The 53,605-nt window shown below is 65.0% G+C and carries 58 protein-coding genes, 1 tRNA gene and 1 pseudogene (1 of these 60 running past the window's edge); 36 read left to right on the top strand and 24 right to left on the bottom strand.

Translation table 11 applies throughout. The features are described 5' to 3' along the window. The 3 genes in view from E4K65_RS19370 to E4K65_RS19380 are tightly spaced (at most 7 nt apart) and all read left to right on the top strand, a layout consistent with a single transcriptional unit that may run on beyond the window. Positions 1-678, top strand: the 3' portion of a protein-coding gene (locus tag E4K65_RS19370; protein WP_167770954.1) for a branched-chain amino acid ABC transporter permease. The gene continues 363 nt to the left of window position 1, outside the view; only the last 678 of its 1,041 coding nucleotides appear in the window; the start codon falls outside the window, past its left edge; it ends in the stop codon at positions 676-678. 7 nt (positions 679-685) lie between these two features. After that, positions 686-2,455, top strand: a complete 1,770-nt coding sequence (locus E4K65_RS19375) for a branched-chain amino acid ABC transporter ATP-binding protein/permease (RefSeq protein ID WP_135175523.1) — start codon at positions 686-688, stop codon at positions 2,453-2,455. After that, positions 2,452-3,183, top strand: coding sequence for an ABC transporter ATP-binding protein (locus tag E4K65_RS19380; RefSeq protein WP_135175524.1), 732 nt, complete (start codon positions 2,452-2,454; stop codon positions 3,181-3,183). The genes E4K65_RS19375 and E4K65_RS19380 overlap by 4 nt, the downstream gene beginning before the upstream one ends. A gap of 326 nt (positions 3,184-3,509) precedes the next feature. On the opposite strand, the gene E4K65_RS19385 is transcribed toward E4K65_RS19380, so the two are convergent. After that, positions 3,510-4,133, bottom strand: coding sequence for a pyridoxamine 5'-phosphate oxidase family protein (locus E4K65_RS19385; RefSeq protein ID WP_135175525.1), 624 nt, complete (start codon positions 4,131-4,133; stop codon positions 3,510-3,512). 123 nt (positions 4,134-4,256) lie between these two features. On the opposite strand from E4K65_RS19385, the gene E4K65_RS19390 reads away from it, so the two are divergent. Continuing rightward, positions 4,257-5,141 carry a LysR family transcriptional regulator gene (locus tag E4K65_RS19390; RefSeq protein ID WP_135175526.1) on the top strand — a complete coding sequence of 295 codons (885 nt, stop codon included), beginning with the start codon at positions 4,257-4,259 and terminating at the stop codon, positions 5,139-5,141. Positions 5,142-5,278: 137 nt separating this feature from the next. Here the strand turns inward: E4K65_RS19390 and E4K65_RS19395 are convergent, their stop codons facing one another. Beyond that, positions 5,279-5,698, bottom strand: coding sequence for a PaaI family thioesterase (locus tag E4K65_RS19395; protein ID WP_135175527.1), 420 nt, complete (start codon positions 5,696-5,698; stop codon positions 5,279-5,281). 214 nt (positions 5,699-5,912) lie between these two features. Then, positions 5,913-7,082 carry a 4-hydroxybenzoate 3-monooxygenase gene (gene pobA, locus E4K65_RS19400; RefSeq protein ID WP_135175528.1) on the bottom strand — a complete coding sequence of 390 codons (1,170 nt, stop codon included), beginning with the start codon at positions 7,080-7,082 and terminating at the stop codon, positions 5,913-5,915. A 260-nt stretch (positions 7,083-7,342) separates the two neighbouring features. Here pobA and E4K65_RS19405 point away from each other — a divergent pair, with 260 nt between their 5' ends. From E4K65_RS19405 to E4K65_RS19450, 10 genes are all read left to right on the top strand, one after another. Further along, on the top strand, positions 7,343-8,359 hold the full coding sequence (locus E4K65_RS19405; protein WP_135175529.1) for a TRAP transporter substrate-binding protein: 1,017 nt from the start codon (positions 7,343-7,345) through the stop codon (positions 8,357-8,359). Positions 8,360-8,590: 231 nt separating this feature from the next. Further along, complete coding sequence (locus E4K65_RS19410) at positions 8,591-9,100, top strand: TRAP transporter small permease (protein ID WP_025575305.1); 510 nt, start codon at positions 8,591-8,593, stop codon at positions 9,098-9,100. Between the two features lie 2 nt (positions 9,101-9,102). Beyond that, positions 9,103-10,422 (top strand): TRAP transporter large permease, encoded by a 1,320-nt coding sequence (locus E4K65_RS19415; RefSeq protein ID WP_025575307.1) that lies wholly within the window; start codon positions 9,103-9,105, stop codon positions 10,420-10,422. Positions 10,423-10,434: 12 nt separating this feature from the next. Next, positions 10,435-10,896, top strand: a complete 462-nt coding sequence (locus E4K65_RS19420) for a DUF3237 domain-containing protein (RefSeq protein ID WP_135175530.1) — start codon at positions 10,435-10,437, stop codon at positions 10,894-10,896. A 79-nt stretch (positions 10,897-10,975) separates the two neighbouring features. After that, the gene (locus E4K65_RS19425; protein ID WP_135175531.1) at positions 10,976-11,656 is read left to right on the top strand and encodes a DUF2270 domain-containing protein; all 681 of its coding nucleotides are present in this window, start codon (positions 10,976-10,978) and stop codon (positions 11,654-11,656) included. Between the two features lie 128 nt (positions 11,657-11,784). Continuing rightward, positions 11,785-12,594: a crotonase/enoyl-CoA hydratase family protein gene (locus tag E4K65_RS19430; RefSeq protein ID WP_025575312.1), complete on the top strand. Its 810-nt coding sequence runs from the start codon at positions 11,785-11,787 to the stop codon at positions 12,592-12,594. Then, positions 12,591-14,474, top strand: a complete 1,884-nt coding sequence (locus tag E4K65_RS19435) for a feruloyl-CoA synthase (protein WP_135175532.1) — start codon at positions 12,591-12,593, stop codon at positions 14,472-14,474. Before E4K65_RS19430 ends, E4K65_RS19435 begins: the two co-directional genes overlap by 4 nt. 25 nt (positions 14,475-14,499) lie before the next feature. Beyond that, on the top strand, positions 14,500-15,261 hold the full coding sequence (locus E4K65_RS19440; RefSeq protein WP_025575316.1) for an SDR family NAD(P)-dependent oxidoreductase: 762 nt from the start codon (positions 14,500-14,502) through the stop codon (positions 15,259-15,261). 9 nt (positions 15,262-15,270) lie between these two features. Further along, on the top strand, positions 15,271-15,690 hold the full coding sequence (locus E4K65_RS19445) for an acyl-CoA thioesterase (RefSeq protein ID WP_025575318.1): 420 nt from the start codon (positions 15,271-15,273) through the stop codon (positions 15,688-15,690). Positions 15,691-15,771: 81 nt separating this feature from the next. After that, a complete protein-coding gene (locus E4K65_RS19450; protein WP_025575320.1) occupies positions 15,772-16,923 on the top strand; it encodes an ABC transporter substrate-binding protein in 1,152 nt (383 codons plus the stop codon). Between the two features lie 100 nt (positions 16,924-17,023). On the opposite strand, the gene E4K65_RS19455 is transcribed toward E4K65_RS19450, so the two are convergent. Beyond that, positions 17,024-17,752 carry a glutathione S-transferase family protein gene (locus E4K65_RS19455; protein ID WP_025575322.1) on the bottom strand — a complete coding sequence of 243 codons (729 nt, stop codon included), beginning with the start codon at positions 17,750-17,752 and terminating at the stop codon, positions 17,024-17,026. Positions 17,753-17,787: 35 nt separating this feature from the next. Next, positions 17,788-18,051: a hypothetical protein gene (locus E4K65_RS19460; RefSeq protein WP_025575323.1), complete on the bottom strand. Its 264-nt coding sequence runs from the start codon at positions 18,049-18,051 to the stop codon at positions 17,788-17,790. 124 nt (positions 18,052-18,175) lie between these two features. Here E4K65_RS19460 and E4K65_RS19465 point away from each other — a divergent pair, with 124 nt between their 5' ends. Next, positions 18,176-18,874 (top strand): helix-turn-helix transcriptional regulator, encoded by a 699-nt coding sequence (locus tag E4K65_RS19465; protein WP_025575324.1) that lies wholly within the window; start codon positions 18,176-18,178, stop codon positions 18,872-18,874. A gap of 5 nt (positions 18,875-18,879) precedes the next feature. Next, positions 18,880-19,203: a YkgJ family cysteine cluster protein gene (locus tag E4K65_RS19470; protein ID WP_025575326.1), complete on the top strand. Its 324-nt coding sequence runs from the start codon at positions 18,880-18,882 to the stop codon at positions 19,201-19,203. Here E4K65_RS19470 and E4K65_RS47350 read toward each other — a convergent pair. Both E4K65_RS47350 and E4K65_RS19480 read right to left on the bottom strand, forming a co-directional pair. Next, positions 19,200-19,598: a hypothetical protein gene (locus E4K65_RS47350; protein WP_025575328.1), complete on the bottom strand. Its 399-nt coding sequence runs from the start codon at positions 19,596-19,598 to the stop codon at positions 19,200-19,202. The two genes, E4K65_RS19470 and E4K65_RS47350, sit on opposite strands and share 4 nt — an antisense overlap. Positions 19,599-19,874: 276 nt before the next feature. After that, on the bottom strand, positions 19,875-20,222 hold the full coding sequence (locus E4K65_RS19480; RefSeq protein ID WP_049812135.1) for a DUF3307 domain-containing protein: 348 nt from the start codon (positions 20,220-20,222) through the stop codon (positions 19,875-19,877). 405 nt (positions 20,223-20,627) lie between these two features. Here E4K65_RS19480 and E4K65_RS19485 point away from each other — a divergent pair, with 405 nt between their 5' ends. From E4K65_RS19485 to E4K65_RS19500, 4 genes are all read left to right on the top strand, one after another. After that, the gene (locus E4K65_RS19485; RefSeq protein ID WP_135175534.1) at positions 20,628-22,073 is read left to right on the top strand and encodes a TAXI family TRAP transporter solute-binding subunit; all 1,446 of its coding nucleotides are present in this window, start codon (positions 20,628-20,630) and stop codon (positions 22,071-22,073) included. Between the two features lie 123 nt (positions 22,074-22,196). Beyond that, a complete protein-coding gene (locus E4K65_RS19490) occupies positions 22,197-22,415 on the top strand; it encodes a hypothetical protein (RefSeq protein WP_135175535.1) in 219 nt (72 codons plus the stop codon). 145 nt (positions 22,416-22,560) lie between these two features. Next, the gene (locus E4K65_RS19495; RefSeq protein ID WP_025575333.1) at positions 22,561-23,670 is read left to right on the top strand and encodes a cyclic nucleotide-gated ion channel; all 1,110 of its coding nucleotides are present in this window, start codon (positions 22,561-22,563) and stop codon (positions 23,668-23,670) included. Positions 23,671-23,682: 12 nt separating this feature from the next. Beyond that, a complete protein-coding gene (locus E4K65_RS19500; protein ID WP_135175536.1) occupies positions 23,683-24,468 on the top strand; it encodes an enoyl-CoA hydratase/isomerase family protein in 786 nt (261 codons plus the stop codon). Here E4K65_RS19500 and E4K65_RS19505 read toward each other — a convergent pair whose 3' ends face one another. Together E4K65_RS19505 and E4K65_RS19510 are read right to left on the bottom strand one after the other, a co-directional pair. Continuing rightward, the gene (locus tag E4K65_RS19505) at positions 24,469-24,894 is read right to left on the bottom strand and encodes a DUF6157 family protein (RefSeq protein ID WP_135175537.1); all 426 of its coding nucleotides are present in this window, start codon (positions 24,892-24,894) and stop codon (positions 24,469-24,471) included. A 17-nt stretch (positions 24,895-24,911) separates the two neighbouring features. Continuing rightward, positions 24,912-25,556, bottom strand: a complete 645-nt coding sequence (locus tag E4K65_RS19510) for a glutathione S-transferase family protein (protein ID WP_135175538.1) — start codon at positions 25,554-25,556, stop codon at positions 24,912-24,914. A gap of 87 nt (positions 25,557-25,643) precedes the next feature. Here E4K65_RS19510 and E4K65_RS19515 point away from each other — a divergent pair, with 87 nt between their 5' ends. Together E4K65_RS19515 and E4K65_RS19520 are read left to right on the top strand one after the other, a co-directional pair. Next, positions 25,644-26,624: a helix-turn-helix transcriptional regulator gene (locus E4K65_RS19515; RefSeq protein WP_135175539.1), complete on the top strand. Its 981-nt coding sequence runs from the start codon at positions 25,644-25,646 to the stop codon at positions 26,622-26,624. A 136-nt stretch (positions 26,625-26,760) separates the two neighbouring features. Continuing rightward, positions 26,761-26,994, top strand: a complete 234-nt coding sequence (locus tag E4K65_RS19520) for a hypothetical protein (RefSeq protein ID WP_135175540.1) — start codon at positions 26,761-26,763, stop codon at positions 26,992-26,994. Between the two features lie 56 nt (positions 26,995-27,050). Here E4K65_RS19520 and E4K65_RS19525 read toward each other — a convergent pair whose 3' ends face one another. From E4K65_RS19525 to E4K65_RS47355, 4 genes are all read right to left on the bottom strand, one after another. Then, positions 27,051-27,998 (bottom strand): fatty acid desaturase, encoded by a 948-nt coding sequence (locus E4K65_RS19525; protein ID WP_135175541.1) that lies wholly within the window; start codon positions 27,996-27,998, stop codon positions 27,051-27,053. Between the two features lie 15 nt (positions 27,999-28,013). Then, a complete protein-coding gene (locus E4K65_RS19530) occupies positions 28,014-29,030 on the bottom strand; it encodes an alpha/beta fold hydrolase (RefSeq protein WP_135175542.1) in 1,017 nt (338 codons plus the stop codon). Positions 29,031-29,188: 158 nt separating this feature from the next. Next, positions 29,189-29,992, bottom strand: coding sequence for an MBL fold metallo-hydrolase (locus tag E4K65_RS19535; RefSeq protein ID WP_135175543.1), 804 nt, complete (start codon positions 29,990-29,992; stop codon positions 29,189-29,191). A gap of 76 nt (positions 29,993-30,068) precedes the next feature. Then, on the bottom strand, positions 30,069-30,230 hold the full coding sequence (locus E4K65_RS47355) for a hypothetical protein (protein WP_167770933.1): 162 nt from the start codon (positions 30,228-30,230) through the stop codon (positions 30,069-30,071). Between E4K65_RS47355 and E4K65_RS19540 the strand changes: the two genes are divergently transcribed. Further along, positions 30,172-31,371, top strand: a complete 1,200-nt coding sequence (locus tag E4K65_RS19540) for an MFS transporter (protein WP_135175544.1) — start codon at positions 30,172-30,174, stop codon at positions 31,369-31,371. The genes E4K65_RS47355 and E4K65_RS19540 overlap by 59 nt on opposite strands. Positions 31,372-31,565: 194 nt before the next feature. Continuing rightward, a complete protein-coding gene (locus E4K65_RS19545; RefSeq protein ID WP_135175545.1) occupies positions 31,566-32,516 on the top strand; it encodes a helix-turn-helix transcriptional regulator in 951 nt (316 codons plus the stop codon). A gap of 66 nt (positions 32,517-32,582) precedes the next feature. Here E4K65_RS19545 and E4K65_RS19550 read toward each other — a convergent pair whose 3' ends face one another. The 4 genes from E4K65_RS19550 to E4K65_RS19565 all read right to left on the bottom strand — a co-directional run bounded on the left by E4K65_RS19550 (position 32,583) and on the right by E4K65_RS19565 (position 36,655). Then, positions 32,583-34,196 carry an acyl-CoA synthetase gene (locus E4K65_RS19550; RefSeq protein WP_135175546.1) on the bottom strand — a complete coding sequence of 538 codons (1,614 nt, stop codon included), beginning with the start codon at positions 34,194-34,196 and terminating at the stop codon, positions 32,583-32,585. 189 nt (positions 34,197-34,385) lie between these two features. Then, positions 34,386-34,874, bottom strand: coding sequence for a DUF2059 domain-containing protein (locus E4K65_RS19555; protein WP_135175547.1), 489 nt, complete (start codon positions 34,872-34,874; stop codon positions 34,386-34,388). Between the two features lie 53 nt (positions 34,875-34,927). Next, positions 34,928-36,139 carry an OpgC domain-containing protein gene (locus E4K65_RS19560; protein ID WP_135175548.1) on the bottom strand — a complete coding sequence of 404 codons (1,212 nt, stop codon included), beginning with the start codon at positions 36,137-36,139 and terminating at the stop codon, positions 34,928-34,930. Positions 36,140-36,475: 336 nt separating this feature from the next. Next, positions 36,476-36,655, bottom strand: a complete 180-nt coding sequence (locus E4K65_RS19565) for a hypothetical protein (RefSeq protein ID WP_135175549.1) — start codon at positions 36,653-36,655, stop codon at positions 36,476-36,478. 91 nt (positions 36,656-36,746) lie between these two features. Between E4K65_RS19565 and E4K65_RS19570 the strand changes: the two genes are divergently transcribed. Next, a complete protein-coding gene (locus E4K65_RS19570) occupies positions 36,747-37,784 on the top strand; it encodes a thermonuclease family protein (protein ID WP_135175550.1) in 1,038 nt (345 codons plus the stop codon). Positions 37,785-37,902: 118 nt separating this feature from the next. On the opposite strand, the gene E4K65_RS19575 is transcribed toward E4K65_RS19570, so the two are convergent. Further along, positions 37,903-38,655, bottom strand: a complete 753-nt coding sequence (locus E4K65_RS19575) for an SDR family NAD(P)-dependent oxidoreductase (protein WP_135175551.1) — start codon at positions 38,653-38,655, stop codon at positions 37,903-37,905. A 94-nt stretch (positions 38,656-38,749) separates the two neighbouring features. Here E4K65_RS19575 and E4K65_RS19580 point away from each other — a divergent pair, with 94 nt between their 5' ends. Further along, positions 38,750-39,061 carry an ArsR/SmtB family transcription factor gene (locus tag E4K65_RS19580; RefSeq protein ID WP_135175552.1) on the top strand — a complete coding sequence of 104 codons (312 nt, stop codon included), beginning with the start codon at positions 38,750-38,752 and terminating at the stop codon, positions 39,059-39,061. Positions 39,062-39,102: 41 nt separating this feature from the next. Here the strand turns inward: E4K65_RS19580 and E4K65_RS19585 are convergent, their stop codons facing one another. From E4K65_RS19585 to E4K65_RS19595, 3 genes are all read right to left on the bottom strand, one after another. Beyond that, on the bottom strand, positions 39,103-39,984 hold the full coding sequence (locus E4K65_RS19585; protein ID WP_135175553.1) for a PhzF family phenazine biosynthesis protein: 882 nt from the start codon (positions 39,982-39,984) through the stop codon (positions 39,103-39,105). A 156-nt stretch (positions 39,985-40,140) separates the two neighbouring features. After that, on the bottom strand, positions 40,141-40,917 hold the full coding sequence (locus E4K65_RS19590) for a cyclase family protein (RefSeq protein WP_135175554.1): 777 nt from the start codon (positions 40,915-40,917) through the stop codon (positions 40,141-40,143). Between the two features lie 47 nt (positions 40,918-40,964). Next, positions 40,965-41,954 (bottom strand): fumarylacetoacetate hydrolase family protein, encoded by a 990-nt coding sequence (locus E4K65_RS19595; RefSeq protein WP_135175555.1) that lies wholly within the window; start codon positions 41,952-41,954, stop codon positions 40,965-40,967. Positions 41,955-42,066: 112 nt separating this feature from the next. Between E4K65_RS19595 and E4K65_RS19600 the strand changes: the two genes are divergently transcribed. From E4K65_RS19600 to E4K65_RS19620, 5 genes are read left to right on the top strand one after another with little or no spacing between them, the layout of a single operon-like run. After that, positions 42,067-42,993, top strand: a complete 927-nt coding sequence (locus tag E4K65_RS19600) for an ABC transporter substrate-binding protein (protein WP_135175556.1) — start codon at positions 42,067-42,069, stop codon at positions 42,991-42,993. A 12-nt stretch (positions 42,994-43,005) separates the two neighbouring features. Then, positions 43,006-43,710, top strand: coding sequence for a GntR family transcriptional regulator (locus tag E4K65_RS19605; protein ID WP_135175557.1), 705 nt, complete (start codon positions 43,006-43,008; stop codon positions 43,708-43,710). Then, the gene (locus E4K65_RS19610) at positions 43,707-44,513 is read left to right on the top strand and encodes an ABC transporter ATP-binding protein (RefSeq protein ID WP_135175558.1); all 807 of its coding nucleotides are present in this window, start codon (positions 43,707-43,709) and stop codon (positions 44,511-44,513) included. The genes E4K65_RS19605 and E4K65_RS19610 overlap by 4 nt, the downstream gene beginning before the upstream one ends. Continuing rightward, positions 44,510-45,274, top strand: a complete 765-nt coding sequence (locus tag E4K65_RS19615; protein ID WP_135175559.1) for an ABC transporter permease — start codon at positions 44,510-44,512, stop codon at positions 45,272-45,274. Before E4K65_RS19610 ends, E4K65_RS19615 begins: the two co-directional genes overlap by 4 nt. Then, positions 45,271-46,038, top strand: coding sequence for an ABC transporter permease (locus tag E4K65_RS19620; RefSeq protein ID WP_135175560.1), 768 nt, complete (start codon positions 45,271-45,273; stop codon positions 46,036-46,038). The genes E4K65_RS19615 and E4K65_RS19620 overlap by 4 nt, the downstream gene beginning before the upstream one ends. Positions 46,039-46,117: 79 nt before the next feature. Here E4K65_RS19620 and E4K65_RS19625 read toward each other — a convergent pair. Continuing rightward, positions 46,118-46,194, bottom strand: a tRNA-Met gene (locus tag E4K65_RS19625). A gap of 310 nt (positions 46,195-46,504) precedes the next feature. Here E4K65_RS19625 and E4K65_RS19630 point away from each other — a divergent pair. Both E4K65_RS19630 and E4K65_RS19635 read left to right on the top strand, forming a co-directional pair. After that, complete coding sequence (locus tag E4K65_RS19630; protein WP_135175561.1) at positions 46,505-47,998, top strand: coniferyl aldehyde dehydrogenase; 1,494 nt, start codon at positions 46,505-46,507, stop codon at positions 47,996-47,998. Between the two features lie 143 nt (positions 47,999-48,141). Continuing rightward, complete coding sequence (locus E4K65_RS19635) at positions 48,142-49,740, top strand: GMC family oxidoreductase (RefSeq protein ID WP_167770955.1); 1,599 nt, start codon at positions 48,142-48,144, stop codon at positions 49,738-49,740. A gap of 227 nt (positions 49,741-49,967) precedes the next feature. Here E4K65_RS19635 and E4K65_RS19640 read toward each other — a convergent pair. After that, a pseudogene (locus E4K65_RS19640) lies at positions 49,968-50,384 on the bottom strand (SDR family NAD(P)-dependent oxidoreductase); the annotation flags it as partial. A 120-nt stretch (positions 50,385-50,504) separates the two neighbouring features. Here E4K65_RS19640 and E4K65_RS19645 point away from each other — a divergent pair. Both E4K65_RS19645 and E4K65_RS19650 read left to right on the top strand, forming a co-directional pair. Then, positions 50,505-51,017: a CvpA family protein gene (locus E4K65_RS19645; RefSeq protein WP_135175563.1), complete on the top strand. Its 513-nt coding sequence runs from the start codon at positions 50,505-50,507 to the stop codon at positions 51,015-51,017. A gap of 128 nt (positions 51,018-51,145) precedes the next feature. Beyond that, positions 51,146-51,928, top strand: a complete 783-nt coding sequence (locus E4K65_RS19650; RefSeq protein WP_135175564.1) for an SDR family oxidoreductase — start codon at positions 51,146-51,148, stop codon at positions 51,926-51,928. A 92-nt stretch (positions 51,929-52,020) separates the two neighbouring features. Here E4K65_RS19650 and E4K65_RS19655 read toward each other — a convergent pair whose 3' ends face one another. Further along, on the bottom strand, positions 52,021-52,452 hold the full coding sequence (locus E4K65_RS19655; RefSeq protein WP_027543391.1) for a DUF3775 domain-containing protein: 432 nt from the start codon (positions 52,450-52,452) through the stop codon (positions 52,021-52,023). A 190-nt stretch (positions 52,453-52,642) separates the two neighbouring features. Here E4K65_RS19655 and E4K65_RS19660 point away from each other — a divergent pair, with 190 nt between their 5' ends. Continuing rightward, a complete protein-coding gene (locus tag E4K65_RS19660) occupies positions 52,643-53,491 on the top strand; it encodes an MBL fold metallo-hydrolase (RefSeq protein WP_167770956.1) in 849 nt (282 codons plus the stop codon). Positions 53,492-53,605: the final 114 nt, after the last annotated feature.

Raw genomic sequence — 53,605 nt, forward strand, 5'->3', positions numbered from 1 at the left:
TGCATCGTGCTGTCGCTGGTGATCGTGGCGATGATTGGCCTCTATCTCTACCGCGTCGCGTTCCAGCCGCTGGCGCACACCTCCGTGCTGGTGCTGCTGATCGCGTCGGTGGGCGTTCACCTCGCGCTGCAGGGACTGGGCCTCCTGTTCTTCGGCGCCGAAGGCCAGCGCGGACCTGCCGTGCTGTCCGGCTCTTTCACCGCCGGCGCGCTGCGCTTCACCGGCCAGAGCATCACCGTCTACGGCATCACCATCGCCTTCATCGTCGGGCTCTGGCTGTTCTTCGGCCTGACGCTCTACGGCAAGGCGCTGCGCGCGACCGCCGTGAACCGGTTAGGGGCGCGGCTGGCCGGCATCCGCACCACGCTGTCCGGGCAGATCGCCTTCCTGCTGGCGTCCGTCATCGGCGCGCTGTCGGGCATCATGATCGTGCCGATCACGACGCTCTATTACGACAGCGGCTTCCTGATCGGGCTGAAGGGTTTCGTCGCCGCGATCATCGGCGGCCTCGTCAGCTACCCCCTCACCGCCGTCGCGGCGCTGTTCGTCGGCATCGTCGAGGCGTTCTCGTCCTTCTACGCCTCCAACTACAAGGAAGTGATCGTCTTCATGCTGCTGATCCCCGTGCTGCTGCTGCGCTCGCTCGCCGCGCCCGCGGTCGAGGAAGAGAAGGACTGACGCCAAGATGCAGAGCCGGCTTCCCATCCTCCTCTTCGCGCTTGTCATGGCGGCGATCCCGTTTGTCCCTGGCATGCCTCCGTTCTGGATCGTACTGCTCGACAATATCGGCCTTGCCGCCCTGGTCGCGATGGGCCTCGTGCTGCTGACCGGCGTCGGCGGCCTCACCTCGTTCGGCCAAGCCGCCTTCGTCGGCTTCGGCGCCTACACCACCGCGGTGCTGTCGACGAGCTACGGCCTGTCGCCCTGGCTGACGCTGCCGTTGTCGCTCGTGGTCAGCGGATCGCTGGCGGTGCTGCTTGGCCTCGTCACCGTCCGCCTCTCCGGCCACTATCTGCCGCTCGGCACGCTCGCCTGGGGGCTCGGCCTGTTCTATCTCTTCAGCAAGCTAGAGTTTTTGGGCCGCAACGACGGCATCTCGGCGATCCCGCCGCTGTCGATCGGCGCGTACAAGATGCTCTCGCCCGGCTCGATCTATTACGCGATCTGGGTCGCCGTGATCCTCTCGGCCCTGCTCACGATGAACCTGCTGGACTCCCGCACCGGCCGCGCCATCCGTGCGCTGCGGCGCGGCCATGTCGCCGCCGAGGCGTTCGGCGTGCACACGCCGCGGGCAAAGCTGCTGGTGTTCATCCATGCCGCGGTGCTGGCCGGCCTCTCCGGCTGGCTCTACGCGCACCTCCAGCGCGCGGTGAACCCGACACCATTCGGCGCGCAGGCCGGCATCGAATATCTCTTCATCGCGGTGGTCGGCGGCGCCGGCTATGTCTGGGGCGGCGTGCTGGGCGCGGCGATCGTCGTGGTCCTTAAGGAGGTGCTGCAAAGCTATCTGCCGCTGCTCCTTCCGGGTTCCGGCCAGGTCGAGACCATCGTGTTCGGCATCATGCTGGTGGCATTGCTCCAGCTCGCGCCAGGCGGCGTCTGGCCCTGGCTGATGTCGTTCCTGCCCGAGCGCACCGGTGGCAGGAAGCCGGACACCTCGCTGAAACTGGAGCAGCGCACCCGCGCGCCCGGCGAGGCCAGCGTCCTGCTCCAGGTCGAGAAGGCGCGCAAGCAATTCGGCGGCGTGATCGCGGTCAACAACGTCTCCTTCGACGTCCAGGCCCGCGAGATCGTCGCGCTGATCGGGCCGAACGGCGCCGGCAAGAGCACGACGTTCAACCTGATCACCGGCGTGCTGTCGGCGACATCAGGCTCGATCTCGGTGCTCGGCAAGAAGCTCGACAACGCGCCGCCGCAGGAGATCGTCAAGCTCGGCATCTCCCGCACCTTCCAGCACGTGAAGCTGGTCCCCGACATGACCGTGCTGGAGAACGTCGCGATCGGCGCGCATCTGCGCGGCCATTCGGGCCCGATCGCCTCGATGCTGCGGCTCGACCGCGCCGATGAGGCAAAGCTTCTGGCGGAAGCCGCCCGTCAGATCGAGCGCGTCGGCCTCGCCGACCAGATGCACCAGCTCGCAGGTTCGCTCTCGCTCGGCCAGCAGCGCATCGTCGAGATCGCGCGCGCGCTCTGCGTCGATCCGATGCTGCTGCTGCTCGACGAGCCCGCCGCGGGCCTCCGCCACATGGAGAAGCAACAGCTTGCCAGGCTGCTGCGCGACTTGCGCGACGGCGGCATGAGCGTGCTGCTAGTCGAGCACGACATGGGCTTTGTCATGAACCTCGCCGACCGCATCGTCGTGCTCGATTTCGGCACCAAGATCGCGGAGGGCACGCCCGCCACGATCAAGACCAATCCCGAAGTGATCAAGGCCTATCTCGGAGTGGCGGCATGAGCGCGCTGTTGTCCGTCACCGACGCGCATGTCGCCTATGGCAAGGTCGAGGCCGTGCGCTCGGTCTCGCTCGAGGTCGGGGCGAACCAGATCGTCACCATCGTCGGCGCCAACGGCGCCGGCAAGACCACGCTGCTGTCCGCCATCATGGGCATTTTGCCGCTGAAGGGCCGCGTTGTCTTTGCCGGCCAGGATCTCGCGCGGCTCGACATCGAGGACCGCGTCGCCATGGGCCTCGGCCTCGTCCCGGAGCACCGCGAATTGTTCGTGACCATGAATGTCGAGGACAATCTCGAGCTCGGGGCCTTCCGCATCGAGCGGGGCAAGGCGAAAGCCTCGATGGAGCGGGTCTACACGCTGTTCCCGCGGCTGAAGGAGCGGCGCAAGCAGCTCGCCGGCACGCTCTCCGGCGGCGAGCAGCAGATGCTCGCGATGGGCCGCGCGCTGATGGGCGAGCCGAAGCTCCTGATGCTGGACGAACCGAGCCTCGGCCTCGCGCCGATCATCGTCGCCGACATTTTCCGCATCGTCACCGAGCTGCGCGCCAGCGGCGTCTCGGTGCTGCTGGTCGAGCAGAACGCGCAGGCCGCGCTCAAGATCGCGGACCAGGCCTATGTGATGGAGCTCGGCGAGTTCGTGCTCAGCGGCAAGGCCAGCGACATCGCCGCGAACGAACGCGTTGCGGCAAGCTATCTCGGCTTCCAGCACGAAGGCGCGAGCGTGTTGTAGGTCTCTCCTCTCCCTCTCCCCGTTCTTACGGGGCCGCGACGAGTTTCGCTCGCGCTGAGAGGGTTGGGGTGATGGGCCGCATCCGCGAATACGATGAGAGTCGGACTCACAACCCTTCCTCCTCGTCATTGCGAGCGTAGCGAAGCAATCCAGAATCATTCCGCGGAGACACTCTGGATTGCTTCGCTGCGCTCGCAATGACGGTGTGGACGGAGCAGGTGCTATATCGACCAGATCGATTCGCGGAGAGTCCCCCTCACCCGGAATCCGCGCTGCGCGCGAATTCCGGCCTCTCCCCGCAAGCGGGGAGAGGCGAAGACCGTCGCCTAGCCCGCCACCTTCTCACCCTTCAACGCCGCCACCTCCGCTTCCAGCTCGGCGATCCGCTGATCCCTCGCCGCCAGCGCGGCCGCGACATCGGCCGCGTCGAATTTCTGCGGAATGTGCTGCGGGCAGTTGGTGTCCCAGGCCGCGATCTTGAACAGGATCACCTGCTCGGGCCGCGCGCGGTATCCCCTGGGCATCAGCGACGTCGTCAGCGCATCGTCGTCCTCGACGACGCGCGCCTCGCCCCAGATCTTCACCCGGCGGCGATGGGCGTAATCCATCACGAAGATGTAGGCCTTGGGATTTTCGGACAGGTTGCCTTGCGTGATGTATTGCCGGTTGCCGGCATAGTCCGTGAAAGCCAGCGTCTGCTTGTCCAGCACCTTCAAAAAGCCCTTCGGGCCGCCGCGGTGCTGGATGTAAGGCTGGCCGTCCGCCGAGGCGGTGGCGAAATAGAGGCTGTTGGCTTCAGCGAGGAACGTTGCGAGGTTCTCGTCGACCTCGGTGCGCCAGCCGCGCTGCTCGGCCTGCGCATAGCCTTCGCGTGATCCCTTTCGGGTCTGGATCGATTTCACCGCCGGCGTGAACGCCACATCGCTGGCGTAGGTGTGAGTTGCCGTCATCGGAAGTTCTCCTGGAATTCCGGCGCAAATCTGCGTCTTTCGACCGCTAAGGTGGCAACCTTCGGCTTCTAAAACAATCAGCCGGCTTGACACTTCATCATTGCAGTTTATGCAATAATGTCCATGGACCGCCTGGACGCCATGCACGTCTTCGTCACCGTCGCCGACCTGCGCGGCTTTGCGCCGGCGGCGCGCAAGCTGCGCCTGTCGCCCTCGGCGGTGACGCGGCTGATCGCGGCGCTGGAAGAGCATCTCGGCGCCCGGCTGTTGCAGCGAACCACGCGGCAGGTGAGATTGACCGACGTCGGCACGCGCTACCTGGAACGCGCCCGGCGCATCCTCGCCGACGTCGAGGAGGCTGACGGCTCGGCGCGGGAGGAGCGCAACCGGCCGAGCGGGCGGCTGGTGGTGTCGGCGCCGGTCGGCTTCGGCCGGCTGCATGTCGGGCCGGTCATGACCGCCTATCTCAAACGCTATCCCGAGGTTGCCGGCGAATTGCGGCTGTCCGACAATCTCGTCAATCTCGTGGAAGACGCCGTCGACGTGGCGGTGCGGATCGGCCATCTCGCCGATTCCACGCTGGTGGCCCGCCAGGTCGGCGAGATGCGGCGGATCGTGGTGGCCGCGCCGAGCTATCTGAAGCGCCATGGCGAGCCGAAGACGCCGGAAGCGCTCGCCTCGCACCAGACCATCCAGTTCGGCCCGGCGACCGAATGGCGTTTCCCGCATGACGGCCGCGACATCGAGGTGACGCCGTCTCCCCGCTTCATCAGCAACAGTGCGGACGCAGCGCTGCAATATGCCGAGGCCGGCGGTGGCGTGACGCGGGTGCTGGCGTATCAGGCCGCCGAGGGGCTGAAGCGCGGACGGCTGAAAATCGTGCTGGCGAAATACGAGCAGCCGGCACTGCCGATCCATGTCGTCTATCCGACCTCGCGCCTGCTCTCGGCCAAGGTGCGCGCTTTCATCGATCTCGTGGGGGAGACGGCGGAGTGGCGGTTCGGGTGAGCGCTCGCGTCCCGGACGCGCCGCGAAGCGGCGCAGAGCCGGGACCCAGAAGCCAGAGAGTCATTTGCGGATGGATGGGCTCCGGCTCTGCAGCGCACCGCTGAAGACGCGCTACGCTGCGTCCGGGGCACGAGACATCACCCCTTCTTCGGCACCACACGAAACGTCCCGCTGGCGCGCGCGATCACGGTGTCGTCGGCCTTGACCAGGCTCTGCGCGAAACAGATCGTGCTGCCGGTCTTGATCGCCTCGCCCTCGACCGCGAGCCATTGGCCGATCTCGGCGGCCCCGACGAAGTCGACCGACAATGAGATCGTCACGAAGGACGTCGTCCAGCCGGTTGCCTGTGCGCAGCTGTAACCCATGGCGGCATCGGCGAGCGCCGCGATCAGCCCGCCATGGATCAACCCGCGCGCGTTGGTGTGCGGCTTGACCAGCCGCAGGCCGATGATCACGGCCTTGTCGGTTTTCTTCGAATAGAGCGGCTCCCAGGGATCGGTGAGCGGGGCTTTGCGGAAATGCGGCTCGAAGCCGGCGGGAATGTCGGTGGCGGTCATGGCTGTCTCGCGTTGCTGGTTGGCGCCATTGAACGCGATGTCGATGACGGTTTCACCGCCTACAAAGTTTTAAACGGAATTTGCGCGGGTGTTTGAAATGGCCTCCTCTGTCATTGCGAGGAGCTCTTGCGACGAAGCAATCCAGACTGCCTCCTCGGAAGGACTCTGGATTGCTTCGCTACGCTCGCAATGACGATGTGGCAACAGCGTGCCTCTAAAACGGCAGCCCCACATAATTCTCCGACAGCGAGGTCATCGCGGCCTGCGAGTGCGTGACGTAGTCGAGCTCGGCGAGCTGGATCCGGGCGCCGATGCTGCCGGTGTCGGGGAATTTGTGCAGCATCGAGGTCATCCACCAGGAGAAGCGCACGGCTTTCCAGACGCGCGCGAGCGCCTTGGCGGAATAGGCGTCGATGCCGGCGCTGGACTTCTCGTCGTAGAATTCGCGCAGCGCGCTCGACAGATAATGTGCGTCGCTGGCCGCCAGGTTCAATCCCTTGGCCCCGGTCGGCGGCACGATGTGGGCGGCATCGCCGCACAGGAACATCCTGCCGAAGCGCATCGGCTCCGCGACGAAGCTGCGCAACGGAGCGATGCTCTTCTCGATCGAGGGACCGGTGACGAGGCGGTCAGCCGCCTCCTGGTCGAGCCGGCGCTTCAATTCGTCCCAGAAGCGGTCGTCCGGCCATTGGTCGACGTGGTCGTCCAGCGAGCACTGCACGTAGTGGCGGCTGCGCTTCATCGAGCGCATGGTGCAGAGCGCAAAGCCGCGGGCGTGGTTGGAGTAGATCAGCTCGTGGCTGACCGGCGGCGTCTCGGAGAGGATGCCGAGCCAGCCGAACGGATAGACCCGCTCGAACTCCTCGATCGCCGAGGCCGGGACGCTGGCGCGGCTGACGCCGTGGAAACCATCGCAACCGGCGATGAAATCGCAATCCAGCGTGTGGGTGACGCCGTCCTTGACCCAGGTCACGCGCGGGCGACTGCCATCGAAGTCGTGCGGCTGCACGTCCCTGGCCTCGTAGACCGTAGTGAGGCCGGCCGCCTTGCGCGCGTTCATCAGGTCGAGCGTCACCTCGGTCTGGCCGTAGATCATGACCGTCTTGCCGGTCGCCGCCTTCATGTCGATGCGATGACGGCGGCCGGAAAAGGCGAGCTCGACGCCCTCATGCACCAGGCCTTCGGCATGCGCCCGCGCACCGGCGCCGACCTGGTCGAGCAGCGCGACAGTTCCCTCCTCCAGGAGACCGGCGCGGATGCGGCCGAGCACGTAGTCCGGGCTCTGCCGCTCCAGGATGACGTTGTCGACGCCATAATGGTGCAGCAGTTGCCCAAGCAACAATCCGGCCGGCCCGGCCCCGATGATTGCGACTTTTGTCCGCAATACTTGCTCCTCCCGATCCTGTAGGTTTTCGCCGCCGCTCGCTTGTCGCGTCGGTCCGCGCAAGATAATTATATCATATAATCGTTGGGCAAAGGGGAGTGCGCCGGAGCAGCGACAGATCCATGCAACATGGCTGACGTAGATGACGCGGCGGCACGCCACGCCAGTTCCGGCTTGAACGCGCCGGCAAATTAGATAACATGTTAAATAACGAGACCGGGCCATCGAAGCCCGCCGTCGAAAACAGGGAGAGACGTGTGATGAGGAAAGCCTGTCTGGCTTTGTTGCTCGCAGCAAGCGTGACGCCCGCGTTGGCGCAGGACAAGACCTTCGATTTGAAGATCTCGCACTGGGTGCCCGCTTCGCATCCCCTCCAGAAATCGCTGGAAGACTGGGCGGCCGCGGTCAAGAAGGATTCCGGCGGCACCATCAAGGGCAAGGTGTTTCCGGCCCAGCAGCTCGGCAAGGCGTTCGATCATTACGACATGGCGCGCGACGGCATCGCCGACGTCACCTATGTCAATCCAGGCTACCAACCCGGCCGCTTCCCGATCGTCGGCGCCGGCGAATTGCCGTTCCTGATCTCGGATGCCAAGGGCGGCTCGATGGGGCTGGACGCCTGGTATCGCAAATATGCCGAGAAGGAGATGAAGGACGTCAAATACTGCCTCGCCTTCGTCCACTCACCCTCGTCCTTCCACTCCCGCACCAAGAAGATCGTGACGCCGGAGGACGTGAAGGGTCTGAAGATTCGCCCGGCGCACGCCACCATGGCGAACTTCGTCACCTCGCTCGGCGGCACCAATGTGCAGTCCTCCGCGCCCGAAGTGCGTGACATCATCGAGCGCGGCGTCGCCGACGGCGTCACCTTCCCCTGGGGCTCACTGGTGCTGTTCGGCATAGACAAGGTGACCAAGTACGACATGGAGGCGCCGCTCTACACCACGACCTTCGTCTTCGTGATCAACAAGGACAAGTACAACGCCATGTCCGACAAGCAGAAGGCCGCGATCGACAAGAACTGCTCGGTCGAGATGGCGGGCGTGGTCGGCGAGCACTGGGGCAAGTTCGAGGATGCCGGCATCGACAAGGTCAAGGCGGAATCCAATCATGAAGTCTACAAGCTGACCCCCGAGCAGGCCGCCGCCTGGAAGAAGGCCGCCGAGCCGCTGGTCAAGACCTGGTCCGAGGGCGCGAAAAAAGCCGGCGCCGATCCGGACACAGCACTCGCGGACCTGAAGGCCTCGCTGAAGAAGTACAACGCGCTGGCGGAGTGACGCCAAGCTGCGGCCGCGGCCGGCTCTCTTCTTCCCCCTCCGTTCTTACGGGGAGAGGGTCGGGGTGAGGGGCCGCTTCCGCAAAAGTTGGTGACAGCTGGACTCGCGGAGAATCCCCCTCACCCGGAATCCGTGCTTGCGCGCGCATTCCGGCCTCTCCCGGCAAGCGGGGAGAGGCGAACGACCGCCTTCTGAGCCGAGAGCGAGAATGAGATCACGTAGGACACACCCATGAAGCGCGCCTGGATGGATCGCTTTATCGACACGATCGAATGGATCGCGGCCGGCTTCGTCGGCCTCGTTGCGCTCGACATCTTCCTGTCGGTGCTGCTGCGCAACACGCTGAACTATTCGATCCCCGACAGTTTCGATATCGGCCGCATGCTGCTCGGCATCCTGATCTTCTGGGGCATCGCCGCGACCTCCTATCGCGGCACCCACATCACGGTCGACCTGGTCTGGGGCAATGTCGGGCCGCGCTACCAGCGCTGGATCGACGTGTTCGCGACCCTGGTGCTGCTGTTCGTCGTCACCGTGCAGACCTGGACCTTGTTCGACAAGGTGCGCGGCACCTACAACGACAACGTCCAGACCTTCGACATGCACATGCCGACCTGGCCGTTCTTCGCGGTCGCCTGGATCGGCGACGTCTCGGCCGTGCTGCTGATCGCGATCCGCACCTACCGGCTGATCTTCCATCCCGAAGAAATGCACGATCCCAAGCTGAAGGCGACGGAGTAATCATGAGCACCGATGCCGTCGCCGTAATCGGCTTCGTTTCCCTGTTTGCGCTGATGCTGCTGCGCGTGCCCGTCGGCATGGCCATGGGCCTCGTCGGCGTCTCCGGCTTCTCCTATCTGGTCGGCGCCACGCCGGCGCTGAAGCTGGTCGGCCAGACCTCGATGCGCACGGTCACCGACTACACGTTCGGCGTCATTCCGATGTTCCTGCTGATGGGCTCCTTCGTCAGCAATTCCGGCATGAGCCGCGAGCTGTTCCGCGCCGCCAACGGCTTTGTCGGGCATTTGCGCGGCGGGCTCGGCATCGCCACCGTCGGCGCCTGCGGCGGCTTTGCCGCGATCTGCGGCTCCTCGGTCGCAACCGCCGCGACCTTCTCCGCCGTCGCCTACCCCGAGATGCGCCGCTTCGGCTATCCGCAGTCGTTCGCTACCGGCGTGATCGCGGCCGGCGGCACGCTCGGCGCGATGCTGCCGCCCTCCACCGTGCTGGCGGTCTACGGTATCATCACCGAGCAGGACATCGGAAAGCTCTTCATCGCCGGCATCATTCCGGGCCTGCTGGCGATGACCATGTACATGATCACGATCGCCCTGATCGGATACTTCCGGCCGGACTTCCTGCCCAAGGGCAAGGTGCTGCCGTGGCGCGAGCGCTTTGCCGGGCTGAAGGAGATCTGGGCGCCGGTCCTGCTGTTCGTCTTCGTCATCGGCGGCCTCTACGGCCTGCCCTTCCTGCCGCGCTTCACGCCGACGGAAGCCGGCGGCGTCGGCGCCACCGGTGCCTTCATCATCGGCGTGCTGACCGGCCGGCTCGACCGCGAGAAGATTCTGGCCTCGCTGCTCCAGGCGACGCGGACCGCGGCCGCCGTGTTCACCGTGCTGATCGGCGCGCTGATCTTCGGCTATTTCCTCACGGTGACGCAGACCCCGCAGAAGGTGACTGAATTCCTCACCGGCCTCGGCCTCGGCCCCTACGGCGTGCTGGCGCTGATCATGGTGATGTATCTCGTGCTCGGCTGCCTGATGGACGCCATGGCGATGATCATCCTGACCGTGCCGATCATCTTCCCCGTCATCATGCATCTCGGATTCGACCCGATCTGGTTCGGCGTCATCATCGTGATGACGGTCGAACTCGGCCTGATCCATCCGCCGGTCGGCATGAACGTCTTTGTCATCAAGAGCGTGGTGAAGGACGTCTCCTTCTCCACCATCTTCAAGGGCGTAATCCCGTTCGTGGCGACGGATCTGGTGCGGCTGGTGATCCTGATCGCCTTCCCGCTGCTGGCGACGTGGCTGCCGACGCGGATGATGGCGCATTGACGAGGTGAAGCGATGACCACGCCGACGTTAGAGACGAAGTACGCCTTCACCATCACCGCGCGCATCGGCGACGTCGTCACCGCCGGCGAGACCGGCATCGGCGTGCGCCGCATCATCCCGATCGTCGGCGGCGAGGTGAAGGGCGCTGTCAACGGCAAGGTTCTGCCCTTCGGCGCCGACTTCCAGACCATCCGCCCCAACGAGCTGATCGACCTTGAAGCGAAATACGCCTTCGAGACCGGCGACGGCGCCGTCGTCTATGTCGAGAACAAGGGCATGCGCTTCGGCCCGGTCGAGCTGTTGCAGAAGCTCAAGCGCGGCGAGGCAGTCGACCCGAAACTGATCTATTTCCGCACCGTGCCGAGATTCGAGACCGGGCATGAAAACTATCGCTGGCTGATGCAGCACATCTTCGTCGCGTCAGCCGCGCGGCATGCGGACCGCGTGGTGATCGACGTCCACCAGGTGATGTGAGGAATCTGTCTATGCCCGGGGGCGGACCTGGTTCAGGATGTGATCTGCGCAAAGTTGTGCAGACCACGGGAGTCCCACCATGTCTCTTATGGCTTCCAGCGAACCAAGCCCCCAACATACCTTCGATTCCGCCGAAATGGGCGCCATCGCCCATCTCTACCGCGGCGAGGTCTATCGCTCGACGATCTGGCGAACGCGGCTCGACAACACGACCAATTGGTCGATCGTCACGATGGGCATCGCGCTATCGACGACCTTTTCGAGCCCGGAGGCTTCGCCTCTGCCACTCGTACTCGTCGGACTGCTCCTTGCCGTGTTCCTCGGGATGGAGGCGCGGCGTTATCGCTATTTCAATGTCTGGCGTGCCCGGGCTCGTTGGCTGGAGAAGAATTTCTATGCGCCAATTTTCACCGGTGAAGCGCACGACGACAGCTGGAAGGCTATCCTGGCGCGCGACTACACTGCACCCCGCCACCACATTTCGTTTGTCCGCGCCGCAGGACGGCGGTTGCGTCGCAACTACGTCTGGATTCTCGCCATCCAGGCGACCGCCTATTACGGCAAGATTGCCATCCATCCGACGCCTGCAGCGACCTTGACGGAACTTATCGATCGCGCCGCCGTCGGACCGATTCCCGGCTGGGTCGTTCTGATCGTGGGCTTTGCCTACAATTTCGGGTGGCTGGCGTTTGCACTCGGCACGATGTGGCTCGACCAACGTGAGCACGGGACCAAGGGCGACCAAGTGGCGATGGGCTGACGACAGCGAGCGGTTACCCGTTCCCGGGGAGGCGAGGCGAGCGTAGCTGCCCCGCCGCCTAGGAGGGCTCCCCTCCTTGACTCCTCCCAAATTCGTTATACAACATAACTATTCTGATAAGGACGCAAATGACACAGGGAAACGCCGAGACCGCTGACGCGGGCGCCTCCGGGCTTTTGAGGATCGAGCGGGCGGACCGGGTTCTGACCGTGGGTCTGAACCGGCCGGCCAAGCGCAATGCGCTGAACGACGGCATCATCCTGGAAATCGGCGAGTGCTTTGCGTCCCTGCCCGAGGACATCGGCGCGGTCGTCATCCACGGCATCGGCGATCATTTCTCCTCCGGCCTCGACCTGTCCGAACTCCAGGATCATGACGCGACCGGCGGGCTGCTGCATTCGCAGATGTGGCACCGGGTATTCGACCGCATCCAGTACAGCCGCGTGCCGGTCATTGCGGCGCTGAAGGGCGCCGTGATCGGCGGCGGGCTGGAGCTCGCCTGCGCCGCCCATATCCGCGTCGCCGAGCCCTCGACCTATTTCGCGCTGCCGGAGGGGCAGCGCGGCATCTTCGTCGGCGGCGGCGGCTCGGTGCGGCTGCCGCGGTTGATCGGCGTTGCCAGGATGATGGACATGATGCTGACCGGCCGCGTCTATAGCGCGACCGAAGGCGCCTCCTACGGCTTTGCGCAATATGTGACGGAGGCCGGCAACGGGCTCGGCAAGGCGCTGGAGCTTGCAACCAAGGTCGCCTCCAACGCGCCGCTGACGAACTTCGCCGTGCTCCAGGCGCTACCGATGATCGCGGAGGCCAATCCGCAGGCCGGCCTGTTGATGGAATCGCTAATGGCGACGGTGGCGCAGAGCGACAAAGAGGCAAAACGCAGGATCCGCGAATTCCTCGAACACAAGACCGCCAAGGTGAAGCCAAAGTCATGAGTGCACAGCCGTCCTCTTCCAGCACGGAGCGCGGCGCAAGCACTTTCCCGCTGCGACCCATTTCGTTCGGCGATCCCGTCGTCAACATCGAACGGCGCGAGGACGGGACGATCTACCTGCGGCCAAAGCAGCCGCTCGGCGACTATCCCGTCCGCATCACCGACCGCCTGCATCATTGGGCGGCGACGACGCCGGACCGCGTCTTCATGGCGGAGCGCGAAGGCGGCCGCGGCTGGCGCAAGATCACCTATGCCGAGCTGCTCACCGCGAGCCGGCACATCGCCTCCGGGCTGATCCAGCGCGGCCTGTCGGCGGAGCGGCCGGTGGTCATCCTCTCCGGCAATTCGATCGACCATGCGCTATTGGCTTTCGGCGCGTTCTATGCCGGCGTTCCGTTCTGCCCGGTGTCGCCGGCCTATTCGCTGGTGTCGAAGGATTACGGCAAGCTGTCCTATCTGATGAAGCTCTTGACGCCCGGCCTCGTCTTCGCCGAGGACGCCGACAAGTTCGCGGATGCGCTCGCCGCCAATGTTTCGCTCGGCACCGAGATCGCCGCGTCCTGGGGCACCGTGCCGGGCCGCGACGTCACCCTGCTCGCCGACCTCATGGCGACGCCGATCCGCGGCGATCTCGACCAGGTCCACGGCAAGATCGGCCCCGACACGATCGCGAAATTCCTGCTGACGTCGGGCTCTACCGGCAATCCCAAGGCCGTCATCAACACCCAGCGCATGATCTGCGCCAACCAGGTGATGCTGCGCGAGACGCTCGCCTTCCTCAAGGACGAGCCGCCCGTCATCATCGACTGGCTGCCCTGGAACCACACCTTCGGCGGCAACCACAATATCGGGCTGACGCTCTACAATGGCGGCTCGATGTATCTGGACGCCGGCAAGCCGATGCCGGGCGGCATCGAGGAGACGGTGCGCAATCTCCAGGAGATTTCGCCGACCGTCTATTTCAACGTGCCCAAGGGCTACGAGTCCCTGCTGCCATACCTGCGCGACGACCAGGGCCTGCGCGCAAAATTCTTCGACCGGCTGCATGCGATGTTCTTTTCGGGCGCGGCGCTGTCGCCGTTCGTCTGGAACAGCCTCGACGAGCTCGCGGTGAAGGAAAAAGGCTATCGCGTGCCGATGCTGACCGGCCTTGGAGCCACCGAGACCGCGCCGTTCTTCATGTCGGTCAATCCGCGCACCAGCCGCTCCGGCCATGTCGGGTTGCCGGTCTCAGGCAATGACGCCAAGCTGGTGCCGAACAACGGCAAGCTCGAGGTCCGCGCCAAGGGGCCGAACGTGATGCCCGGCTACTGGCGCCAGGCGGACATCACCGCAAAATCCTTCGACGAGGAAGGATTTTACATGATGGGCGATGCGCTCAAGCCCGCCGATCCCGATGATCTCAACGCCGGCTTCGATTTCGACGGCCGCGTCAGCGAGGATTTCAAGCTCGGCAGCGGCACCTGGGTCAGCGTCGGCCCCTTGCGCGCGCGCTTCGTCGCGGCCTGCGCACCGCTGGTGCGCGACGTCGTCATTGCCGGCATCAACCGCGACGAGGTCTCCGCGCTGGTCGTGCTCGACCTCGACGGCTGCCGGCTGATCAACCCGACGCTGCCGGCCGACGATCTCGTCGTCGCGACGCGCGACCGGCTGGTGCGCGAGGCCTTTCGCGAGCGCCTGACCCGTTTCCTCGGCTCGGCCACCGGCTCCTCGACTCGGATCACGCGCGCGATCCTGATGGACACGCCGCTCTCGATCGACAAGGGCGAGGTCACCGACAAGGGCTCGATCAACCAGCGCGCGGTGCTGGAGCATCGCGGCGCCCTAATCGAGGAGCTCTATGCTGCCAATCCGTCGGACCGTGTGATATCGGTCGGCTAAGAAACCATCGCTACAGGAGAACGCCATGTTGTTGAAGGATCAGGCAGCCATCGTTACCGGCGGCGCATCGGGGCTGGGCGCGGCGACCGCGCGAAAACTGGCGGCGCAGGGCGCCAAGGTCGCGGTGTTCGACCTCAATGCCAAGCTCGCAGAAACCGTTGCCGCCGAGATCAAGGGCGTGGCCGTAACTTGCGACGTCTCCGATGCCGCCTCCGCTGAGGCTGCGATCGCGCAGGCGACCAAGGCCCACGGCCCTGCGCGCGTGCTGGTCAATTGCGCCGGCATCGGCGTTGCCAAGCGCGTGGTGGGCCGCGACGGCCCGATGGCGCTCGCCGATTTCGACAAGGTGATCAAGGTCAATTTGATCGGCACCTTCAACATGCTGCGCCTCGCCGCAACCGAGATGTCCAAGCTCGAGCCGCAGGCGACCGGCGAGCGCGGCGTCATCATCAACACCGCCTCCGTCGCCGCCTATGACGGCCAGATCGGGCAGTCGGCCTATTCGGCCTCAAAGGGCGGCATCGTCGGCATGACGCTGCCGATCGCGCGCGAGCTCGCACAGTTCGGCGTCCGCGTGCTGACGATCGCCCCCGGCCTGTTCCTCACCCCGCTGCTCGCCAACCTGCCGCAGGAAGCCCAGGATTCGCTCGCGGCCGCGATCCCCTTCCCGCGCCGGCTCGGCAACGCCGACGAGTTCGCCGCGCTCGCGCTGCACATGGTCGAGAATTCGTACCTGAACGGCGAAGTGGTGCGCCTCGACGGCTCGCTGCGCATGGCGCCGAAGTAAGGCCGCTCCATGTTCGTGAACCGGCGCGACGTACAGATCCAGTGGGGCGATTGCGACCCCGCCAACATCGTCTACTACCCGCGCTATTTCGCGATGTTCGACGATTCGACCTCGACCCTGTTCGAGGTCGCCGGCTTCTCGAAACAGGACCTGGTCCACAAATACGGCCTGGTCGGTATCCCCATGGTCGACACGCGGGCCAAATTCTACATCCCCTCGACCTATGGCGACTGGATCACCATCGAGACGAAGATCGAAAGCATCAAGCGCTCGAGCTTCGAGGTGAAGCACAACGTCTACAAGGCCGCCGATCTCGCCATCGAGGCATTCGAGACCCGCGTCCTGGTCGGCCGCGACCCGGCCAATCCGGAGAAGCTGAAATCGGCACCGTTTCCGGCGGAAATGGTGACGAAGTTCACGGGGAGCTAAATCGCCGCATCACCAAAAGAGGGGGCTGAATTACCCCCCGATTTCTGCTTTCAAAGACACACGTCAAGGGAGAAATAATAGATGAAACGCTTTTACCTGACCGCCGCCATCGCCGCGGCGACGCTTGCCCTGCCGGCCCTGCCCGTACTGGCGCAGACCAGCGAAATCACCATCGGCATCACCACCACCACGACCGGCCCGGGCGCCGCCCTCGGCATTCCCGAGCGCAACGCGCTGGAATTCGTGCCGAAGGAGATCGGCGGCGTGCCGCTGAAGGTGATCGTGCTCGACGACGGCGGCGATCCCACCACCGCAACCACCAATGCCCGCCGCTTCGTGACGGAATCCAAGGCCGACATCATCATGGGCTCGGCACTGACGCCCCCGACCATCGCGGTCTCCAACGTCGCCAATGAAGCCGGCATCCCGCATTTCGGTCTCGCGCCGTTTCCGATCACGCCGGAACGCATGAAGTGGTCGGTGGCGATGCCGCAGCCGATCCCGATCGTGGGCAAGGTGCTGTACGATCACATGAAGTCGAAGGGTGTGAAGACCCTCGGCTATATCGGCTACTCCGATTCCTACGGCGACCTCTGGTTCAACGACCTGAAGGCGCAGGCCGTGCCGATGGGCATGACCATCGCGGACGAGGAGCGCTTCGCCCGTCCCGATACGTCGGTGACCGGACAGGTGCTCAAGCTCGTCGCCGCCAATCCCGACGCGATCCTGGTCGGCGCCTCCGGCACCGCAGCCGCGCTGCCGCAGACCGAGCTGCGCGAGCGCGGCTATCAGGGCCTGATCTACCAGACGCATGGCGCGGCCAGCATGGACTTCATCCGCATCGCCGGCAAAGCGGCCGAAGGCGTGCTGATGGCCTCGGGCCCCGTGATGGATCCCGAGGACCAGCCGGACGAAGCCGCAACCAAGAAGCCGGGCCTTGCGCTCAACTCGGCCTATGAGGCCAAGTACGGCCCGAACAGCCGCAGCCAGTTCGCCGGTCACTCCTACGATGCGTTCGAGATCCTCAAGCGCGTCATTCCGACGGCGCTGAAAACCGCAAAACCCGGCACGCCGGAATTCCGCGAAGCCATCCGCCAGGCGCTGCTGTCGGAGAAGGAGCTGGCGGCGAGCCAGGGCGTCTACAACTTCACCGAAAAGGACCGCTACGGCCTCGACGAGCGCTCGCGCATCCTGCTCACCGTGAAGAACGGCAAGTACACGCTGGTGAAGTAAGCGCGGCGAGGGTTTTAAGACGGCGAGAGCCGGCCCAACGGGCCGGCTCTTTTCTTTTTCGTTCCAGACTCTCGGGTCGTCATGGCCGGTCTTGTGAGCGCTAGGCCGCCTGCCGCAGCGGCGTCCAGGCGAACTCCGGATAGTAATCGTCCATCATGCGGTCGACATAGGCGGTGAGGTTCGGGAAGCCCTCGGCCCGCTGCCGCAAGCCGGATTCGAAGAACGGCGTCAGCATTCCGGCGAGCATACCAAAGGCGGTGGCATCGACACCGCAGGGCTTGTTGCCCATCAGATAGGCCTTGTCGCCGAGCTGCACCGAAAGCGCGAACAGCGAGCGCACGGCGAGATCGACGTCGTCGTCGGGCGCGTGACGGCCAAGGCCGGAAAGCAGATAGTTCTCGGCGACACGGAATTGCGCATCCTCGCGCAATTTTTCGCGATTGTGTTCGGGCGCCCCGTCGAAGAAATGCGACGGGCCCTTGGCGAAGTTGACCGGATCGACCCAGCGCGCGCCGACCACCGCCCAATAGAGGTGATGCTCGATCATGCGCTCGAACGCCCAGGCCTGCGCGCGCTCGGCCAGTGACAGGCCGGCGTCGAAATCGAAGCCGTAGCGGCGCTCGATATGGGCGCGGATGAAGGTGGAATCGGCCACCGCCTCGCCGCCGTCGTCGATGAACGGCAGCTGCCCCTTGGGGGAGGCGGGCGGCATCGCGCGCTCCTTCCGGTAGGGCAGTCCCGCCATCTTGAGCTGCACCTCCGTCTTGGTGACGAAGGGGCTGATTTCCGGCAGGCCGAAGCCGGTGCCAAAGCCGTAAAGCGTGATCATGCGAGCTCTCCTGAACCTGCGAAAGTCGACGGAACCTAATGACGGGCTGCTGCCACCATGGTGGCAGCAGCCGTGATATCTTCTGCGAAACGGGCCCCTCGCCAGGCGCGGCCCATGACGTGGCGGACCAGCGCGTCCGCAGCCTGGATCAGCGAGCGTGTCACCATGGTCGCGAACGCAACGCGGAGGTCGACGACGGTGAGATCGAAAAACATGAGCCGGCTGAAGGCCAAAGCGTGCAGCACGGCCTGCGCCCGCCACAGCGGACCGGCCGGGCCGAAATGGGTTGGGACGATCATGGACAAATCCTCTTCAGTCGATGTGTTGTCCCGGTATAGAACCCCCCTGCTGCCAACATCCTGTCAGCATCCACGCGCCGGATTTTGAGCGGGCTGCGGTCAGGAACTTGGAAAGAGAATTGTCATGAGACGCGCCGACCGGCTGTTTCAGATCATCCAGGTGCTGAGGCGCACGCGTAAGCCGCTGACGGCGGATGCGATCGCGGCCGAGCTCGAGACCTCGAAGCGCACCATCTATCGCGACATCGCGACGCTGATCGGCCAGCGCGTGCCGATCCGCGGCGAGGCCGGCATGGGCTACATCCTGGAAAAGGGTTTTGACCTGCCGCCCCTCATGCTGACACCCGACGAGATCGAGGCGGCGGTGCTGGGTGCGCAATGGGTCGCGGGCCATGCCGATTCCACACTGGCGCGCGCGGCCGAAGATCTGATGGCCAAGATCGCCGACACCGTGCCCGAGCGCCTGCGCCCGTTCGTGCTGGAGCCCGCGAGCCGCGCGCGGCCGAGCTGGAACAGGGAGCCGGACCGCCTCGACATGGCGCGCACGCGCACCCAGATCCACGAAGGCAAGAAGATCATGCTGCGCTATCGCGACGAGCAGGGCCGCCCCAGCGAGCGCATGATCTGGCCGATCTCGGTCGGTTATCTCGAAGCCGTGCGCCTGCTCGCGGCTTGGTGCGAGCTGCGCAGCGACTTCCGCAGCTTTCGCACCGACCGCGTCGTGGACGCGACCTATCTCGACGAGAGATATCCGGAGCGGCGCGACGTGCTGCGCGCAAAATGGCGGCAGAGCCTGGTCTGGGGCCCGCCAAAGGACACATGACGACGATGGACGAGACATCCCCCATCGACCTGTCGAGCTGCTGCCAGAGCTGCGGTGCCTGCTGCGGCTATTCGGAGAACTGGCCGCGCTTCTCGATCGAGAGCGACGAGGAGCTTGCGGCGATCCCGGAGGCGCTCGTCAATGCGCGGCAGTCCGGCATGCGCTGCGAAGGCGACCGCTGCTCGGCGTTGCGTGGGGAGATCGGGAAAGAGACCGCCTGCGGCATCTACGCCGTGCGGCCGGAGGTCTGTCGCACCTGCATGCCGGGCGATGCCGAATGCGCGATGGCGCGGCGGAAGTTCGGGCTGCCGATGATCACGAACTCTTAAGCGGGGACGGCTTCGCTGATCTCGTCGTCGAGCTCGTCATCGAGCGGTGCAAGCACCGAGAGCGGCTTGGTCGACAGCGTGATCGGCTTGCGGCCTCCCGACAGCGACGGCGAGGATTTGGTTACGCTTTCGCGTGACAGCGCGTAGAGCGTCGAGCCGACACGGCCGCCGTTCTCGATCAGGTCGCGCTCGCTGCAGCTGCCTGCGATCGCAACCGCCAGCGAATGCAAATGGCTGCGGCGATAGCAGAACAGCGCCAGCTTCGCGCGTGCGTCAGGGGAAACACTCTCAACCAGCCTCGGCAGTCCGCTCGCGCTGGCGCGATACATTTCGCCAAGGAGCTCGTCGCGGACCGGGCAGAAATCGCTTTCAAAGGCGTCGCGGCTTGAAAACATTGCAATTCTCCCTCGTGTGGGGAAGATGCAGCGCAATTCTCTAACGAAAGGTTAACCACCCGGGACGGTAGTCACCCGGGGTGCTCGCGCGCTCCCCGCGAATCAGAGGGGGGCCGCAGGCGACTTCCCTGCGGCCATCCTTCGAGACGCCCGCCTTCGGCGGGCCCTCAGGATGAGGTTTTGATTCGCGGCGAAATGCCAGACCCTCATGGTGAGGAGCGCCGCCTTACGGCGCGTCTCGAACCATGAAGGCCAAGCAGCCAGCCGTAGCTGCCCTCAGTTCGCCGCCATGTAGATGGAGAGGCCGAACCCGGTGAGATGGTGCAGCGCCTGATCGATACCGATCAGGGTCCAGAACCAGGGATGTGCGAGGTCGACACCGAAATTGGCCGAGACGAAGCCCTTGGCCCGGTCGATCGTGATGTGGATCACGAAATCGATCAGCGCCACGAACCAGAATTTCGGCGCCACGATCAGGATCAGTGGCAGCGCTACCGCAAGGTGAATCAGGCAATGCACCAGGAGCGGCAGGGCCCAGCCGTGCTTCTGGTCCTTGCCATGCGCCATCCAGGCGGTCTGGAGGACGAAATCAGCGATGATGTGCTTGAACGTGAGCAACAACATCCAGCCAATGAGCGCCTCAACCGGAACCGCCGATGACATGGGTGGAAACGACAAAGCTGACGCCCTCATTGACGTGATCAAGAAAGATTGGAGCGTTCAGCGCAACTTCTTCTTGGGCCGGTCAAATCGCCGGGACCTCTGATTTATGACACCTCCCGCGGCGGAATGCAGCCGGGGGGAACCGGAAAATCGCCAACTGTGGCTAACTGGTGATAGCATGACCAATCGCCGCGCCGGCGCCGAGTAAGGTTACCTTCGGCTCGAAATTTGCATTCCGTGACCTTAGCGCTATCATTGGCGGTAGAGAATATCGTTCTTTTTTCAGGCGTTTACGAATTGCAGGGCCGCACGCAGCGATCAGATCCGCGAGCCGCCCGAGACCCAGAATAGGGCCAGAGTGCTGCCATGAGTACTGGAGGCCCGACCACATTGTCGGTCGAACCACCGCCCCGGCGTCCCAAGGTGATCAAGACCAATCAGCAGCAAGTCCTGCTGTACGTCGTGCTGACCCTGCTGCTGTCGCTTGCCACCGTCTGGGCCGGGCGCACGCTGGTGCACAATTCGGAGACGCTGACCTTTGCCGTCGGCGCACCCAACAGCGACGAGGCGCTGTTCGCGGCCAAGCTCGCCGCACTGCTGAAGAACAACGCCTCGCGCTTCCGCATCAAGATCGTCAACAACCCTGACAATGCCAAGGCGCTCGCCCAGTTCGACCGCAAGCAAGCCGATCTCGCCGTGCTGCGCACCGACGCCAAGGTGCCGCTGCGGGCGCGCACGCTCGCGATCCTCGAGCACGATCTCGTCCTCCTGCTCGGACCCGGCAACAAGAAGATCAAGTCGCTTGCCGAGCTGAAGAAGAAGAAGGTCGCAGTCCTCGCCGAGAACGAATCCTCGCTCGCCTTCGTCCGCAGCATCCTCGACATCCCCGACGGTCCGGACGCCGCGAAAATCCAGATGGCGCCGCAGGGCGCAACGCTCGACAAGCTGTTTGCGCCGGCGAACGGCTTCGGTGCGGTGATCGCCATTGTCCACACCTCGAAAGCGGTGCGGGACAAGGCCTATGAGCAGGTCGCCAAACGCGGCGGCTTCACGCTCAACGCGATCGACGAGACCAAGACGCTGGCGCGCAAATTCCCCGGCATTTCCGACGAGACGCTGACGGCTGGCACGCTGTCGACCTCACCTGAAATTCCCGACGACGATCTCGAAACGATCGGGCTCGAATGGCTGCTGGTCGCGCAATCCAGGATGTCGGCGACCACGGCGGGCGAACTGGCGCGAACCGTCTATGAGAACAAGTCCGCCCTCGGGCTCGACAGCGGCTTCGCCAGCAGGATCGAGCCGGCCTCCGTCGAGAAGGACGCCTATGTGATGGCGCATCAGGGCGCGGCCGATTACATCAACGACGACACCAAGTCGTTCATGGATAAGTACAGCGACCTGATGTATCTCGGCGCCGCCGCGCTCAGCGTCATCGGCTCGATCTTCGCCGCGATCTACGCCAAGATCACCCGGATCGCGCCGGAGAAGGCCAGCGAGCTCTCCACCGCCATCCTCGACATCGGCGAGCGCATCGAGCACGCCCACTCGCTGGATCAGCTCGAATGTCTCCAGGACGAGCTGGAAGGCATCCTGCGCGGCGCGGTCATCGGGCTCCGGGACGGCACGATCAGTACCGACGGGCTCGACACCTTCAAGCTCGGCTACGAATTCGTCCGCGACGAGATCGGCATGCGTCGCGACTACCTGAAACGTCGTGCCGGCGAGATCGACAAGACCGCCCACGATGCCGGCCCGCCGCCGCACGACGACAGCAACGTCGTGGTGGTCAAGACCGCGCAGAGCGCTTGATCCGCCGGGCCGGCGCCCTCAGGGCGGGGCTGGCTGAAGCCTTGCCGCTGGATCGACGGCCGGAACTCTGGAACCCTCCCGATCCGCAACCGTTGGTTTCCGGATACAGCCGGAGAACGCGCCATGCGTATGCTCCTCGTGATCTGCCTCCTGGGAATGCTGGCAGCGGTTGGATATTTCGCTTATTCAGCGATGGCGATCGAAGGCGAGCCGATCCCGACGGAAGGCTATGTGGCCCTCGCGCTGGGGGCGGGATTTTCCCTCGTCGTCGGCGTCGGCCTGATGGTCCTGCTGTTCTTCAGCAGCCGCCGCGGCTACGACGAGCCGCCGCATTTCCGGTAGCGGCTCGGCCGGCTGGCGCACCCCGCCTTCGTCTCCCCATTTGCCGCGGCCCGCGCCCGTCGTTGACGGCCTCGGCCCGGGCGGGCACTTTGGCAGCGAAGTCCCAGCCGGGACCGCAAAAGCCACCACCGAGCCGCCTTCCCGCATGTCCAAGCCGCTGATCTCCGCACTGGCCCAGTTCGTGGCCGCCACGGCCGGCCGCAACATGACCAAGGCGGCCTATGTGGCGGTCGGTGTCGGCGTGCTCAGCATGGTGCTGCTGACGGTTGGCCCGGCCTATGAGACCGCGCCCCGCTGGGTCGATGCCCTGCTCTGGGCCTGCCTCGCCTATTTCGTGTTCGAATGGGTCGTCCGGCTGCGCCACATGAGGCGAACCGAGCGCCTTGCGCTGTACATGTCCTCCTCCGCCGGCACCGTCGATGCGATCGGAGCGCTGGCCGTGCCGGTCGCGCTGATGCTCGGCGTCGAGCTGCGGACGGCCTGGCTGCTCAGCGTGCTCTGGGTGCTGAAGGTGGTGCCGGGCATTCCGGGCCTGCGCCAGCTGCGCCGCGTCCTGGTGCTTGAATCGGGGCCGCTGGTCAGCGTGCTCGTGATCTTCCTGATGGTGGTTTTCCTCGCCTCCGTCGCCGAATATTTCCTGGAGCGGGACGTGCAGCCGCAGACCTTCGGCAGCGTGCCGGCGGCGCTGTGGTGGGCGGTGGTGACCTTGACGACGACCGGCTATGGCGACGTCGTGCCGGTGACGCCTCTGGGACGCATGGTGGCGGCGCTGGTGATGATCTCCGGCCTCGGCGTGTTCGGCCTCTGGACCGGTATCCTGGCCACCGGCTTTGCCGCGGAGACCCGGCGCGACAATTTCCTCAAGACCTGGGAATCCGTCAGCAAGGTGCCGTTCTTCGCAGCGCTTGGACCGGCGGCCATCGCCGACGTCACCCACATGCTGCGCACCATGGAGCTGCCGGCGCGCACCATGATCATCCGCAAGGGCGCGCAGGGCGACTGCATGTATTTCATCGCCGCAGGTGAGGTCGAGGTCGACCTGCCGGGCAAGAAGGTGCAGCTCGGCGAAGGCGCCTTCTTCGGCGAGATGGCACTGCTCGGCAACAACATGCGCGGCGCCAATGTCTCGACCACGAAGGTGTCGCGGCTCCTGGTGCTCGACCTCGTCGATTTCCGCGTGCTGATGGCGCGGCATCCGGATCTCGCCGAGACCATCGACGCCGAGGCGAAACGGCGCACGCTCGAGAACAAGTAAACGGAGACAAGAATGTCCGATACCGCCGAGGCGGCCAGCGGCCCCGTGCTCGACATCGACGGCGCGCGCGCCACCATCCGCCTCAACCGTCCCAAGCATCTCAACCGGCTCCAGGCCGAAGACCTCGGCGAGCTCGTCAAACTGTTCGACCGGATCGAGGCTGATCCTGCGATCCGCGTGCTGGTGCTGACCGGCACCGGGCGCGCCTTCTCGGCGGGCTACGATCTGAATTCGGTCGCCGAGCGCGCGGTGAGCGCCAACGAGCAGCAGAGCGCTGGCTCCGCCTTCGAGGTGGTCGTCAACCGGCTGGAGGATCTCGGCGTACCGACGATCTGCCGGCTCAATGGCGGCGTCTATGGCGGCTCGACCGACCTCGCGCTCGCCTGCGATTTCCGCATCGGCGTCGACACCGCCGAGATGTTCATGCCGGCGGCGCGGCTCGGGCTGCACTATTACAGGAGCGGCATCAAACGCTACGTGACGCGGCTCGGCGTCGACAATGCCAAGAGGCTGTTCCTGACCGCGCAGAAGATCAGCGCGCCGGAGATGCTGCGCATCGGCTATCTCACCGCCATGGTGCCGGTGGAATTCCTGGACGAGGAGGTCGACAAGCTCGCCGGCGTCCTCGCCGGCAACGCGCCACAGGCGATGCGCGGCATGAAGCACGCCATCAACGAGTTCGCCCGCGGCGAATTGGACGAACAAGCCGCCGACCAGCGCCACCGCGACAGCATGCGCGGCGACGAGATCAAGGAAGGCATCAAGGCGTTCGCGGAGAAGCGAGCGCCCAAATTCTGATCACGCCCGCTTCGACCGCATCGCGCGCACCTGTGTGAGCTTGGGATCGCGGACGAGCGCCTGGTAGCGTTTGCTGTCGACGGCGTAAATCGCGATCCGGCCCTCACTGTCGGCATGAACGCCCCAGCCAAAGCGCTTGCCGAGGCTCGACGCCCTCATGCACGCCTGCCCCCGGGAGAAGAACGCTTCACGGGCCGCACGCTTCTCCGTCTTCGTCGCCTTCACATCGAGTTCGCGTCCCGGCGCAGACGTCGCGAAGATCACGTCGTCGGACGTGTATTTGTAGGGCGCCTTGGCGATCATCTCGTATTGCAGGCACGCCACCGTCTGCTTTGCCCCGCGGAGCGGCGGCTCCTCGCCAGTACGCGCGGGACAGTCTTCAGCAACCCGGATGAAGGTGTTGAAGCAGTTGGTCGTGTGCATCATCTGCAACCCCGGATCATTCAACCACCAACAGCCGCCGCATGCTGGGCCGCCATCTCGTCATCCGCCGCATTGATGCGCTGGAACGCGGGCCGCGATGTCATGCGCTCGGCGTAGCGGACGAAGACGTCCTTTTTCGGCACGATGCCGAACATCATCGTCCAGCTGAACGCGACGCCCCACAGGACATCCGCAGCGGTCATGCGCTCGCCGAGGAGATACGGCCCCTTCGACAGTTGCGCCTCGAGCGCGCCGAGCATGGTGTCGTAGTCGGCATAGGGCGATTGCGTGATCGGCGCCGGCTCGCGCTGCATGAACTTGTCGATCAAAGCCGGCTCGAACGATGCGCCGTAATAGGCGATCCAGCGCAGATAGGGGCCGCGCAGCGGATCGTTCAGCGCGGGCGTCAATCCGGCCTGCGGAAACAGGTCGGCGAGGTAGATGGTGATCGCGACCTGTTCGGTCACCAGCGCATCGCGATGGCGGATCGCCGGCACCTTGCCGAGCGGGTTGATTGCGAGATAAGCGCCCTGCCGCTGCTCGCCGGCCTTCATGTTGAGGACATGGAGATCGTAGGGAGCCCCCAGTTCCTCCAGCAGCACCCGCGTGCCGGTGGCGCGGCTTTGCGGCGAATAATACAGGGTGATGCGGTTCGGATCGGTCATGGCAGGTCTCCTCGGGCGCCGCCTGGCGGTGTGCACCTTGTAGCGGTTCATACCTGACATCCTGTGTCAGGTATGGTTTAAGGGATCATGCGCGCGAGCCGGATGCTGTCGATCCTCACCACCCTCCAGGCCAGGGGGCAAGTCACCGCGCCCGAGCTCGCGGAGGCCTGCGAGGTGTCGGTGCGCACGATCTATCGCGACATCGACGCACTCGCGGCATCAGGCGTCCCTGTCTATGCCGACCGCGGCGCGGAGGGCGGCTATCGCCTGCTCGACGGCTATCGCGTGCGGCTGAACGGCCTGTCGCAGAACGAGGCGGAAGCGCTGTTCCTGACCGGGTTGCCGGGGCCGGCGGCAGCGCTCGGGCTGGATGCAGCGATGATCGCCGCGCAGAACAAGCTGATGGCGGCGCTGCCCGCCAATCTGCGCGAGGACGCCGGGCGGATGCAGGAGCGTTTTCACCTCGACGCCCCCGGCTGGTTCGGCGAGGCGGAGGAGCCAAAGCATCTGCGCGCCATTGCCGGCGCGGCTCTGCGCGGGACGCTGATCAAGATCCGCTACCAGAGCTGGCGCGCCGAGAAGCAGCGCCGCGTGGCGCCGCTCGGCCTCGTGCTGAAGGGCGGCAGCTGGTATCTCGCAGGACAGGTCGACGGCAGCGTGCGCACCTATCGCGTCGCGCGCGTGCTCGATTGCACGGCGCTCGACGACCGCTTCGATCGTCCCGCCGATTTCGATCTCGCCGCCTATTGGCAGGCCGCGACGCTGCGCCTCGAGGCCGAGATGCATCCGAATGTCGCGGTCGTGCGGCTGTCGCCGTTCGGCGTCAAAATGCTCGACGCGCTGAGCCAGCCTTACGTCAGGGCGCGCACGCAGATCGAAGACGCCGCCGACGCGGACGGCTGGCGCATCGCCAGAGTGCCGACCGGCAAGACGTCATGGCACGCCGCGGCCGAATTGCTGCGGCTCGGTCCCGAGGCCGAGGTGCTGGAGCCCGCCGATCTCCGCGAGACAATGGCCGAGCTGACGCAGGCAATGGCCGCGCGCTATCGCGCGGCGCGGAAAGCATGACGGCGGCGCAACGCGCCGCAGCCGACGAAACAATCCTGAAACACGATTCCCGGCCCGCGCCGTGAACGCATTCGCATTTCGACCCGACGGAGATGCAGGGACACAACAACGGCCTCGCGCCAACTGGAGAATGAAGATGTTTCGTAAGCTTGCACTCGGTCTGATCGCTGCCGGCTCGCTCGGCGTTGCGGCTCTCGCCCCCACCGCCGCTTCGGCCCACGGCTTCCACCATCACTGGGGTCCCGGCTGGGGCTTCGGCGGAATCTACGTCAACACCGGCGTCAACAACTGCTACCAGGAGCGCGTCGTCCGGACCCGCCACGGCCTGCGCGTTCGCGTCGTGAATGTCTGCGCCTACGGTATCTACTGATACTTCGCGCCGTCGACAAAGCCCCGATCGCTCCGCGATCGGGGTTTTGCATTTGCCTAGCCGGCCTGCCGCTGCCGGCGAAACCAGGCCCAGGTCTCGCGGGTCGTCGCGATGTAGCCGCGGCCGCGATGGACGATCTCGCCGTCGACGATCTCGTTCAGCTTCGGCAAAGCGTGGAAGGGTATCGAGGGATAGGCGTGATGCTCGACGTGGTAGGGCATGTTCCACGCGAACCATTTGACGATCGCGGCGGTGTAGGTGGTGCGCGTGTTCTGGAAGGCGCTGCGGGTGCGGTCGCAGCCGGTATGCTCGGCATAGAGATAGGGCCGCAGGAAGAACTGCCCGATGACAAGCGGCACGATCCAGACCCAGAGCAGCAGCGCTGAGGAGAACCACAGCGAGAGCGCGAGCAGCAGCGCATAGAGCGCAGCATAGGCGCGCGCCTCGCGCACGATGGTGGCGCGCTTGTTTTCGGGAATCCAGGGCACCGTGACCTTGCCGGTGACGGCATGGCCGAACATCAGCCGGAGACGGCCGGCGACCTGGAGCAGGCCGCTATAGGCGAGCGCAAGCTGCGTGTCGGATTTCGGCTTCACGCCGACAATCAGCTCCGGGTCCTTGTCCGGATCCTGGGTGTAGCGGTGATGGTCCCAGTGAAACAGGCAGTAATATTCGTAAGGCTGTCCGATGATGAAGGCCGAAGGATAGCCGACCGCGAGATTGAGGCCACGGCTCCTGAAGGCGGTCTTGTGCGCGGTCTCGTGCAACGCCATGAACAGGAAGGCGACGAAATAGCCCTGCACCGCCATCAGCGGCAGCGCCCATAACACCCCCCAGGCCGAAGAGACCTTCCAGACCAACGTGCCGACCAGCACGACCAGGCCGTAATGGCTGAGGCTTTTCGCGGCCCCCCTGAGATTGGAGCGCACCGACAATTCACGCAGCATCGCCGGCGTGAGCGGCTTCAGGCGGTGGCCCGGCTCTGAAACGGTTGCGTCAGTCATGATCGGATGCCTGTCTTACTTGCTGAGGAGATCTGCGATCTCGGCCTTGAGGAAGGCCTGGTCGGGTGGATTGTTCACGGGGTTGCCGGCGCGATGGCCGTGCAGCGACGGGATCGGATGCAGCACCGCCGATTTTGCGTTGGCCAGCCGGCCGAGCTCGTCCTCGTTGTCGCGGACGTCGAAATAGCGATCGGTGGCGCCCGGCATCAGCAGCATGTGCGCCTTGATCGCGGCGAGCGCCCGGTCGAGATCGCCGCCGAATGCGGCGCAGCGGCTGATATCGCCGCGCTGCCAGATGCCGATCTGCGCCAGCAGGTCGTTGGCATCGCGCCGTGCGAACGTCGCGTCCCACCCACGGACGAGATAGTCCTCGAGCGAGCTGAAACCGGCCTCGCGCCAGAGCTCGTCGCGATAGAAGCCGTGCGACATCGCCCAGCCGGCATAGACGCGCCCCATGGCGCGGTAGCCGACCGTGGGCTTCTCGACGAAACGGCCGTCACGGAAGGCGGGATCGCCGGTCAGCGCGGCCTTCACGCCTTCCAGGAAGACATAATTATAAGGCGCACAGCGCGCACTGCCGCAGACCACCGCGGCGCGCTCGACCATCTCGGGATGAGATGCGGCCCAGTGATAGGCCTGCATGCTGCCCATCGACCAGCCATAGACCAGCGCGAGCTTCGAGATGCCGAAGCGCCCGGTCAGGAGCCGGTGCTGGACCGCGATCGCGTCGTGATAGGTGAGCTCAGGGAACGGGCCAGCCGTGTTCGAGGGCGAGGACGACAGGCCGCTGCCGAACAGATTCGGGATGATGACGAAGTAGCGTTCGGGATCGAGCACGCCGCCGGGCCCGATCAGCCATTCGGTGTCGTAATGCTGCGCGCTGAACGAGGTCGGGTAGAGGATGACGTTGTCTTTGGCCGGGCTCAGGGCGCCGTACGTCTTGTAGGCGAGCTTCATCGAGGGGAAGATGGCCCCGGACTGGAGCGTGACGTCGCCGGCCTCGAAGATCTCGTAGTCGCGCTGCGCCGTCATGGGACGAACTCCCGCTCACGCGGCCGCAGAACGCGCCGCTGAAATGGCGATGCATCGATCATGCCGGGCCGTTCACGCATCATTGCGCCACACTTAATAACTGTACAACTAGTACATATATTGGCGGGCGGCAAGATAAATCTGGTTGGCTCACCGGCTCAGGCGATGGCTGCCAGATAGCGCGCGACAGACGCCGCGAATGCGGCCTTGGCCCCGGTGGCGATGTTGCGCCCCCACCAGGCGCCATAGATGCGGTCGAAGGCGAAGGGCTCGACAACGCCGGCGATCCGCCGCACCGCGGCGGCATTGAGCGGCATGTAGTTCGGGTAGGAGTACATGAAGCTGACGAAACGGCGGTCCATCGTCACCTGCGCGATGTCGCCGGTGAGCAGCGCCCCCTTGCCGTCCGCACCCTGCCGCCAGTGCAGCATGGTCGCACCGGCGAAATGGCCGCCGCTGCGCAGCAGCACTAGGTCGTCGGAGATGCGATGGCTGTCGCCGGTCCAGTGCACGATCGACGCGTGCGGTCGCGTCACCCATTCGCGGTCATCCGCGTGCAGATAAACCGGGATACCGCCGAAAGCCTCGCTCCAGTCGGCGAGCGCGCCATAATAATGCGGATGCGAGATCGCGATCGCCTTCAGTCCGCCGAGCGAGCGCACATGCGCGATCGCCTCCGGCGTTGCCAGCGGCACGCAGTCCCACATCACGCAGCCGTCTGCGAGCGGCACGAGCAGGGCGCGCTGACCGATGGCGAAGCTCGGCTCGAGTGCAAGGCCGCTCAGGCCGAGATCGTCGCGCCAGACGACGCCGTGGCGTTCCGCCAACGCCTCGCGGGTGAGGAAGGTTTGGCCTTTCCAGCCGACGAATTGCCGTTCGTCCTCGCAGACCGGACAGGACGCGGGCGGATCGCCGCTGGCCGGGAATTGCGCGCCGCAGGTTTCGCAGGTCCAGAGGGGCATGGCCAGGATCCGAAAGAGGCCGGGACGGAGGGACGTGACATCGCCCCACGGGGCAAGTGGGGAGGAACCAACGTTGTCAACGCAGGTTACGTTCTGGTCCATGCCGGCGCAATTGCCCGGTCTTCACGATCAGTTTTGCGCGAGCCCCATCGATCGGCAGGAACACGTTCAGCGTCTCGATGACATCGCGCCCCTCCCCACCCCGCATCTGGCCGCTGTTTGCACTCAACTTCTTCATGGCCGACATGCAGTCGGGCATTGGGCCGTTCGTCGGCGTATTCCTCCAGGAACGTGGCTGGGCGAGCGGATTGATCGGCACCGCCATGACGATCGGCAATGTCGCGGGCATGCTGATCACGACGCCGATCGGCGGCTTCATCGATTCCAGCCGCAACAAGCGCCTGTGGGTCGTCATTCCCGGCATCTGCGTCGTTCTCGCATCCGCGCTCATCCTGATCTCGCAGAATTTCTGGGCGGTGACCTTCTCGCAAGTCGCGCAATCGATCGCGAGCGCCGCCATCGTGCCGGCGGTAACAGGCATCACGCTCGGCATCGCCAGGCAAAAGGGCTTCAATGCGCTGAACGGCCGCAACCAGGCGTTCAACCATGCCGGCAACATGGTGGGCGCCGCACTGTCGGGCTATCTCGGCTACAGATTCGGTTACGTCTCCGTGTTCGCGCTGGCGGCCCTGTTCGGGGTCATCGCGATCGCCTGCGTGCTGATGATCCCGGCGAAAACGATCGACGATCGCGCCGCGCGCGGCTGCAAGGAGGACGATCCGGACAGCGCGCCTGACGCGCTCACGATGCTGCTCAAGCACAGGCCGCTGCTCGTGCTGGCGCTGGCGCTCGCTCTGTTCCATCTCGGCAACGCCGCCATCGTGCCGCTCTATGGACTTGCGGCGGTGGCCGAGGGCCAGGCCAACGGTCCGAGCTTCGTCGCGACCACTATCGTGATCGCACAGGGCGTGATGATCGTGACGTCGTTGATCGCGATGCGGGCGGCAAGCAAGCGCAACTATTGGCCGATTATTCTTGTCTCCTTCATGTTCCTGCCGGTCCGCGGCGTCCTCGCCTTCTTCGTCACGGGATGGTGGGGCGTCGTGCCGATGCAGGTGCTCGACGGCATCGGCACCGGGCTCCAGACGGTTGCCGTCCCCGGCATGGTCGCCCGCTCGCTCAACGGCACCGGCCGCATCAATCTCGGCCAGGGTGCCGTCATCACGGTGCAGGGCGTCGGCGCAAGCCTGAGCCCCGCGCTCGGCGGCTGGATCGCGGAGTGGATCGGCTACGCCCCGACCTTCCTGCTGCTCGGCGGATTCGGCCTCGCTTCGATGGCGCTGTGGCTCGCGTTCGGGGCTGCGGTGAAGAAGTATTGAGGCCAGCCGCCGGACGGACGCCACGGCGCCAACTGCTTTTACGATCCGGGCATGCCAGGCTGCGGCACCTGGTCGCGGTCTCAATGCGTCATCGCGAGTGGCTTTTCACGCAATCCAGCGCTTTTGCCGCTTGCGGCGCATCGGCCCGAAGATACAACCTGCGACATATCGCAACGAACTTTCCTTCTCGATCGATGACCCAGCCTCAACTCTCGTTCGATGGCGACCCGAACGGCCAGGCCTATGAGAGATGGCGCGAGCAGTTTTGCCGCCAGGTGGCGAACGTCGATTTCGTGCCGGTCGGGGAAGGACGCGTTCACCGGACCATTGCGCCGGCCATTCTTCCACGCCTCAGACTCTCGGCCTCGTTCGGCACGCCGCTTTCTTTCGTGTCACTGGGGACGAACGACGAATTGGTGATCACGATGTCGCCGAATTCGGCGTTGAGCGGGGCCATGGGAAAACGCCCGCTGGAGATCGCCGCGGGCGACATCACGATCGGCGATCCCTCGATCAAGGGCGCCCACATCACCCAGACGGCCTACGGAAATTTCCAGACCGCGCTGCTGCCGCGCAAGGCGCTGCTGCGCGCGTGCCCGAATGCCGAAGACCTGATCGCGCAGTCGATCCCCGGCGCCAATCCGATCACGTCGATGTATCTGCGATATTACGATCTCGCGCATGCCTATGCCGACAAGCTCGCGCCCGCGGAGCTCGACGCCGTCTCTCAGCATTTGTTCGACCTCGCCGTGCTGATGATCGGAGCGCGCGGCGATGTCGCCGAGGAAGCGCGCATGCGTGGCCTTGCGGCGGCGCGTTTCGAAACCCTCAAATCCGACATCCTGATGCAGCTGGGCAACCCCGCGCTGTCGCTCACCGATCTTGCAGCCGCGCACCGGGTCAGCCCGCGCACGATCCAGTTGCTGTTCGAGCAGGCCGGCATCACCTATAGCGGATTCGTGCTGGAGCAGCGATTGCTGCGCGCCGAGCGGCTGCTTCGAAATCCAAATTTGCGCACGCGCAAGATCATCGAGATCGCGCATCTTGCCGGATTTCACGACGTCTCCTACTTCCATCGCGCGTTTCGCCGCCGCTTCGGACGGACACCGGACGATGTCAGGAAGCTGGCCGGCGACGTCGGCTAGACGACGCCGCGGTACTGCCGCGACGACTGCTCGAGCCGGGCCGGGACGTCACCACTTCGCCCGCCCTCACGTCCCGAAATTCTTCTGGATCGCCTTGTCGAGCGTCTCGCCGCCGACGAAGCGCTGGCGCAGCTCGCGCTTGAGCAGCTTGCCGCTCGGGTTCTTGGGCAGCGCGTCGACGAAGATGACCCGCTTGGGCACCTTGAAATGCGCCATCTGGCCGGCGCAGTGCTTGATCACGGACTCCTCGTCGAGCTTCTCGCCGCTCTTGACCACGACGATCGCAGTGACCGCCTCGATCCAGCGCGGATCGGGCAGGCCGACGACGGCGACCTCGGACACCGCCGGGATGCGGTAGACCATCTCCTCGACCTCGCGGCTCGCGACATTCTCGCCGCCGGTCTTGATCATGTCCTTGACGCGGTCGACCACGGTGATGTGGCCCTCTTCATCGACGGTGGCGAGATCGCCGGAGTGAAACCAGCCGCCGGAGAACGCCGCCGCGGTCTTGACGGGATCGTTGTAATAGCCGGACAACAGGTGCGGCGAGCGGTGCACGATCTCGCCGACCTCGCCGACCCTGACGTCCTCCATCGCGGTATTGACCACACGCGTCTCGACGTTCAGCACCGGCTTGCCGGCCGAGCCTGCCTTGCGCAGTTGGTCCCCGGGGCGCAGCACGGTCGCGAGCGGCGCGATCTCGGTCTGGCCGTAGAAATTCCAGAACTTGACGTTGGGCAGACGGCGCTGCAGCTCCAGCAGCACCTCGACCGGCATGATCGAGGCGCCGTAATAACCCTTCTGCAGCGTCGACAGATCGGTCTTGTCGAAATTGGGCGAGCGCAGCATCGCGATCCAGATCGTCGGCGGCGCGAAGAAGGACGTGATCCCGTGCGCCTGGATCAGGGCCAGGATGTTGTCGGCGGTCGGCTTGCCCGTGATCACGCCGGAGGCGCCGAGATAGACTTGCGGCCCCAGGAACACGTCGAGCTGGGCGCAATGATAGAGCGGCAGCGCATGCAGGAACTTGTCGTCCACGCTCATGCCGCCGTCGATGATGCAGCTGACATATTGCCACATCACCGCTTCATGGGTCAGCATCGCCCCCTTGGGCAGCGACTCCGTTCCGCTGGTGTAGACGATCTGCGCGAGGTCGCGGCTGTCGACCGACGCCTCCAGGAACGCGCCGTCGGCATGAAGCAGATCGTCGAAGGTGGTGAGGCCGGCCGGCGCGGTGGCGGGATCCTCGCCCGGCAGCCAGATCATCTTCTCGACCGCACAGTCCTTCGCCGAGGCGGCACGCGCGGGCTCGACGAAATCAGGTCCGGTCGCGAGCAGCTTTGCGCCGGAGCTCTTCAGGATGAAATTGATCTCGTCCGGATTGAGCATGAAGTTGATCGGCACCAGCACCGCGCCGATTCGCGCCACCGCGAAGCGGAGCGCGGCAAAGGCGTGCGAGTTGCGCGAGAGCACGGCGAGGCGATCGCCCCTCTTGACGCCGAGGCCGAGCAGGCCGCGGCCGAGCCGGTTGCAGATCGCGTCCATCTCGGCAAAAGTCCAGCTCACGCTGCCGCAGCTCACTGCGAGCTTGTTCGGCTCCCGCCCTGCCGAACGGCGCAGGAGATCGCCAATGGAATGCTCGCGCGCTTTCGAGATGGTGGCTGCGATGTCGCCGGACATTTCCATTCCCCAAGATTTGCAATTTGCGCGAAGCGTAGTCGGCGCTGTCGGCTCCGTCAAATTCCATGCGGCCGGCGTCATGACGCAAGAACCTGGCGGCGATTGTGATGTTCATCTCCGACGTGCACAGCCTTGGGGGTGAAGCTCGCACCGGACCTTAGCTGCTCGTGGCCTTGCGCTGTTTTTCGCTTAGAGCTTGTGTCCCTTCTGCCGCAGCGCCTCGATCAGGCGCTGCTTCAGCTCGTCGGCCGCCTTCTGGCTGACGTCCTGGCCGATCTGCGTGCTCGCCTGCGTCAGCGCATCCGACTTCTCCAGAAACTTCCGTCCGGCCGGCTGGGCGTAGAACGCCTCGATCTGGCGCAGCTCATCGAGGGTGAAGCTGGCGGCGTAGAGAGCCGCGATCTGATCGATCATCGAGGTGACGAACGGAGCGTAGATCTCGGAGCCAGGCGCCGTCAGCGCATCATAGTCGCGCTCGATCTCCGGCCTGTCCTGGGCGACCACGGGCCTGAGCTTGAGCAGGAGCTGCGGCAGCAATACGCGGTATTGATCCGCGATCTTCAACGTGACCACCAGCTTGCGCGCCGCATTCATCGCCTCCGGCGACGGTGCCTGTGCGGAGGCGCCGCAGACCAGGAACAGGAGAGCGCCGGCGATCGTCAACAAACGTCTGGACATGAACCTCTCCGTTGGATCTCTCCGTGAGATGGCGGGCTGGCGCCATGATGCTTTCAGCGGCTCGCGGGCGTCGCGGCCGCCGCCGGAGCGCCTTCGACTGCGGGCTCGGGATCCTCGACCTCCGTCACCTTCACGAACAGGTTCGGCACCCGCTCGGTACGACCGAGCAGCCAGGCGGCGCCGATCATGATGACGATGCCGGCGGCGGAGACGGCGAGCTGCTCCCAGGCGCCCTTGGTGTATTGCGTCAGGATCCAGTGCGCGGAGAACGAGAGGAACACCCCCAAGCAGAAGATCGGCAGCGAATGCTGGCCGCAGAGGATGACGGGGCGCAGCCAGGGTCCGTGCAGCAACCGCCATTTGCGCGAGATGAAATGGGTGACCCAGATCGCCAGCGCCAGGAAATGCGTAAAGCGCAGCATGTCGAGATCGGTCTTGTCGATCGGGTAGATCGCCTTGATCATCCATTTCGGGATCAGGGCCTCGAGCGCAGGCACGTGCCAGGTCATCACGATCAGGAGCGCGAAGACGAGCCAGGCCGCCGCGAGCGTCATCGCCGCCTTCGACCAGACCCATGTCGCGATCTTCCCGATCTGGCCGATGCCGCACCAGGCCGCGAACACGAACATCAGCTGCCAGCAGAACGGGTTGAAGTACCAGTGGCTACCTGGCGGATAGGACGCCACGTTCCAGTCGAACCAGCGCGACAGCACATAGAGCACCACGGACGCCGCAAGCGTCAGGTTCGGCCGCCGCACCAGGCACCAGACGATGAAGGGCGCGGCGAACACCAGCGTGATGTAGAGCGGCAGCACGTCGAGATTGACCGGCTTGTATTTCAGCAGAATCGCCTGCCCGATCAGCTCGTCCGGATGCGACAGGAAATTGAATACGTTGAACTCGTGCTCGTACATCGGATTGTCGAAGCGGCGCGCGGTGCGCGCGATCTGCGCCGTGAACAAAAGGAACAGCATGATGTGGGCGACGTACATCTCGGCGGCGCGCCGCCACAGCCGCTTGAGCGCGGCTAGAAACCAGCCGCCCGCGATGATCGGCCCGTAGATCCAGCCGACGAGGTAGCCGGAGATGAAGACGAAGAACTCGGCGGCGTCGCTGAAGCCGTAGTTGCGCAGCGTCAGCCAGGCCACGACGTCGTGCGGGATGTGGTCGAGGAAGATCATCCACAGCCCGATGCCGCGGAAAAGATCGAGCCGCAGGTCGCGCTCGACCGGCGCCAGGAGTGCCGACTGGTCTCGTGTGATCATGGCCCCGCCTCTTCCCGTGGGCGTCGCGCCATGGCGGCGCCGGCAAAATGGAATGCTAAAAAATCCGTATCAAAAGATCACCTGGCCCTGCGGCTAGCTGACTGCCAACGGTAGCCGACCCAGGTGTCCGCGCAAGAGACTTCGTCATCACGGGCGGCGGTGACCGCTGCCGGGCCGCGCCGAAGCGGCGGCCGGCTCACAAAACATCGAAAACAACCCCATGCACAGTAGAAGGGGCAGCCTAAGTCGTTGTTTTATATAATAAATAACGGAATATCGGGCCCGACAATCGCCACCGACGGTACGATCGCACGCCAGGCGGATGGAACGGCAAGATCAGGTGAGCGCGACGCCCCGAGCGAGCATCCCGTTCAGCATCGCCTCCTTCTGGTTCAGCGGCAGCGCGCCGCTGTCGGACGCGATCGCAATCGCCGCGCGGAGGGCGGCAAGGATCGCGGCCTTGTTCTCTTCGCCCGCGGGCGGCGTCACCACGGCTTCGCCGCCGCGCCCCGTCATGGGCCTGTCGCACGAAAATGATCCGTTCCTTCCAGCCGTGCGCGAGTCGCCTGCTCGAGGCGACCGTCGCGCCCGTTGACAGGAGCGGCCGATGCCCGTGGGACTGCTGGAGGTCGAAGGCACCATCGAGGTCAGCCAGTTCTGGCCGGAGGGGCGGTCTGACGCCGACACCACCAAAGTCGTGGTGGCCATCGCGCCCAATGCGATCCGCTTTCGCAAGAACGACACCTCGCCATTCCAGTCGACCCACGTCTTCGACAACGCCAAGGTCAAGGGCCGAACCAACACGGCGCCGATCAAGAACGGCAAGCTGACCGTTCGCCTTCAGGGCATCGACGCGCCGGAGCTGCACTACCAGCCCTCGCCGCTGTCGCCCGCCGAGAAGAAGGGCCTGACGGATGCCAAGCGGCAGGCCTATCACGAGGTCACGCACCCCTACCGGCAATTCCTCGGCGCGACGTCGAGCAAGGCGCTGCATGATTTCCTCAGCCGTGCCGGCGGACCGACGCTGGCCTGCCGGGTGTTCACCCATGTCGATGCGCCGAACGAGGTGTTCGACACCTATGGACGACTGGTCGGCGACATCGAGGTGACGGTCGCGAACCGGACGGTCGACATCAACCACTGGCTGGTCGAGCAGGGCTTTGCCTATCCGACGTTCTACTCCTCGATGAACGACGACGAGATCAAGGCCTTCCTCGCCCTCGCCAAGACCGCGCGGACGAAGAAGCTGCTGGTCTGGAAACATCTCGCCAGGACGATTCCCGCGTTCGACTTCGACCTGCGCGAGCCCAGGAAGAACGAGACAGACGTGCTCGCGACCGACAAGGGCCCGGTGATCATGCCAAAGCTCTACCGCCGCTACACCAACTGGTCGGCGCGCAAGAAGGCGAAGGTGACCAGCCAGAACTTCCAGAAGTTCCTGGGCGAAGGCTCCGGCGGCAAGCCCGACACCTGCTATGCGATCGACGACTTCCTGACCAACGGCGTGCACTCGGCCACGCCGCGGAATTTCGCGGAGTTCGTCGAGGGCGGGAAGACGATCAAGTTTCAGCCGGAGGGGCTGGTGTTCGGGGAGGCGCCGTCGAGCCTGGTGGGAGCGGACAACAAGCCCATCATCCATTTCTGACGCTTGTCTGTCGCCAAAACAAAAATGGCCCGCTCAATGCGGGCCATTTTCTCATCCAAAGCGGTGAAGTCCGAACTTGGCCTTCAGCGACGTCGCGCCCGCGAGAGCACGCGCCTCGTCAGCGAAGACCGCCGGTGACGTGAAGCGTCTCGCCGGTGACGTAGGACGCCTCGTCCGAGGCGAAGAAGGCCACCGTGGCAGCGATCTCCTCAGCCTTGCCGATGCGGCCAAGCGGGGTGACGGATTCGATCCAGTTGCGCATGTCGCCCTCGTGCAGGCCGGCCGACACGACGCCTTCGGTGGCGATCATGCCCGGATTGACGGCGTTGACGCGGATCTTGCGCGGCGCCAGCTCCTTCGCCAGCACGGCGGAGATCGCATCCACCGATGCCTTCGTCGCGGTGTAGACGGCGGTGTTCGCCGGCGCGATGGTCGATACGCCGGAGCTGATGTTGATGATGCTTCCGCCATTGGCGTTGAAGTGCTTCGACACTTCACCCGAGACCAGGAGAAGGCCGAGCACGTTGAGGTCGAAATGCTTGTGGAAATGCTCGGGCGTGATGGCCTCGAGTGGTGCGAATTCGTAAACGCCCGCGTTGTTGACGAGGATGTCGATCGCACCGAACGCCTTCACGGTCTCCTCGACGACGCTTTTCACGTCCTTGGCGTCGGCGAGGTTACCGCGGACTGCGACGGCCTTGCCACCCTTGGCGACAATGGCGGCGACCACGCGGTCGGCGGCCTCTTTGCTGGCGCTGTAGTTGACGGCGACCGCCGCACCCTCGGCCGCGAGCCGGGCGGAGATTGCGGCACCGATGCCTTTGGACGCGCCGGTCACGAGCGCAACTTTGCCTTCAAGTCTCTTGGTCATCGCATGTCTCCGTTGTTCGGCGGGATGCCGAAATTCAATAGTTCAATACTAGTGAACTATTGAACCAGTTCAAGGGACATGCTATATTTTGGGCATGGCGCAGTTCGTTCACCCGGCGCGGGAGGAGATTACACTGGCCGGGGTGCTCGGCGCCCTCGCGGATCCTATGCGGCTGCGTATCGTCAAAAGCCTGGCCGCGCAAAACGAGTGCATGTCGTGCACCGAGGCAGCGCCTTGCCCTGACATGGCGAAGTCGACCCTGTCGAACCATTTTCGGATACTGCGGGAAGCCGGCCTGGTCCGGACGTCAAAGCAAGGCGTCCAGCACCGCAACGTCCTGCGCGAGGAGGACATCAACGCGCGATTTCCGAAACTGCTCAAGATGATCCTGAGCTTTCCGGACTGAAGGCATTCGCGCTGAAGGCACAGGTGTAGCCGCCGTCCCTGCTACGGCTGCAAGACGTGCTGCTCCGCGCGCGTGACCGAGCCTCCCAGCAGGCAACCGACGGGCCTACTGCCCGCGAAGCCGAGGCGCACCCGGATCTCGGACAACGCTCCCATCGCGCGGCCCTGCATGATGGTGATCCGCTCGCTGTTGGGTTCAACCAGTTCGTTCTTGAGCAGTCCGAACGCAAGCGCCGCGGCGGCAATGCCGGTGGCAGCATCTTCCGGGTAACCGGACGACTTCGGAAACTGCCGCGCCTCGAAACGTCGTTCGCCCTGGTGGTCGATGGCGTAGGGGTAGAGTCCGGTGGACCCGATCCGTCCACAGCACGCCTCGATCTGCGCCGGGTCCGGCACCAGTTCGCTGAGCTCGCGGACGCCCTTGATCGGGATGAGCGTCTTCACGCGTGACGTGACGGCGTTCTGCACAGGTAGGTCAAGCAGATCGCGGCGCGACAGCTTGAGCGTCGACAGAACGTCCTCCTCTTCGGCATGCGAGAGATCAACGACCTTGCCGACGGGCTGGCTGATTTCGACGGACGGATCGCCCGAGTCCACACGATCGACATAACCCGTCACCGATCCACTGCGCGTCTCGATGCGGACCTGTTCGCCCGGCAAGCGCCCCTTGGTCGCGAGGACCCAGAGCGCGCCGATCGTCGCATGACCGCACATCTCCATCTCGTGCCGCGGAACCCAGAACCGGAAGACGTAGTCAGACTCGAGCCCTGGTGACGGCAGAACGAAGCCCGACTCATGCCCAAATTGCTGAGCTACCGACTGCATCCCCGCAGCGAGAAGGTTCGATGCATCGATGACAATTGGACAGGGATTGCCGCCCCGCCCCATGTGGGTGAACACATTGACAAGCTCGACCTCGGTCATCGGATAGCTCACTTCAAGGAAAGCAGGACAGCGATGGTATAGCTGTCGCAGCGACATCCGAGAACGCCGATTTTGTCGAGCAGCTCGGCACGATTAAAGGGGCCCCCGTGCAGTCACCAAAGCAAAATGGCCCGCTCAACGCGGGCCTTGAGAAGCTCAGCTCTCCAAAATCGCGACCGCTCGCGTCCAACCCGCCGAGGCTCGTTCGATCTTCACGGGGAAGCATGACACCTTGAAGCCGGTTGACGGCAGCAGTTCGAGATTGTGCAGCTTCTCGAGATGGCAATAGCCGATATGGCGGCCGGCCTTGTGACCTTCCCAGATCAGGCTTGCGTCCCTCGTCTCGGCGTATTTTTTTGCGGTATGAACGAACGGCGCGTCCCAGCTCCAGCCGTCGATGCCGGTCAGGCGCACACCGCGCTCGAGCAGGTACATGGTTGCTTCATAGCCCATGCCGCAGCCCGACGTGACGTAGTCCTGCCGGCCATATTTGGCGCCGGCGCTGGTGTTGACCACGACGATCTCGAGCGGCTTCAGCTCATGGCCGATGCGCTTGAGCTCGGCCTCGACGTCCTTGGCCGTTGCGACATAGCCGTCCGGCAAGTGCCGGAAGTCGAGCTTCACGCCGGGCTGGAAGCACCATTCCAGCGGCACCTCGTCGATGGTCCAGGAACGCTCGCCGCGATTCATGGTGGGGTGAAAATGCCAGGGCGCGTCGAGATGCGTGCCGTTGTGGGTCGAGAGGCTGACCTGCTCCACCGCCCAGCCCTGCCCGTCCGGCAGATCCTCGGCCTTCAACCCGTCGAAGAACTGCAACATGCGCGGCAGGCCCTGCTGGTGGTTGATGTACTGAATCGTCGGATGATTGCCAGGCGGGTCGGCCGGCACGTCGTTCTGGAGGGGGACGGAAATGTCGATCAGCTTGCTCGTCATGGCGTTTCCTCGTTGATTGTTCTCGTTGGCGGCCGTCAGGCGTCCCTTCAGACCTCTTGCCGCTCGACGCGGTTCTTCAAAATGCCGATCTTCTCGACCTCGAGCTCGATCGTATCGCCATGCTCGAGAAACCATCCGAGCTCGAGGCCGCAGCCATTGCCGACCGTGCCGGAGCCGATGAATTCGCCGGGCATCAGCGTCTCGTCCTGGGTGACGTGGGCGATGATCTCCTCGAAGGAGAACAGCATGCCCTCGCTGACGCCTTGCGAGCGGGTCTCGCCGTTGACGCGCGCCTCCATCTTCAAACGATAGGGATCGCCGATCTCGTCCGGCGTCACGATCCAGGGACCCATCACGTTGCCGCCGTCGAAGCTCTTGCCCTTGGCCGGGCCGAGTCGTCCTTCCATCTCGACGCGCTGTGCGTCGCGCGCGGAGAAATCGTTGAAGATGGTGTAGCCGAAGATGTGATCCTTCGCCTTCGCGGCGGAGATGTTCGCGCCCTTGTTCTTGGTGATGATCCCGAATTCGAGCTCGTAGTCCATGACCTTGCTGTAGCGCGGCCATTTCACCGTGGTGTTGGTGCCGCCGACGCTGAAGCGGTTGGTGATGTAGAAGATCGGCTGCTTGCGATAGACCTCGGGCAGTTCGCCGAGCGGCTCGGCGTCGATGCGCGCCAATTCCGCCATGTCGCTCTTGGCGCGCGCGGCGAGCTTTCGCTGCCCGCGCGGCGCTTGCAGGATGTGTAGGGCAAACGACATGCCGTCACGCATCTGCCGCGGCTCCGGCACCGGCGCGAGGATGTCGACGGCGCTGACCGCCGCCGACAGCGTGGCGTCCTGGCCCTCCTTGTCGAGCAGGGCCCGGGCCCGATCGAGCGCGCCGGGCCCGGCATCAATCAGCGCCAGCATCGAGCCGAAGGCCGGATCGGCCTGGCCGTCCCGCGCGGCGGCTGCGGCGAGGTCGAACAGCTGGCTGTCATTGGCGTGAACGGCGCCGATCTTCTCCTGACCGGCAGATCTGAATGTTGCGAGCTTCACCTTGGGCACCCCTTGCTATCGTTTCAAATATATGATCAGATAAAATATCGATAAACAAGCCTGAAAAATACAAATTAGGGAGAGCGCGGTGAGGCGAACGCAGATAGGGGCGATGTTGGCGGGTCTCGCGCTCGGAGTTGGGGTGTCCGTTGCCTTGACGGCACCAGCGCTGGCGCAGGCCAAGATCCAGATCGGCTGCACCGCGACCTCCGACTGCGCATCGGCCATGGTCGCGGTTGACGAAGGCATCTTCAAGAAGCACGGGCTGGACGTCGAGATGACGCCGATCGCGATCAACTCCAACATCCCGGCGGCAATCCTGTCGAACTCGATTCAGGTCGGCGGCCCCACCTCCACCGTCTTCCTCCAGGCCGTCGACGGCGGCCTCGACCTCGTCGCAATCGCCGGCGCCTCGGTCATGAACACGACCTCGAACACCGCGATCGCCGCCTTCGTCCGCAACGGCCTCACCATCAAGGAGCCGAAGGATTTCGTCGGCAAGAAGGTCGGCGCGCCCGGCCTGAACGCCTTCCTCCACGTGCTGTTCGTGAAATGGCTGGTGGAGAAAGGCGTCGACCCCAAGAGCGTCAATTTCGTCGAAGTCACGTTCCCGACCATGGCCGACATCATCAAGTCCGGCGGCGTCGATGCCGTGCTCACGGCCGAGCCGTTCGTCACACGCATGACCAATGCGGGATTAGGCTCAGTCGGCGCGCGGTACGGCGCCGAGCTCGGCCGCACCGATCCGATCATCTTCTACGCCGCGTCGCGAGATTGGGCGGAGAAGAACGCTGCGATCGTGAAGAAATTCCGCGAGGCAATCGCGGAGGCCGCCCCAATCGTCAACAGCGATCGCGAGAAGGCCTCCGCCTCGATCGCCAAGTTCACCAAGCAGCCGCTCGAGCTCGTCAAGGCGACGCCGCCGAACCAGTCCGAGCCGAACCTCAAGCCGGAAAACCTCAGCTGGTGGATCGACGTGATGTCGTCGCAAAAGATGCTGCAATCGAAGCTCGTCACCGCGAAACTGGTGCTGAACTAAAGGACATTGGCGATGCCTGCTCCCGAACGCGCTCTCGACCGTGCTCCGGCTGAAGCCGGAACCTTGAGCGAGCGCGCCGCAACCCTCATCGAGCAGGACATCCTGGCCGGACATCTCGCACCGGGATCGCGGCTCGGCATCGTCGATCTCGTACAGCGCTACGAGATCGGGGCGACGCCCCTGCGCGAAGGCCTGTCGCGGCTGATGTCACGCGGCCTGATCGTCGGCATCGGCCAGCGCGGCTTTCGCGTCGCAGAGGTCAGCCGCGAGGATCTCGCTGACATCACCTGCATGCGGACGGCGGTCGAGATCGAGGCCGTCAGGCTCGCCATTCTCCATGGCGATGTCGCCTGGGAGGCTGGCATCGTCAGCGCGCTGCATCAGATGCGCCGGCATATCGAGCGCACCGGCAATGAATTCCGCGAAGGCGCGGCCGATTTCGACCGGCTCCACAAGGGCTTTCACACCGCGCTGCTCGCCGCCTGCGGCTCACAGCGCATGCTGGCGGCCCATTCCGACCTTTACGACCAGGCCTATCGCTACCGCCGCGTGATGATGGGTGCGATCGACAGCGGCGAAGGGTTTATCCGGAGTCACCAGATGCTCGCCGACCATGTGCTTGCCCGTGACCTGGCCGCCGCGCAAAAAATGCTGGCGGCGCATCTGCACTCGACCATCGATTTCGTCTATCCGCGGGCGAGCGGGGAACAATCATGAGTATCGTTGCCATGCTCGACGAAGCGCGCGCCGCGCGGCGGCAAAAAACGCTGATCGCGTTCAACGCCGCGACGCTGCGGCTCGGCGGCAAGACCATCATCGAGAATCTCGATCTGGAGGTGCGGCCGGGCGAATTCCTCTGCATCGTCGGCGCCTCAGGCTGTGGCAAGACCACGGCGCTGCGGCTCGCCGCGGGCCTCTATCGCCCCACAAGCGGCGCCGTCACCTTCGACGGCGAGCCGATCACCGAGCCGCGCCGCGAGGTCGCGATCGTGTTCCAGGATTATGGCAAGGCGCTGTTGCCGTGGCGGACCGCAGCCGGAAACATCTCGCTAGCGCTGGAAGCCTCTCGTGTGCCGGCGCGCGAGCGCGGCGCGCGCATCGAGGCGCTGCTGCGCAAGGTCGGCTTGCCCGGCCATGCCGACAAATATCCGAGCGAAATGTCGGGGGGCATGCAGCAGCGCCTGCAGATCGCGCGCTGTCTTGCGCAGGAGCCGACGACGCTGCTGATGGACGAGCCGTTCGGCGCGCTCGACGCGATGACGCGCCAGGGCTTGCAGGACGAGGTCCTGTCGCTGACGCACGCGAGCCAGACGACCGTGATCTTCGTGACCCACGATCTCGACGAGGCGATCTATCTCGGCGACCGCGTCGTCGGCCTGCTGCCGCATCCGGGCCGGATCGGGATCGAGCTCGATGTCGACCTGCCGCGTCCGCGCGACCAGCTCGCCACCCGCGAGCATCCGGAATTCCTGCGGCTGCGCCGGCAATTGTTCGACTTCATCAAGGCGACCGAACATTGAGCCTCGACCGCGCCAGGCCCCTGCTGTTGCCGCTGGCGCTCACGCTGGCGTTCGAGCTGTGGGCGCGCCTCACCCATCTGCAAAGCGACAGCCTGGCCCCGCCGAGCGCGATCCTCGCGGCGCTGGCCGCTGCGCTTGCCGACCTCTCAATTCCGATCGCGACCCGCGACACGCTGTTCGCCGCCTTTGCGGGCCTCGCGATCGGCAGCGCCATCGGGCTTTCACTCGGCATCGCCTTCGGCATCTCGCGTCCCCTTGACCGGCTGATGGAGGTGACGGTCGAGGCGATCCGTCCGATTCCGTCGATCGCGCTGCTGCCGATTGCGCTGATCGCACTCGGCTTCGGCTACCGGATGGAGATCGTGATCGTGGCGTTCGCCTGCGTCTGGCCGATGCTGATCCTGACGCGCAGCGCGGTGCGCAGCATCGAGCCGCGATTGATGGAGATGTCGCGGGCCCTGCGGCTGAGCGCGCCGCAGCGGATCGCGAAGATCGTGATCCCGGCCGCACTGCCGCGGATCTTCGTCGCCTTCCGCCTGTCGGCCGGCATTGCCCTGATCGTCGCCGTCACCGTCGAGATCGCGATCAATCCGATCGGGCTCGGCGCCGGCATCATGCTGGCGCAGCAGGCACTGCGCGCCGACCTGATGCTCGCTTATCTGCTTTGGATCGGCGTGATCGGCTACGCACTGAACATCCTGTTGATTGCGGCCCAGCGCCGCCTGTTCGGCCGCGCCGCGCTCGCCGGAGACAATCCATGAACCGCGCTGCGATCCTCTGGCGCGTCGCAAGCATCCTCGTCGCGGCCGGCTTGATCGCGGCGTGGCAGCTCGCCGCCAATCTGCGGCTGGTCTCGCCGGTGTTCCTGCCCGGTCCGGACCGCGCCTGGGCCGCCCTGGTGCGGGGCTTTTCAAGCGGCGATCTCGCGGGCAAGCTGATCGGCACGCTCGAGCACATGGCCTATGGCTGGCTCGCCGCATCGATCGCCGGCATTGCGCTCGGCGCGCTGATCGGATCGTCGAAGATGATGCGCGCCTATGTCGCGCCGTCGCTGGAATTTTTGCGGCCCCTTCCGGTCTCCGCGATCATCCCGGTTGCGATCGCCATGCTCGGGCTGACGCGAGGCATGGCGCTGTTCGTGATCGCCTTCGGCGCGATCTGGCCGATCGTGCTTGCGACCATTCACGGCTTTGCCGCGGTCGAGCCGCGGCTCTATGAGGTCGCCCGCTCGCTGCAGATGTCGCGCGCCGCAATCATCGGCAAGATCGCCCTGCCCTCGGCATTGCCTGATATCCTCGCCGGCATGCGCCTCAGCCTGACGGTTGCGCTGATTCTCTCCGTGGTCTGCGAAATCCTGGCCGGACTCGACGGCCTTGGTCAGTGGGTCCTGCTCTCGGCACGCGCGTTCCGATCCGCCGACCTCTTCGCCGGCGTCATCCTGCTCGGTGCGACCGGATATTTGACGTCGATTGCGATGTCGCTCGTCGAGCAGCGACTGCTCGCCTGGCAGACTGCGGCCCGGTAGCGGTGATCGCATCGCCAAATACAAAAATGGCCCGCATCAAGCGGGCCATTTTCGTATCGGAACCGGTGAAGTCCGAATTTGGTTGCGGGGATAGGATTTGAACCTATGACCTTCAGGTTATGAGCCTGACGAGCTACCGGGCTGCTCCACCCCGCGTTAAACCGTTGCGCGCCTTCGTCGAAATGCCGGGGACGATGAGGTAAGGCCGACGCTGTTCGCGTGGCTTTTCTCTTCCGTCCCAAAGGCTTCCTTGGAAGGCAACCCCGGGGCAAAGCCCGTTGGGTGCGGGGGGTATGTACCAACCCGGGCTGCCTTTGGAAAGGGCCGCGAGGACGTTTTTTTCGACTTTATGACAGGCAGATGGACCGGATTCCGGCCCACCAGCCGCGCCCTTGCCAGAAGTTCCACAAAGGGCCAGCTTGCGGCAACAAAACCAGGGGCGAAACGCCATTTTGGGAGGAGCGCCATGGGCCAGATCAGGGACCAGATCTTCGACCGATCCTTGGACCGATCTCTGGACCGATCTCTGGACCGATCCCTGACGAGCGCCCCGCTCCGGGGCCTCGAAGACGCCTTCCACGCCATGGTCGCGCGGTCGCGGGCCGAGCCGGCCGCTGATCTGGCCGAGCGGCTCGACCGGCTGGCGCGGCTGCGCGCCGTCGTCGCGGACAATGAAGAGCGCTTCCGGCAGGCGATCTCGGCCGATTTCGGCCACCGTTCGGCGGTCGAGACCACCATCGCCGAGACCATGATGGTCTACAGCGAGATCCGGCATGCCACAAAGCACCTGAAGAGCTGGATGGCGCCGCAGCGCGTCGCCACCGCGCTGCAATTCCTGCCCGCGCGCAACCGGCTGATTCCGCAGCCGCTCGGCGTCGTCGGCATCATCGCGCCCTGGAATTATCCGCTCCAGCTCACGCTCGCACCGGCGATCGGCGCGCTCGCCGCCGGCAACCTGGTCATCATCAAGCCGAGCGAGCTGGTCCCCCACTTCTCGGCGCTGCTGAAGGAGACGGTGGCCGCGAAGTTCGATGCCACAGAAGTGCTGATCACCGGCGTCGAGGACGAGATCGCCAAGGCCTTTCCGAGCCTGCCGTTCGATCATCTGGTGTTCACCGGCTCGACCCGGGTCGGGCGGCTGGTCGCGGAGGCCGCGGGGCGGAATCTCACGCCTGTCACGCTCGAACTCGGCGGCAAGTCGCCAGCGATCATCGATCAATCCGCCGATCTCGAGGAGGCGGCCGAGCGCATCGCCTACGGCAAGCTGCTCAATGCCGGGCAGACCTGCATCGCGCCTGATTACGTGCTGGTGCCGGAGCACTCGTTGCAGGCCTTCGCCGAAAAGGTGCGCGCGCAGATGCGGCGCATGTTCGGCACCGATCCCGCCAACAAGGACTACACCTCCGTCATCTCCGACCGGCATTACGCGCGGCTCGAAGGTCTCGTCGCGGATGCCGCAGAGCGCGGCGCAAAGGTCCTGCAGCCGGCAAAGCCTGATGATCCCAACTGGAAGGCGCACCGCAAATTCCCGCCGACGCTAATCCTCGGTGCCGGCGAAGACATGGCGGCGATGCAGGAGGAGATCTTTGGCCCGGTGCTGCCCGTGCTGGGCTACCGCGAGCCGGCGGACGCCATCGCCTTCGTCAACCGCCGCGACCGGCCGCTCGCGCTCTACTGGTTCGGCAAGGACCGCGACGCGCGCGACGCGGTGCTGTCACGCACCGTCTCCGGCGGCGTCACCGTCAACGACTGCCTGTTCCACTTCGCGCAAATCAACCAGCCGATGGGCGGCGTCGGCGCATCCGGCAGCGGCGCCTATCACGGCGAATGGGGCTTCAAGACGTTCAGCAAGCTGAAGCCGGTGTTCTACCGCTCGAAATTCAACCGCCTCGCCGACCTCTACCCGCCCTATGGCGGCAAGATCGCGCGGCTGGAGAAGTTGATGCGGTTCATGTCGTAGCTATCCGTCATTCCGGGGCGCGCGCAGCGCGAGCCCGGAATCCATTTGTCCGCATCAATGGTGGTGGGATGGATTCCGGGCTCGCGACTTCGCCGCGCCCCGGAATGACGACCAACAAGAAGACTCTCAAGGGGGAAACAACATTGACTGAGACATTCGATTTCGTCGTCGTGGGCGCGGGCTCCGGCGGCTGCACCGTTGCGGGGCGGCTGTCGGAGGATGCGGCGACATCCGTGGCGCTGCTCGATGCGGGCGGACGGAACGACAGTTGGCGGATCACCACGCCATTCGGGCTCGCTTTGCCATACCGCGCGGCCAACTGGGCGTTCGATACTGTACCGCAGAAGGGATTGAACGGCCGCATCGGCTATCAACCGCGCGGCAAGGGCCTAGGCGGTTCTTCGGCGATCAACGCGATGGTCTACATCCGCGGCAACAAATGGGACTACGACCACTGGGCCGCGCTCGGCAATTCCGGCTGGTCGTATGCGGATGTGCTGCCCTACTTCAAGCGCTCGGAGAACAACGCCGATTTCGACGGCGAATATCATGGCAAGGGCGGCCCGCTGCATGTCAACAAGCTACGCTCGGACAATCCGATCCATGACGTCTTCCATCAGGCCGCGCGCGAAGCGCAGTTCCGCATCCGCGAGGACTTCAATGCCGACGACCATGAAGGGCTCGGCAGCTACCAGGTGACGCAGCACGGTGGCGAGCGCTGGAGCGCGGCGCGCGCCTATGTGGATCCCCACATCGGCAAGCGGGCGAATCTGCGCGTCGAGACGCAGGCGCATGCCACGCGCATCTTGTTCGAAGGCAGGCGCGCAGTGGGCGTCGAGTACCGGCAGGGCAAGGAGCTGAAGCAGCTGCGCGCCCGCCGCGAGGTGATCCTCGCCTCCGGCGCCTTCCAGTCACCCCAATTGCTGTTGCTGTCGGGCGTCGGCGACGGCGATGCGCTTGCCGCGCACGGCATCGGCGTCGCGCATCACCTGCCGGGCGTCGGGCGCAATCTGCAGGACCATCCGGATTTCGTGTTCGTCTACGCCTCCGACTATCCGCACTTCGTTCACTCGTCACTCGGCCGGCTGCCATCCCTGCTGCGTGCGATCCAGCGGTACCGCCGCGAGCGACGCGGCCTGATGACCACCAATTTCGCCGAGTGTGGCGGCTTCCTGAAGACGCAGGCCCATCTCGACGTGCCCGACATTCAACTGCACTTCATCATCGCGATGCTCGACGACCACGGCCGCAAGAAGCATAAGGAAGCGGGCTTCTCATGCCATGTCTGCCTGCTCAGACCGAAGAGCCGCGGCAGCGTCTGGCTGAAGAGCGCCGATCCGCTCGCCGCCCCCATGATCGATCCGAACTTCTTGGGCGAGGCGGAGGATCTCGAGACGATGGTCGCGGGCTTCAAGACCACGCGACGGCTGATGGAAACGCCTGCGATGCGCGCGTTGCAGAAAAAGGACATGTTCACGTCCGATGTGAGAACGGACGACGACATTCGCGCCATCCTGCGCAATCGCGTCGACACCGTCTATCACCCCGTCGGCACCTGCAAGATGGGCACGGACGCGATGGCGGTGGTCGATCCGCAGTTGAAGGTACACGGCGTCGAGGCCTTGCGCGTCGTCGATGCCTCGATCATGCCGACGCTGATCGGCGGCAATACCAACGCGCCGACGATCATGATCGGGGAGAAGGCGGCGGATATGATCCGGGGGGAGATGTGGGCGAGGTAGCGCGACGCTATCGCGTCATTCTCCGCCGTCGTCCCCGCGAAGGCGGGGACCCATAACCACGGGGAGGAGTTTGGGAGCGAGATAGTAACTCCGAGTCTTCGTCAAATTCCTCCCTGGGGTTATGGGTCCCGGGCTCGCGCTACGCGCGCCCCGGGACGACGGCCGGGCTCAATTCAGCAAGAAACCACCGTCAACAGTAATGACGCTCCCCGTCATGTAGCGCGAGGCCCGTCCTGCTTGCGGGCGATCATGCGCCGCGCGACTTCGGTCGCGAGGAAATAGGCGCCCTTGAGATTGGCGCCGATCACCGCGTCCCAATCGGCCTCGGTCTGCTCGGTCGCGAGCTTCTCGATCGCGATGCCGGCATTGTTGATCAGCACCGTGACGGGACCGAGCGCCGCTTCCGCCGCATCGACGGCCTTCGCGATGGATGCGGTGTCGGTGACGTCGAGTGCGACCGCGGCGGCGCGGCCGCCGTTGCCGCGGATCTCCTGTTCCAGATTCTTCAACTTGTCGGTCTGCCGTGCCGCGAGCGCGACGGCCGCGCCGTGCGCCGCCAGCACCCGGGCAAACTGCCGCCCCAGCCCCTGGCTGGCACCGGTGACGAGGATGGTTTCTTTACTGACGTCGAATAGGCCTGACATGACGATGTCCTTGGGCGTACCCCTGAGCTTCTGGAGCCAAAAATACAGACGATTTTAGCGATCTGAAACCGGAATGATTGGTTCGGCGTTCATTCGTTCCACCGATGCAGGGCCTTGCTCATGAACAGTTTCGATCTCGCCGTCTATGCGGCGCTCGCCATCGCCATCGGCTTCGGATTCAGGACTGGCCTGCTGCGCAGCGCCATGACCATCCTCGCCTATCTGCTCGCCGCACCCATCGCGGTCGCACTGATGCCGCTGATCGTGCCGCAGGTCGCGAGCAATCCGAGCGCGCCGCTGCTGCAAAACTGGATCTGGTTCTTCGGCATCTTCGTGGTCGTCGGCATGCTGCTTGGGTATATCGGCCGCCTGGCGCTGAACGACACGATACGCGAAGCCGGGATCGGCGACCGCCTCGGCGGCGCCGCGCTCGGCGCCGTCAGGGTCGGCCTCGTCGCCACCACGCTGGTGCTGGTGTTCGACCAGATCGTGCCGGCCAAGCGCCAGCCGCCCTTCCTCGCCGGCTCGCATCTGCGGCCGCTGTTCTCGACGGTCGGGCAGATGGGCTTCAAGTCGCTGCCGCCGGAGGCCGCCGCCGCGATCGACCGCCTCAAGCAGGAACGGCGCATCTGATCCGGCGCATTTGCATCGCCGCGCGGGCGTGCATGCATTTAGGTGCGAGCCCGTCCCTTACCAGCGGCACCACAGTTGGCTAAAGTGCCGCCCGTCCAAAACCTGCCTGACATTACGGGAGTGAAACTGTGGATCTTGGGATCAAAGGTCGCCGCGCCATCGTCTGCGCATCCAGCAAGGGCCTCGGCCGCGCCTGCGCCATCTCGCTGGCGGAAGCCGGCGTTGACGTCACACTGACCGCGCGCGGCGCCGAAGCCCTGAAGAAGACGGCCGACGACATCCGCAAAGCCTATCCGGGTGTGAAGGTCACCGAGATCGTCGGCGACATCACGACGCCGGCGGGCCGCGAGGCGGTGCTGAAGGCCTGCCCGGAGCCCGACATCCTGATCAACAATGCCGGCGGCCCGCCGCCGGGCGATTTCCGCAACTGGACCCGCGACGACTGGATCAAGGCGATCGACGCCAACATGCTGACCCCGATCGAGCTGATCAAGGCGACCGTCGACGGCATGATGGCGCGCAAGTTCGGCCGCATCGTCAACATCACCTCGGCCGCGGTGAAGGCGCCGATCGACATCCTCGGCCTCTCCAACGGCGCGCGCGCCGGCCTCACCGGCTTCATCGCCGGCCTGTCGCGCAAGACCGTGATCAACAACGTCACCATCAACGGCCTGCTGCCGGGCCCGTTCGAGACCGACCGCCTGACCGGCACCGCCAAGGCCGAGGCCGACAAGCGCGGCACAACGCCCGAGCAGATCCTGACCGAGCGCGCCAAGCTCAACCCCGCCGGCCGCTTCGGCCAACCCGACGAGTTCGGCTATGCCTGCGCCTTCCTGTGCGGCGCCAAAGCCGGCTTCATCACCGGGCAGAACATTCTGCTCGACGGCGGCGCGTTCCCGGGCACGCTGTAAGCTCAACATCGCGCCCGCAACAACGTCATCCGCAGAAGACCGTCATGCCTGGGCTTGTCCCGGGCATGACGACCTCGTGTAGATCTTCAGCTCTAGGATACCGGCGTGGTCCGCTCGTCGGTCCAGTCGATGCCAAGCTCGTCCATGCCGTCGGCCAGGAGATCGCCAAGCATCGGCTCGCCCAGTAGATATTGCACCGCCTCGCGCCGGGGCGCCTTATATTCGGCGCGGGCCTCGGCGGCGCGGGCGCGCAGGTCGTCCCACTCGTCGACGGAGCCGTCGCCGCGGCCGAGCCACATCAGCGTCACGAGGTCGAGCTGCTCGTCCTCGTTCAGCGCCCCGATGAAGCCGATCAACTCGCTTGCGACCGGATCGGACGTCGTGTCTTCCAGAACGTCGATCTCGTCATCGTCGGAGGGATTCGAGCCCGAGTCCGGATCGGATGCAGCTTCCTTGACGTCGAATTCGCGGGCCTTCTCGATGATGAAAGCGACCTTCTCGGCGGAAATTGCAAGCTCTGGCATCGTCTTTCCCTCCGGCTTGTCCTGGGTTCCAGCGATAACGCGGCGCGCCATCAGATGATCCATTGCGCTTCATGGTGGAAACCCGCATGTTTCGGCGCAAAGCGTCCTCTCTCGTCATTCCGGGTTCGATGCTTGCGCATCGCCCCGGAATGACAGCGAGGCGCAAAGCAAGAACATGGGGACACGCCGGATGTCGTGGAAGGTGGGCAAGGTCAGGATTACGAAGCTCGTCGAGATGGAGACAGTCGGCTCGACCCGCTTCATCCTGCCGGCCGCGACCAACGATGAAATCCGGAAGCTGCCCTGGCTGATCCCGCATTTCGCCACCGACGAGGGCCGGCTGAAAATGTCGATCCACGCGCTGGTGGTGGAGACGCCGACGCGCCGCATCGTGGTCGACACCGGTCTCGGCAACGACAAGCAGGGCCGCGGCGTCCCGGTCTGGAATAACCGCAGCACGCCGTTTCTGGAGACCATGACGGCAGCGGGATTTGCCCCTGACAGCATCGACACCGTGCTGTGCACGCATCTTCACGTCGACCATGTCGGCTGGAATACGAAACTGGTCGATGGCAAATGGGTGCCGACCTTCCCGAAGGCGCGCTATCTCTTCGGCAAGGCCGAATACGAATATTGGCGCGACCATTCGACCGAGCCGGACAAGGTCGCGGTGTTCGACGATTCCGTGAAACCGGTCGTCGATGCGGGCCAGGCCGAGCTGATCCCGAGCGACCACCGGCTGTCCGACGAGATCAGCGTGATCCCGACCCCCGGCCACAGCCCCGGTCACATGAGCGTCCTGATCGAGTCCGGCGGTGAACAGGGGCTGCTCACCGGCGACGTCGCCCATCATCCCTGCCAGATGGCGCATCTCGATTGGTGCTCGGTCGTCGATACCGATCCCGCCCAATCGGCGGCGACCCGGCACAAGGTGTTCTCGCGCTTTGCCGACACCCCGACGCTGGTGATCGGCGGGCATTACTCGGCCGGACACATCAGGCGGGATGGGGACGCGTTCAGGTTCGTGGCGCTGGGGTGAGACGCAATCGTAGGGTGGGTTAGCCGAAGGCGTAACCCACCACGGTCTATCCCCTCGGAAACAGAAGAGGTGGGTTACGCCCGGACTGCGCTTCGCGCAGCCGCGTGCTAACCC

The sequence above is a fragment of the Bradyrhizobium niftali genome (assembly GCF_004571025.1).
Taxonomy (GTDB): Bacteria; Pseudomonadota; Alphaproteobacteria; order Rhizobiales; family Xanthobacteraceae; genus Bradyrhizobium; species Bradyrhizobium niftali.

What these genes read in the sequence shown, in the direction of transcription:
- E4K65_RS19485 (WP_135175534.1), top strand. Translation starts at nt 20,628, where the DNA reads ATGAGTACTGGAGGCCCGACCACATTGTCGGTCGAACCACCGCCCCGG.
- E4K65_RS19460 (WP_025575323.1), bottom strand. Translation starts at nt 18,051, where the DNA reads ATGATCGTCCCAACCCATTTCGGCCCGGCCGGTCCGCTGTGGCGGGCG.
- E4K65_RS19620 (WP_135175560.1), top strand. Translation starts at nt 45,271, where the DNA reads ATGAACCGCGCTGCGATCCTCTGGCGCGTCGCAAGCATCCTCGTCGCG.
- E4K65_RS19525 (WP_135175541.1), bottom strand. Translation starts at nt 27,998, where the DNA reads ATGACTGACGCAACCGTTTCAGAGCCGGGCCACCGCCTGAAGCCGCTC.
- E4K65_RS19630 (WP_135175561.1), top strand. Translation starts at nt 46,505, where the DNA reads ATGGGCCAGATCAGGGACCAGATCTTCGACCGATCCTTGGACCGATCT.
- E4K65_RS19555 (WP_135175547.1), bottom strand. Translation starts at nt 34,874, where the DNA reads ATGTCCAGACGTTTGTTGACGATCGCCGGCGCTCTCCTGTTCCTGGTC.
- E4K65_RS19550 (WP_135175546.1), bottom strand. Translation starts at nt 34,196, where the DNA reads ATGTCCGGCGACATCGCAGCCACCATCTCGAAAGCGCGCGAGCATTCC.
- E4K65_RS19490 (WP_135175535.1), top strand. Translation starts at nt 22,197, where the DNA reads ATGCGTATGCTCCTCGTGATCTGCCTCCTGGGAATGCTGGCAGCGGTT.
- E4K65_RS19545 (WP_135175545.1), top strand. Translation starts at nt 31,566, where the DNA reads ATGACCCAGCCTCAACTCTCGTTCGATGGCGACCCGAACGGCCAGGCC.
- E4K65_RS19580 (WP_135175552.1), top strand. Translation starts at nt 38,750, where the DNA reads ATGGCGCAGTTCGTTCACCCGGCGCGGGAGGAGATTACACTGGCCGGG.
- E4K65_RS19570 (WP_135175550.1), top strand. Translation starts at nt 36,747, where the DNA reads ATGCCCGTGGGACTGCTGGAGGTCGAAGGCACCATCGAGGTCAGCCAG.
- E4K65_RS19565 (WP_135175549.1), bottom strand. Translation starts at nt 36,655, where the DNA reads ATGACGGGGCGCGGCGGCGAAGCCGTGGTGACGCCGCCCGCGGGCGAA.
- E4K65_RS19470 (WP_025575326.1), top strand. Translation starts at nt 18,880, where the DNA reads ATGGACGAGACATCCCCCATCGACCTGTCGAGCTGCTGCCAGAGCTGC.
- E4K65_RS19375 (WP_135175523.1), top strand. Translation starts at nt 686, where the DNA reads ATGCAGAGCCGGCTTCCCATCCTCCTCTTCGCGCTTGTCATGGCGGCG.
- E4K65_RS19605 (WP_135175557.1), top strand. Translation starts at nt 43,006, where the DNA reads ATGCCTGCTCCCGAACGCGCTCTCGACCGTGCTCCGGCTGAAGCCGGA.
- E4K65_RS19645 (WP_135175563.1), top strand. Translation starts at nt 50,505, where the DNA reads ATGAACAGTTTCGATCTCGCCGTCTATGCGGCGCTCGCCATCGCCATC.
- E4K65_RS19405 (WP_135175529.1), top strand. Translation starts at nt 7,343, where the DNA reads ATGAGGAAAGCCTGTCTGGCTTTGTTGCTCGCAGCAAGCGTGACGCCC.
- E4K65_RS19585 (WP_135175553.1), bottom strand. Translation starts at nt 39,984, where the DNA reads ATGACCGAGGTCGAGCTTGTCAATGTGTTCACCCACATGGGGCGGGGC.
- E4K65_RS19600 (WP_135175556.1), top strand. Translation starts at nt 42,067, where the DNA reads ATGTTGGCGGGTCTCGCGCTCGGAGTTGGGGTGTCCGTTGCCTTGACG.
- E4K65_RS19590 (WP_135175554.1), bottom strand. Translation starts at nt 40,917, where the DNA reads ATGACGAGCAAGCTGATCGACATTTCCGTCCCCCTCCAGAACGACGTG.
- E4K65_RS19560 (WP_135175548.1), bottom strand. Translation starts at nt 36,139, where the DNA reads ATGATCACACGAGACCAGTCGGCACTCCTGGCGCCGGTCGAGCGCGAC.
- E4K65_RS19380 (WP_135175524.1), top strand. Translation starts at nt 2,452, where the DNA reads ATGAGCGCGCTGTTGTCCGTCACCGACGCGCATGTCGCCTATGGCAAG.
- E4K65_RS19575 (WP_135175551.1), bottom strand. Translation starts at nt 38,655, where the DNA reads ATGACCAAGAGACTTGAAGGCAAAGTTGCGCTCGTGACCGGCGCGTCC.
- E4K65_RS19480 (WP_049812135.1), bottom strand. Translation starts at nt 20,222, where the DNA reads ATGTTGTTGCTCACGTTCAAGCACATCATCGCTGATTTCGTCCTCCAG.
- E4K65_RS19495 (WP_025575333.1), top strand. Translation starts at nt 22,561, where the DNA reads ATGTCCAAGCCGCTGATCTCCGCACTGGCCCAGTTCGTGGCCGCCACG.
- E4K65_RS47355 (WP_167770933.1), bottom strand. Translation starts at nt 30,230, where the DNA reads ATGAAGAAGTTGAGTGCAAACAGCGGCCAGATGCGGGGTGGGGAGGGG.
- E4K65_RS19520 (WP_135175540.1), top strand. Translation starts at nt 26,761, where the DNA reads ATGTTTCGTAAGCTTGCACTCGGTCTGATCGCTGCCGGCTCGCTCGGC.
- E4K65_RS19510 (WP_135175538.1), bottom strand. Translation starts at nt 25,556, where the DNA reads ATGACCGATCCGAACCGCATCACCCTGTATTATTCGCCGCAAAGCCGC.
- E4K65_RS19420 (WP_135175530.1), top strand. Translation starts at nt 10,435, where the DNA reads ATGACCACGCCGACGTTAGAGACGAAGTACGCCTTCACCATCACCGCG.
- E4K65_RS19505 (WP_135175537.1), bottom strand. Translation starts at nt 24,894, where the DNA reads ATGATGCACACGACCAACTGCTTCAACACCTTCATCCGGGTTGCTGAA.
- E4K65_RS47350 (WP_025575328.1), bottom strand. Translation starts at nt 19,598, where the DNA reads ATGTTTTCAAGCCGCGACGCCTTTGAAAGCGATTTCTGCCCGGTCCGC.
- E4K65_RS19660 (WP_167770956.1), top strand. Translation starts at nt 52,643, where the DNA reads ATGTCGTGGAAGGTGGGCAAGGTCAGGATTACGAAGCTCGTCGAGATG.
- E4K65_RS19610 (WP_135175558.1), top strand. Translation starts at nt 43,707, where the DNA reads ATGAGTATCGTTGCCATGCTCGACGAAGCGCGCGCCGCGCGGCGGCAA.
- E4K65_RS19500 (WP_135175536.1), top strand. Translation starts at nt 23,683, where the DNA reads ATGTCCGATACCGCCGAGGCGGCCAGCGGCCCCGTGCTCGACATCGAC.
- E4K65_RS19390 (WP_135175526.1), top strand. Translation starts at nt 4,257, where the DNA reads ATGGACCGCCTGGACGCCATGCACGTCTTCGTCACCGTCGCCGACCTG.
- E4K65_RS19440 (WP_025575316.1), top strand. Translation starts at nt 14,500, where the DNA reads ATGTTGTTGAAGGATCAGGCAGCCATCGTTACCGGCGGCGCATCGGGG.
- E4K65_RS19410 (WP_025575305.1), top strand. Translation starts at nt 8,591, where the DNA reads ATGAAGCGCGCCTGGATGGATCGCTTTATCGACACGATCGAATGGATC.
- E4K65_RS19435 (WP_135175532.1), top strand. Translation starts at nt 12,591, where the DNA reads ATGAGTGCACAGCCGTCCTCTTCCAGCACGGAGCGCGGCGCAAGCACT.
- E4K65_RS19455 (WP_025575322.1), bottom strand. Translation starts at nt 17,752, where the DNA reads ATGATCACGCTTTACGGCTTTGGCACCGGCTTCGGCCTGCCGGAAATC.
- E4K65_RS19530 (WP_135175542.1), bottom strand. Translation starts at nt 29,030, where the DNA reads ATGACGGCGCAGCGCGACTACGAGATCTTCGAGGCCGGCGACGTCACG.
- E4K65_RS19425 (WP_135175531.1), top strand. Translation starts at nt 10,976, where the DNA reads ATGTCTCTTATGGCTTCCAGCGAACCAAGCCCCCAACATACCTTCGAT.
- E4K65_RS19535 (WP_135175543.1), bottom strand. Translation starts at nt 29,992, where the DNA reads ATGCCCCTCTGGACCTGCGAAACCTGCGGCGCGCAATTCCCGGCCAGC.
- E4K65_RS19395 (WP_135175527.1), bottom strand. Translation starts at nt 5,698, where the DNA reads ATGACCGCCACCGACATTCCCGCCGGCTTCGAGCCGCATTTCCGCAAA.
- E4K65_RS19540 (WP_135175544.1), top strand. Translation starts at nt 30,172, where the DNA reads ATGACATCGCGCCCCTCCCCACCCCGCATCTGGCCGCTGTTTGCACTC.
- E4K65_RS19445 (WP_025575318.1), top strand. Translation starts at nt 15,271, where the DNA reads ATGTTCGTGAACCGGCGCGACGTACAGATCCAGTGGGGCGATTGCGAC.
- E4K65_RS19465 (WP_025575324.1), top strand. Translation starts at nt 18,176, where the DNA reads ATGAGACGCGCCGACCGGCTGTTTCAGATCATCCAGGTGCTGAGGCGC.
- E4K65_RS19385 (WP_135175525.1), bottom strand. Translation starts at nt 4,133, where the DNA reads ATGACGGCAACTCACACCTACGCCAGCGATGTGGCGTTCACGCCGGCG.
- E4K65_RS19655 (WP_027543391.1), bottom strand. Translation starts at nt 52,452, where the DNA reads ATGCCAGAGCTTGCAATTTCCGCCGAGAAGGTCGCTTTCATCATCGAG.
- E4K65_RS19415 (WP_025575307.1), top strand. Translation starts at nt 9,103, where the DNA reads ATGAGCACCGATGCCGTCGCCGTAATCGGCTTCGTTTCCCTGTTTGCG.
- E4K65_RS19430 (WP_025575312.1), top strand. Translation starts at nt 11,785, where the DNA reads ATGACACAGGGAAACGCCGAGACCGCTGACGCGGGCGCCTCCGGGCTT.
- E4K65_RS19450 (WP_025575320.1), top strand. Translation starts at nt 15,772, where the DNA reads ATGAAACGCTTTTACCTGACCGCCGCCATCGCCGCGGCGACGCTTGCC.
- E4K65_RS19515 (WP_135175539.1), top strand. Translation starts at nt 25,644, where the DNA reads ATGCGCGCGAGCCGGATGCTGTCGATCCTCACCACCCTCCAGGCCAGG.